The following is a 54,960-nucleotide window of genomic DNA, read 5'->3' as shown; positions in this document are numbered from 1 at the left end:
GCTCACGATAGCCGGAATCCCAGCGACCTTGACCCCGTCGACGAAATGGAAGAAGACCAGCTTCGTCGGGTCAAAGCCTTCGGCGATCTTGCACAGGATCTTCTCAGCCAGAGGTCCCTGAAGGGCAACTTCAGCGGTCTTCGCGGAGATGTTGTCGATCTTGACGTCGCCTTTCAAGTGCTCGTTGAACCAAGCCCAGTCCTTTTCGACGTTCGCCGCGTTGATGACCAGAAGGTACCTCTCGGTGTTGTAGCGGTACACGAGCAGATCGTCCACGACGCCGCCGTTTTCGCGGCACATGATCGTGTACAGGACCTGACCGTCGTGCATGGTCGTCACGTCATTGGTCAGAAGGCTGTTGAGCCAAGCTTCGGAATCCTTTCCGACAACCGTGACTTCGCCCATGTGGGACACATCGAACAGCCCGGCCTTTGAACGAACATTCAGATGCTCGACCTTAATTCCCTCGTACTGCACCGGCAGCTCCCAGCCGCCAAAATCCACCATCGTGCCGCCTGCTGCTACGTGTCGATCATACATCGGTGTCCTTCTCATGCCGTCTCTCCTCCTGTCAATTTTTCTTGCAGAACGCTGTGCTCCGATGAAAAAGACTGCTCGAAAAGCCTATACAATACCATCTTCTTTCCGCGTCTCATTGTATCATCCGGCGCGATTTCGCGCCATATTTCACAAGCCGGCGTCCTGTCGTTTTCTGTTAGTACAAGCTGATTTTACTTCATTTTTCATAAATCAGAAATACGACAGAGTTCTTATTTTTTCTGAACGGTATATTGGCTGACTGCAGGCCTGCACCATGAACCTAGCAGAGCGAGAAAGCAAAGTTCATCAAATTAGCATAAACCCAGATAAATAGCCTATTATTTTTCGATAATACGACGTATTTTATTTGACTTACCATCTGCCCGGCTGACGCGTTACTCCAGGTTTTCTAGGTAGGGAATGATGCGCTCCAGCTCGGCGACGCCTTGGACGTCGCAGTCCAACCATGGAATTTGAAGCACTCCGCGGCCTCCAAACTTCTCCTGAATGGTCTTAAGGCACTCGGTCTGTCGGCCCCGGTGACGGGCGAAGAACTCTCCGGCCTCCTCGGGGATGACCCGGTTCACGCAGAACGCTCCCACGGGTATGCCGAACTTTTCCAGCTGCTGAAGGGCCCTCTCGGTCTCCAGAATGGGCATTCGCTCCGCGTTCAAGACGATGTGGAAGGCCGTCGATTCTTTGTCGGTAAGCCGCTCGCGGGCCCACTCAAACCGCTCGCGGCGGCGGGAGAGGATACGGTATATCGGGTCGTCTCCTACCTTAGAAGCCAAGTCTTCCTCGTATGCCGCGGCCAAGCGCATCAGGCTCATGGCCTGATTCCGTTTCTCCATGAGCCGGCTCATCCAGAAGCCCAGCAGCTCAGGCAGCTCGAGCAGCCTGAGGGTGTGCCCGGTCGGAGCGGTGTCAAAGACAACTGTCTCGAACTTCTTCGACTCTGACGAAGGGTCCGCCAGCTCCATCAGGTCGACAAACGCGTCAAACAGCGCCGACTCCTCGGCCCCGGGCGATGAGGCCGATACCCGCAGCTGCTGCCGCAGGTCCTCGACAATCGCCGGGCTGACCAAACTGGTCATGCTGGCCTCGATGCCTGCCACGTACTTTTGGGCCGCCGCTGCCGCGTCCACCTCAACAGCCCAAAGGTTCGGCTCCAACTGAACGATCTGTTTTCCAATAGCTTTTCCGAACGCGTCCGCCAGAGAGTGAGCCGGGTCAGTCGATACGGCGAGAACTTTGCGCCCGCTCCGAGCCAGTTTCAGCGCCCACGACGATGAAAGGCTCGTCTTGCCTGTGCCTCCTTTGCCGCCGAAGAAACAATAACGACGAATCATGCTCCCCCTCCTCTACCCGTCGAACCCGTACTGGGCGGCCTTTTCAGCCAACAGGTTTTTGCGGTTCTGCATCCGCCGCTCCCACGACGGAAGACTTTCGTACACGTAGGGCAACGCCTCGAGCATGTAATACGCTAGCGGGTTCGGCACGCCGAGCGCGTCTCCGAACAGCAACAGCATCAACTCGTCGTTCTTGTCAAACGCCTCTTTGCGAACCACCGGCATTCCCTTGCCAATCGACGCCCCGTAAAAAACGCCGAAAGCCATTCCTTCACAGCAGGCCATTTCTCCCGCCACGACACAGACCCCACCCCCTTTACTCTAGCATTGTATCATTTCATTCAATTTACATGGGAATTCCTCTGACGATAACTTATTGACGTGCCAAGATAATATAGTTATCATTTTATCATAGTAATCAAAAAGTTATCACGAAAGGTGGAAGATCATCTTGCCGTTTCAGCCCGAACTGGAACGATCGCCCAGCAGGGACGCGCTGCGGGTTCTTCTTCGCCTGCTGGCGCCGCGGCCGGAAGCGTCGTTTCTCATGAAGTGGAGAAAGCCCGACGGGCGGTGGACCGTTCTGGTGGTGGACCGAAGCCTGCCGCCGTCAGAAGGCGCTCTCATGCTGCTGGCTGACCGCCAAGGCTGGCGCACTTCCCGCAAGGGCGGCGGCCCAGTGCCGGCGAATTTTTGGGGAGTGGTTACATGGCTTTTGGACAGGCCTTGATCGGGCTGTGCGACGGCGACAATTTTTTCGTCTCCTGCGAGCGGGTCTTCCGCCCTGAGCTGAACGGCCGGCCGGTCGTCGTCCTGTCATCCAACGACGGCTGCGTCATCTCCCGAAGCAATGAGGCCAAGCGTCTGGGCATTCCCATGTGCGCCCCGTTTTTCAAGATCGCGCCGCTGGTCCGGCGTCACGGGATGACCGCCCTGTCGGGCAATATGGAGATGTACCGGGAAATGTCGGACCGCATGATGGCGGTCATCGCCCAGTTCAGCGACCAAGTCGAGCAGTACTCGGTCGACGAGGCGTTCTTCAACCTGTCCATCGCCTCGCTGACCGACCCGGCGGCTCACTGTCTGGCGCTCAGGAGAACAATTGCCCGGCGGATCGGCCTGCCGGTTTCCATCGGCGCGGCGCCGTCAAAGACTCTCGCCAAGGCCGCGTCCGAGATGACCAAGGGGAAAGAACCCGGCGTGCGCCTGATCCGTCCCGAAGAAACGGCATGCGCCGTCGCCAGTATGCCGGTGGAGCGGGTCTGGGGCATCGGGAAGCGAACCGCCCGCAAGATGCTTTCGTTTGGTATTCGGCTGGTACCTCAGCTGACGGCTCGGCCGAACGGGTGGCTGAAAGGCCATTTTTCAATCCGAGAAGTTCAGATCGCCGACGAGCTTCGGGGCCTGAAACGGTTTCCCCTGTCCTCTCAGGAGGAGACGCCTCAAAGCATTCAGGTCACAAGGACGTCTGCCGGCCCGCTGAGAACCGAAGACGAGCTCTGGGACGGCCTGATCCGTCATATTCTCGGCGGGACGGCCCGTCTGCGGCGGCACCATCTGGCGGCCGGCCGAATGGAGCTGTTCATCCGCACGAGCTATTTTTCCTCCCAGTCCCGATTTGCCTCGTCCCGCGCCTCCTTTTCGCCGCCGACCGACGATGATTTGGCCTGCCTGAGAGCGGGACGGCAGATTCTGTCCCGGGTCTTCCAACCCGGCTGGAACTATCGAGCCTCAGGCGTTCGCTTTTCAGATCTCTCGCCGTCCCAGCCCCGTCAGCTCACGTTCGCCGACCAACTGCCGGGAACGCGCAAACGCCATCGGCTGATGGAAGCCGTCGACGCGCTCAACGCCGATCTGGGAGCTGGGACGGTCCTCCCGGCCGCTCTCCTGTCGAAGAACCGATCCGCCGCGCAGCATAGTATGACGTCAGACTCACCTCTTATTCTGCCAGAACAGCTTCGTCCCGTTCTTTTCAGCAGGACAGACGGCGACGGGTAACGCGCAAAAGGCGAGGCAGCTTCTTTAAAAGAAGCTGCCTCGCCTTTTTTATATCTTAAATTTCTGGGCCAATACATCGCCTAAAAACGCGTCCAACGCTGCCGTCTGGCGTTCAAAGCTCACGGTCTCAAACGGCGGCAGGTGGCAGAACCCGCCGACTCCGCCCCGGCTTGCCTGCCAGTGAAGCAGGCCGAAGAACACGTGATTGCACACGTACGTTCCCGCGCTGTAGGAAACCTGAGCCGGCACTCCTTCTTTCTCCAGAGCGCGCGCCCAGAGGAGCGCCGAAAGAGTTCCGAAGTACGCGGCAGGAGCGCCGGGAACCACCGGGATATCGGACGGCTGAGAACCGTCGTTGTCGGGGATTCTGGCCTCGTCCAAGTTCAGCGCGACCCGTTCGGGCGTCAGCGCGCTTCGGCTTGACGCCAGCCCAAAGGAGATCACCGCCTGAGGGCGAAGCCGTTCCAACTCGGCGTACAGCACGCCAAGGGAGCGGGCAAACGACACCGGCAGCCGAAGGGCGCTCACCTCGCCGCCTCTGGAGCGGGCCAAAGCGCTGGCTACTTCCCAAGATGGGTTGACCGTTCCTCCGTCAAACGGCTCAAAGCCGGTCAGCAGGACTCTCATAGCGTGATAAAGAGGGCGACGAATGCGCCCAGCAGGGCCGGAAGGAAATTCGCCGTCCGAATGTTGCGAAGTTCCAGCTGGTTAATGCCGATGATCGCCACGATGACCCCGCCGATTCCGCTGAGCAGGTTCAGAAACTCCGGCGTGACGATTGGGAGCAGCGGCCGAGCCGCCAGAGCGAAAACGGCCTGATACAGCGTCATCGGAACGGCCGCTAGGACGACACCCCAGCCCATGGCGGCGGCAAATACAACGCAGCCGACAAAGTCCAAGCCGCTTTTCAGGTACAGGATCGACGGATCGCCCAGTCCGGCCTTAATAGACCCATAAATGGCCATGGCGCCGACTGTGACGACTATAGCCGAGGTCACAAACGCCTTTGCCGGCCCGGCGTCCCTTCCCGACGCATACTTGGACAGAAGCCTTTCGCCGGCCCGCTCGATTCGGTCGTGCAGCTTCAAGGCGGCCCCGATGCCGCCGCCCAAGGTCACGCTGGCCAGCAGAGCCGACATGTTGTGAGTCTTCATCGCGTCGGAAAGCCCGACGCACAGGACGACCATCCCGAGACCGTTCATCACAGTCCGATTCACGTCGTCGCTCATCCCGCGGCGAAGCAAGAGACCGCAGAGCGCACCGAGCACAACTGCCATGCCGTTGATTAAAACAGCTCCCATATTCCTCACGCTCCCCGAAACTTTTCTCTCGGTATTCTATCAGCGCCGTGGGGAGAAAAGAAGGCGGTCAATGGTCTTTTCGCTCCGAAAATCTCGGCGCACAAAAAAACCGAAAGGCTTCAAGCCTTTCGGATTCAAATGAAACTCTTTTAAAATCACTCCGAGCAGGCGAGCGCCGCCGAGGAGGACGCGGTCTGCTGTTTTTGAGCCCGACGAAGCCAAACGTCAGCCGTTTGTGGGCTTCGGTCAACTCCCATGCCGAGACGGTAACACAGCGACAGGCAGTTCATCGCGTCCACGTTGCCTAAAGCGGCAGCAGAAAGGAACCATTTGACTCCCGCTTGATAGTCCCGCGAAACGCCCTGACTGTTCATGCACATCACGCCGTAGTCAAAACGGGCCGACGGGTCTCCGCCCTCCGCCGCTTTCAGACACCACCTAGCCGCCTCTTTCACGTTCCGCGGAGTCCCAATCCCGGAGCTGTACATGACCGACAGGTGGTACTGAGCTTCCACAAGCCCACCGGAAGCGGCCAGCCGGCACCAAAAGAACGCCTGGCTGGGATCTCGCTTCACGCCTACTCCTTTTTCCCACGCGGTGGCAAGGCGGAACTGATACGCCGGGTCGCTCTCATGACCGGAGAACCACGACGGCCGAACGCCGGCAAACGCCCATGAACAGACCCCGAGCAGCATGACGCCGCAGGCTATGCATCGAAACCTTGACGACATCTCCGTCGAATCCCCCTTCCCAAAAGTTCCCCGTTTATTGGTGCATTCGATTATAAACGTTTCTTCGCTACGCGGAGTACCCTTTTTTATCTATTTATTTTCAATAAAACTCCCCACCGACGCAAAAGGGCCCTTCGGCTTCCGCCGAAGGGCCCGATAAATCGGTTCTTTCTGCCGCTTACTTGACAAAATAGTTGATGAACCACACGATATTCGGAAGGCCGACTAAGTCGATCAAAACGGCGCCGCACAGAGGGACAATGAGGAACGCCTTGTGGGACATCACGCCGTACCTCTCGCACATGGCGCCCATGTTGGCTACCGCGTTGGGAGTGGCGCCAAGCCCGTGCCCCATCACACCGGCGCACATGACCGCCGCGTCGTAGTCTTTGCCCAGCAGCGGGAACAGGATGAAAATCGTGAGAAGAGCCAGCAAAACCGTCTGAACGGCCAGAATGGCGCACAGCGGCCCGGCCAAGTCGTACAGGTCCCAAATGCGCAGGCTCATCATGGCCATGGTAAGGAACACGCCGATGGACACGTCGCTGATCAGAGAAATCGACTTCGACCGAATAGTTATCCAGCCCAGCTTGTCATTGAGGTTGCGCAGCACGACGGCCACAAACATGGCCGACACGTATCCGGGCAGACTGAAGCCGCTCCACTCCTTGATCTTGCCGCCCAGCAGAGCACCGACCGCCATGCAGACCAGAACCAACCCGAGCATTTTAAGGAACCCGTGGCTGGTAATCTGAGACTCGGCGCTGCCTTCCAGAAGATCGGACGCGTTCTGCTGGTAAATTTCCTCCTGGCTCGCCTCAATCTTCACCTTGTGACGGCGAATCAGCCCGACAGCGACAGGCCCGCCCAAAAGGCCGCCGGCGATCAGACCAAACGTGGCGGACGCGATAGCGACAGCCGACGCGCCGGAAATCCCCATGCCCTCGACCATCGCGCCAAACGACGCGGCCGCGCCGTGACCGCCTTCCAGCGACACCGCGCCGGCCATGATACCCAGCACCGGGTGAATGCCCAACGTCTTCGCCAGACCGGAACCGACGACGTTCTGGATCACCGCCAAGCACCAGCAGAAGACCAAGTAGACGATCAGCGCCTTGCCGCCCCGTTTGAGCAGGCTGAAACTGCCGCCGATGCCGACCGTCGTGAAGAACGCCAGCATCATCGGCGTCTGAAGCGACGTGGTGAACTTAATGTGTCCGCCGCTGTGGTGCACGACCAAAGCGACGATGGCCATCAGCAGGCCGCCCAGGACTGGCGCCGGGATACAGAACGTCTCAAAAAACTTGACTTCTTTTTTCAGCCAGTACCCCAGAAGCAGCAGAAGCAGCGCAATAACCGTTGTCCACAGTGGATCGAAAGTGACCGTCAGTGCTCCTTCAACGCTTTCCCATGACATGCCCAGTTCCTCCCCATATAGAGTATTCTCGAAACACGCCAAGCATTTTACTTTTAAAAGTATACTACATTTTACCTAACTACTGCTGACTCAGTTCACCGGCGCCGGATCAGCCGCTTGGGCGCTCAGACGAACAGCGGCATTCTTGACTCGATTTCGGCGAGAAACGCGTCCTTTTCCTCTCGGGAGAACAGATCGTCCGGCAGGGACTCCACTGCGCCCGCCACCGCCGAAAGGGGCGTCCCAAATTTTTTCCACCGGTTGGCCAGCTGAGCGAGAGTTCCGGCTCTTCCCTGCCGAGCAAGAACCGTTTCAATCGGCTCGACGAGACCGGCCAGCGACAGCTGGCCGCGGCTCAGGCTCAGGACAAACGGACAAATTCCCTGCCGTTTTTCGAGAGCTCGGGCGAGTTTTTTCGCCTCTTCTGGCCCCCGATCGGCCACTGCCGGCACCAGCACCGACGCGGCCGGATCAATCTGGGCCAAGACGTTCAGCACGTCGCCGTCCGCGACCATCACGAAACTGCCCTGCCCCGTCAGGGCAGCGCCCAGCCCTTGTCCCAGCAGGCCTAAAAACGCCTGAACATCTTGGTCGGTCAGCTCCCATTCCAGCCCCTCCCCGTCATTTGTCCCTTTCTTGGAAAAAGGAGGTTCGCTCGGCGAAGACGGACACGCCGTCCAGCTCTCCCGAGCCTGAAGGAACGGCGCCGCGCCGAAGACCGCCAGCGCCGCGAGAGACGCAAGGAAAAAGTTTTTCATCGTGTCAGCCTCCTTTCAGACTTTTGTTTATGTTACCGAACCAGCCGGAGAGCCGCAAGGAGAGGATTGAGCCTGATTTTTCGGAAGCTCCAATCTTTCGACGGCAGGGACGTTTTTTCTGGGCGCCCTGTGGCCGCTCGTTTTCCGAGGGCCGTTTTGACGAACAACCGTTCAACGGCTCATAAACGCCGTCGAAGACCCTTTCTGTAGGCCAAATAAAATAAAGTCCCGCGCGACGATATCGCACGGGACTTTTGTAGTTTGGCTCCTCGAGCAGGACTTGAACCTGCGACCTAGTGATTAACAGTCACCCGCTCTGCCGACTGAGCTATCGAGGAATGTGGAGGCGGCACCCAGATTCGAACTGGGGATAAAGGATTTGCAGTCCTCTGCCTTACCACTTGGCTATGCCGCCATGGAGCGGAAGACGGGATTTGAACCCGCGACCCCGACCTTGGCAAGGTCGTGCTCTACCCCTGAGCTACTTCCGCAGAAGAAACAAAATGGTGGCGAGACCCAGAATCGAACTGGGGACACACGGATTTTCAGTCCGTTGCTCTACCAACTGAGCTATCTCGCCGTTGAATGGATGGCGAATGGCGGGGCTGACGAGACTCGAACTCGCGACCTTCGGCGTGACAGGCCGACGCTCTAACCAACTGAGCTACAACCCCGTATGGTGGGCGATACAGGGATCGAACCTGTGACAACCTGCTTGTAAGGCAGGCGCTCTTCCGCTGAGCTAACCGCCCCTGTGCGCTTCACCAGCACGGAGCATTTTACCCCACGCGCGTCGGCCTTGTCAATACCGCCCTAGCTCCCGCCGCGGTCAGTTCAGTCCGCCCGCGAGCCGATAAAAGCCGCGGCGTTGCCGCCGAGAAAAGCAGCCATTTCAGTTTCGTTCAAGCCGGACGCTTCCAGCCGGGACGAGAACTTCCGCCCCGTCAGAATCGGCCAGTCGGTCCCGTACAGGAGCTTTTCCCCGGCGCCGGCGGCGCGGACGGCGGAGAGGACTTCGCCGCCGTACAGGAAGGGCCAAGCCGCCGTGTCGTATCGGGCGTTTTTCAGAGCCAGCTTCATTTCCGGCATGGTCTCGTAAAGCCACAGCCCGCCGCCAAAGTGCGCAAAGATCACTCTGGCTTCCGGGTGGTTGAGGCAAAACTGAGCCGCTTCTCTTGGCCCCACGTTCCCTTTCCCGGCGTAATCGTGCCCCACCGGCTCAGCAGTGTGCACGTTAATCAGCATTCCGCAGTCGGACGCGGCCCGCACGAGAGTTCCGGTTTGACGAGCGTCGTCTAAGCTGAAGCCCTGTCCTTGGGGAAAAAGCTCTCCCACGCCGGCGCACCCGGCGGCGGCGCACCGTTCGACTTCCGCCCCGGCTCCCCGGGCCAGCGGCGGGACGACCGCAAAGGGGATAATCCGTCCGGGCCACTTCCGAGAGGCCTCAATCAGATAGTCGTTGCAGATTCGGCACAGTCCCAAGTCACGGAACGCGAAGCCAAACGCCCAGCACTGGTCGATCTTCTCGTCGTCCATGCGGGCGATCAGCTCTTCGGCGGTACCCCATTTGTGGACGTTGTTGTGGGTCAGTTTGTCAAAATACGGTTCCCGTGCCGAAATGGCCGTTTGGTCGTCCCGTATTTCCGGCGGGTACAGATGAACATGCACGTCAATGACTGGCATGAGATTTTTCATTCCTTCCTGCTCTCTGTCCGGACGGCCCGAGAAGCCCGACGATCCGCCCGGCTAAAATTCCGACGGTCAGCCCGGTGATGAGGCCCAAAGAGACCATCATCGGGCCGTACCATGCCACCGCCCGCCACCCAACGACGAATCCAGCGACCGCCAACTGGCCGGCGTTATGAACGAGCGCCGAAAAACAGCTGAGCCACAGGATCGAGACGTCCCCGCGGAACAGCCGGTACAACAGAACCGACGCCGCCAAGCTGAGAAGCCCCCCGGCGGCGCTGCACAAAAAGCCGAAGCCCCAACCGTTTATGAGCCCGCCGAGCAAGATGCGAACGACGCCAATCGAAACGGCGGCAGCCGGCCCCCAAAGAAAGAGCCCCGCCATAGGAAAGATGTTGGCGAATCCGGGGCGAACCCCGGCGAGCGGCATGGGGATCAACAGTTCAAGCTGGTTGACCGCCAAAGCCATGGCAGCCATGAGTCCCCACAGGGCGACGCGCCGAGCCGGCGATATTTTCTTAGCGGGAAACGCTGTCAAGTTTGCCGCCTCCGTCCCCTTCAATCGTCACGGAAAAACGGTGCGGCAGACATACTGCCGACTGCCCCGGACGGGTCAGCGGGCCTGCGGCCACGCACAGTTTATCCGGGCAGTCGCTCCAGACCACTTCTGCCGAGCTGGAAGTTATCCGCACGGCGTTTTTCCCCTCCGGCGACGAGTACGTCCGCTCGACTGGCTCGGCAGTTTTCCCCAGACGAAAGACTTCAATGGTCTGGCCGTTTCGAGCAACCCGGGCTTTCAGCGGCCCGCCGGCAGAACGGACTGCGACCCAGCCGACGACCGCCGCCGTCACGGCAACGCCTAAAATTGTGATGATGAGCCGATCACCGGATCTCATAAGGCGCCTCGTCGGTCAGCTCAAAGCGGCCTTTCAGGCCGGGAGTCACCTTGACCCATCCGAGACCGACAAAAATGGCGTCAATCCCCGGCAAGGACTTGAGGAGCTCCTCCCCCTTGACCGAACCGAGGACGAACAGGGCCGTTGCCAAGGCGTCACCGTCCTCTGAGCGTTCGCTGACGACCGTCACAGCCTGCAGGTCCGACTCGGCAGGGCGGCCGGTCGCCGGGTCAAACAGGTGATGATACCGGCGTCCGTTTTGAAAGAAGTACCGCTCATAGGGGCCGGACGTGACGACCGAACCGCCGTCCGGCAGGGAGACTATGCCAAAAATCGCGCCCCGCTCGTCCAACGGGTCCTGAACGCCGATTTGCCACGCGCCGCCTTCTGGCCTTCGGCCGAACGCCACCACGTTGCCGCCGAGGTTTAAAACGCCCGCCGACACGCCGCGGCTCTGAAGCATTTGGCGCAGATCGTCGGCGCAGGTTCCCTTGGCGATGCCGCCCAGATCCAGCACTTGCCCTTGGCTCAGCTCGACAGACCTTCCGTCTATTTTCACGTCCTGCCACCGACACCTCGGCAAGGCCTCCCGAATCTCCCGCGGAAAGGGAACGTGGGCTTTGTCCGTTCCAATACCCCACAGGTCCACGATCGGGCCGATCATCGGGTTAAACGCGCCGTTGGTCCGCTTCGTCCAGCCAAGCGCCCGGGTCATCAAAGACGCGAGCCGTTCGGGCACTTGGACTGGCCCATGACCGGCCGCCCGGTTCAGAGCCGCGACCGGCGAGTCAGGGTTCTGCCGGGAAAAGAATCGGCCGTCGCTCCCTGCCAAGGCGACCGCCGCGTCCATGTCATCTTGACCGGCGCCCCACAGCGTCAGTTCGAACACCGTGTCCATGGCAAAAATCTGCCGTTTCAGCGGCGCGCGGCGCCCGCCCCAAAATGGAATCGTCGCGGCGACTGCCAGAGCAACGGCCAGTCCGAGTACCGGCGCGATAATGGATCGACTGAGCTTCAACGAATAACTCCTCCCGTCGTGGGCGTTTCGTCTGTATTATACGACAGGCGCCCGCTCAAACAGAGCTTTTCGGAGTTTTCAAAATCCTGTCGAGCAAACAAAAAAGCCGGCTCATCGAGCCGGCCTCAAAGAAATGACGGAGTCATTTCGTTCTCTTCTGGTGGAGATAAGGGGAATCGAACCCCTGACCTCTTGAATGCCATTCAAGCGCTCTCCCAGCTGAGCTATATCCCCGTATGACGTTTCCAACGGCCGGCGCGAAAAAATGGTGGAGATAAGGGGAATCGAACCCCTGACCTCTTGAATGCCATTCAAGCGCTCTCCCAGCTGAGCTATATCCCCACGCCGGCAGTCGAGAAGGAACTCCAGTAACAGAGGGCATTATAACCACCTTTCAGAAGGCTGTCAACGTTTGAGAAGCGGCGTTTCACTCTCCTCATCATCTTCTATCCTTGCAGGCCGCGTTGAAGTACAATATGGCTTGGATTTTTATTCTTTGCCCCTATATTCCGCGATCAAGGGCGCGCCAAGCTGAACGTGCCGATACCGCGCTGTTGGACGGCCGACTTCCCGACCGGGACGACCGCAAGCGGAAAAGCCGACGGCGTCCGTACTTCAATGAGGCGGCGCAAGAAGCGGATTCCGTCAAGGTCTTTAACACTTGACGACGTTGTTATAAGGAGGTTTTTGTATGATTTTTTCTCTGTGCCGAGCGGCTCTGACCCTGCTGACGGCCTGCTGCGTTTTTGCCGTGCCGCTTGCCGGGCCGGCAGAAAGCGCCGCCGTCGGACAGACGGTATCCACAGAAGAGCTTTTAGAGACGATTTTCCAAAGCCTCGACCTGCCGACCCTCGCCCGAACGCCGTCCCTCGTTCCCACCGCGTTTGAGGCGGCGTCCGAGTGGGGAATCATCGATATTTCTACCGTCTCACCCGCTCAGCCGGTTACCCAAGGCGACGCGGTTTACTTCGCGTTTTTGTCTATGGGCTGGTCTCACGAAGCCCAGCTTGCGAACTGGCTCTGCGGCGACGGAACGCCGCCGCCGGCTTGGACCGAACAGATCCGGCAGGGGACTCTGATCTTGGCAGAACAAGTCAAGCCCGCCGCGCCGTCCGAACTGTGGGAAAACCCCGACGTCCTTTTGACGCCCCAAGAAGCTCAAAAGCTGGCGAAATGGCTGGGCGACTGTCGGCAGGCCCTGATCTGGGACAAGAAGTTCTCCTCCCCAGCCGGGACGCTTTGGCTCAGACGAACTGGCACAGGCCGGCCGCCTGCAGGTTGGCAGGTCTCTCTGGCGTCGTTTGAAACCTACGACGAAGCGTCAAGCTTCCTGCAGAAGATCCAAGGCCGTCTTCCGAAAAATCTGCGGTTGTCCATCATCGACGGCAACCCCCGGTACGACGTCGTCACCCCGAAGGTCGCCAGCGCGGCGATCGCTCAAGCCCAAGCGAAGCAGCTGCCCGGCTCAGCCGTTGTTCCTGCGGCAACAGATTCGTCGATTCAGACGCTCTTTTTTGCCGGCTGGTCGCCGGCCAAACTGTCCGACACCTATGTGACTACGTCTCAGCAGCTCAGTAACAACCGCTCTCTGCCTTTGAGCGAATACGGAAGAATCACCGGCTCCGAGGCGGCGATCAACGGCGGCTATTTTTACATGGGGCAACCTATCGGCACCATATTCATCAGCGGCGTTCCTCAGAACACCGCCTACCCGCAGCGCTCCATGGTGGCTTGGAAGGCGAACGGCGGCACCTTTTTTGGTTCCGGCGACTTTCGCATTCAGCTGCAAAACGGCGGCCGTCAGGTCGGCGTCCCGCGGACTATCAACAAAGAGACCTTGCCGGGCGAGCTGGGATTTTTTTCAGGCGAACTCGGTCGATCGGTCGCCATGTCGTCGGCGACCCGGCTTTTTTCGCTCTCGAAAGGCAAACTGCGCCTCCTTCAGTCTGACCCGACGACGATGAAGCCGACCGACTGGCTGCTGGAAGACCGATCGATCAACGGACGTCTCTCCGAAGGCGACCCGATTACGCTGAACGTTCAGTGGCGAGACGAGAACGCCCAAGGAACGGTTGGCGCGCTTCAGGGCGGCCCGCTGCTGTTGAAGGACGGAAAAATTCAGCGGATGAACGAAGGGATAGCGGTCGGAGTGATCAACCGCCGCCATCCGAGAACCCTCGTCGGCCGCATTGGCAAGACGGTCTGGTGGCTGGCAGTTGACGGCAGAGCCCCGTGGCACAGCTCCGGCCTGACCTTGGACGAGGCGACGACACTCGGGCAGTACTTAGGCTTCACGGACCTGCTGAACCTCGACGGCGGCGGATCCACCGAGCTGCTCTACCACGGCTATCCGGTGAACAAACCCTCGGACGGACGGGAGCGGAAACTGCCCTACGCGGTCTGCTTCGGCGGGACAATTCCTCCTCAGCCGGTTCAAATGGCTACCGACAATCCTGAGGAAGACGTCATCGAGCAGCTGCTGAACAAGCTGCTGTCCCATTAACCTTTTTCTCCATCGAGTTTTTATTAAACAAAAAGATCGCGCCGCCTTGAAGCCGTTGATGGCCTCAAGGCGGCGCGATTTCTTTGCGGTTCCCGCTGCTAATACCAGCGAACTATCGGCAGTTCGTTATTAATGCCTTTGGAAAACAAAATCTGGTGCAGGTCGATGACGCCGTTATGGAACGAGGCGGCGCACGCCGCAAGGTATAAGTGCCACATACGGAAGAACCGCTCCCCGTACTGCGCTTTAATCTCGTCCGAGTGCTCCATGAAGTTCTTCTCCCAGCAAAGCAGAGTTTTGGAATAGTGAAGCCTCAAGTTCTCCACGTCCAGCGTGTGAAAGTTGAACTCGGCCATCTGGGAAATAATTTCGCGCAGGCTGGGAATCATCCCGCCCGGGAAAATATACTTCTTCATCCACGGATCCCCGGAGTACTCCTTCAGAGCGCTGATGAAGTGCAGAAGGAAGACTCCGCCGTCGTTCATCACGCTGCTCGCGCAGTCCATGAATTTTCGATAGTTGTCCCGCCCGACGTGCTCCAACATGCCCACGCTGACGACCCGGTCGAACGTTCGTCCCCAACTCGGAAGGTCCCGGTAATCCATCAGCCGGACTTCCAGCGTGTCTTCCAAGCCGAGGTCGGCAATCTGCCGGCTGAAGTAGTTGTACTGCCCTTCGCTCAGCGTGACGCCCGTGCCGCGAACCTTGTACTTTTTCGCGGCCTGAATGAGCAAAAAGCCCCAGCCGCAGCCGATATCAAGAAGGGACATGCCCTCTTTCAGGTGCAGCTTTTCAAGAATGTAGTTCACCTTGTTGACCTGCGCGTCGTGAAGCGTATCGCCGGACGTTTTAAAGTACCCGCACGAATAGCTCATAGACTCGTCGAGCCAGAGCTTGTAAAACTCGTTGCCGATATCGTAGTGGCTCTGAACCGCTTGAAGTTGGTTCTTTTTCGACGTGGAGGGGAACAGAAGGCGGCGCAGCGAGTGCTGGTTCGTAGAAAAGTTGTCCATCTGGCTCAAAAGAGCGTCGAGCGCGGAGTATAACGAGCCGTCTTCGACGTCAATCGTGCCGTCCATGTACGCCTCGCCCAGCGCAAGAGAGGTACTTTCCAACAGACTCACAAGGGATATGGGGCCGTTAATCCTGAGCGTGAACTCCGGCTCTCCCGTCCCGACAAGAAATTTCTCTTCGTCCATCTTCACAAAGAAGGGGTGTTTGGCAAACCGCTCCAGAAAAAATTTCAGGATCTTTTCTCTGACCATTTTGTCCTCCTTAGCAAAAACAGCTTCACCGAAAATTCTGCCGAACCGTTTTCCCCCTCGCCGCGCCGAGCGGCCGAACCCACGAATGATTTAAAAATATAAGTGGAGACTTACTTATAATTATTTTACATCTTCAAGGCTCAACCGAAAGATAAAAAAATACTGAGAGTCTTGCTTTTTTTCAAAAAAACTGGACGGCCGTTTCGGCCGTCCAGCGCAGTTCTCTTCTCCCCGCTTAGTTCCGCAGGGTGTCTTTCAACTTTTGGTACGCGTTTCTGATCGGCTCTTGGAACGACTTCATCGCCGCCTGAGCCGTGCTCTCGCTTGACCCGCGGGCGTTCTTGTAAAGGACGTGAGTCTTGTCACAGACGGAGCTGAGATCGCTTCCGTTATAGACTTTCAGAAGCTCCCCGTATTTCCGCGCCGCGTCGTAGTCCTTCCTGAGAAGGAGATTGACGCAGCTCGCGTTGAAATCTATCCAATCCTGCATTTTATCGACCAAGCGCTCCGAGGCGAGTTCTTTCAGGTTTGGGGCGTGAATGTACGCCGGCAAATTGGCTGCTGGGTATTCGGTTGACTTGGAAAAGGCTTCCCTGTAGTCGGAGAACAGCTTGTACAGCCCCTGAACCTGCCGACGCGCCTCAGGAAGCTGGACGGCATACCGGTCGAACTTATCGACATAGGAGAGGAACGACGAGTTGACCGTCAAATCGCGCTGAAGCCACCGCTCAGCCCCGTACAGCTTGTAAATTTCCCATTTATCAAGGTCCCGCTTCATCGGCGGCCAGAGCCTTGGGTTTCGGTCAAAAAGGTTTCTGCGAATGACCGAGTCGGACGGAAGGTCTTTGTAGTTTATCGAGTTGTAGTACCGCTTGACGCTTTCCACGTCTTTGGTGAACAGAACGGCCATGTCGTTCAGCGCTTGATGGGCCGACACCAGTTCTTTGATCACGTCCTTGTTCCGCAGCCACAGCTGGGCCGGCACAAACAGAGCTTGCCCTGCGTTCGGCTTGGGAATCAGTTTCTCGTCGGACAGCCGGTCAAGCATCGAGGCCAGCTGCTGGGCCCTGAAGGTCGTAGTCATGTCGTGCTCCTTCACGACCCGTTCCAACGGTTTGGTCCATTGACCGAACTCGGCAATGAGCTGCTTGTACTCCGCCAAATCCTGAATGTGCTCAATCTGGCTTCGAAGAAGCCGGGCCGACACGAGAAAATCCCCGTACGGAAAACCCTCTTCAAAATTCACCTGGTTCATCACGTTGGTGATCACTTTTTCGTTGTGGTCAATCACGCGAATCGCCTGATCGGCGAACTTGTCGCGCAGCTCGTAAAAATCGCTCGCCCAAGCGCCCGCCCCAAAAACGGCAAGAACCGCCCCAACGAAACCTGCCAAATAAAACCGCCGCATTTGAACTCCTCCTTCTTTAGGGTAATTTCTTTTACGACTTTATATCCCGATTATAGCGGCGTCTGCCGGTCCGACAACTACCCTCAGTGCGGACGCACGGGTGGTTTCTCCCCCCCATAATAAAACGCCCGGAGTTCTTTAGACTCCGGGCGTTTCTTATCCGTTCACCACGTTGACAGGGCGCCCAGCAAGCCAAGCGCTCAAATTTGCCGCCAGCTGATCCATGAGCCGCACACGCGCTTCGGCGCTCGCCCAGGCGATGTGCGGGGTGACAACGCAGTTCGGCTGCTTCACCAACTCGCAGATCTGCAGCGGCGGCTCTTTGCCGAGCACGTCCAGCCCGGCGCCGCCCAGCTGGCCGTTTTTCAGCCCTTCCAGAACGGCCTCTTGATCTACCAACGGGCCGCGGGCGGTGTTGATCAGGATCGCGCCGCGCTTCATCGACGCGACGCGGCTTCGGTTGACCAAGCCGCGGGTCTGATCCGTCAGAGGACAGTGGAGAGTCACCACGTCGGACTTGCTGAACGCCTCGTCCAGCGGCACGAAAGACACTCCGTCCTCGGACGGCTTCGCCGAGCGGGCCGACGCAAGGACCGTCATGCCAAAGCCTCGGGCGATCTGGCCAACCCGACGTCCAATTGAGCCATAGCCGACGATCCCAATCGTTTTGCCGGCCAGTTCGAAGATCCGCGTCTTCTGAAAGGTAAAGTCCGGGCAGTTCATCCACTCGCCGTTTTTGACTGCCCCATCGTGCAGGCCGACTCGGTCGGCCAGTTCAAGAATGAGGGAGAAGACCAGCTGCGCTACGTGTTCGCTGCTGTAGCCCGGAACGTTCGTGACGACGATGCCCCGCTCTTTGGCGAACGCGATGTCCACCGGGTCATACCCTGTGGCGATCATGCCGATGTATTTCAACTCCGGCAGCTGGGCGATATGTTCCTTCCGCACCGGACACTTGTTCGTCAAGACGACTTGGGCGCCGGCGCACCGCTCGGCCACTTGGTCGTACGACGTCCGGTCGTAGACCGTTAAATCTCCGAGGGCTTTCAGTCCGTCCCAGCTCAGGTCCCCCGGGTTCCCCGGGTATCCGTCCAACACAACAATCTTCATGCTTTCTCCTCCCATCGTCTTCTTTCTCCGGTAAAATCTACTTCCCTCTTTGACGCTGTATCTGAGCTTTTCCCCTCTCCACGGCTGCGGCGTGAAGAACCTGAGCGAGGACGATCCGGCGAAGCGGCGCCCGGTCGTCGGTCAGGAAGGTCAGCCAGCCGGTCAAGCCCGGCGCGGCGTTTTCCATGACCCGACGAAGGTCTCCCTGCGCCGCCCACTCCTCGCTTTCGCCGGCCTCTTCTGGCAGCGGCAGCCCCATAACCGTGTAAACCGCGTCCGTCATCTCCTGAGTTCTCACCGGGAAGGACGCGCCGAAAACGTCTTTGCCCAACGGCTTCACCGCCGCGATGGCCGCGAACTGGGCCGCCGGCCAATCGTCGCTGGTTGTCGGGACGTCGCTGAAAAGCGAGAGCGACAGCATCGAGCGGTCGCGGAGCAGTTGATCTTGAACCAACGAGACCGGCACGTCCCGAGGCTGCAGATTATTTTTGACCGCCAGCGCCGCCAGAGCCCCAGCCGCCTGCCCGGTCAGCATCGTGATGGGGTGAAGCCTCGTGGCCCCGTTGACCATTCGGGAAACGGAGATGTTCTTTTCCGCGGCCAAAAAGCCGTCAAGGCGCTCAGGGATCAGGCAGCGAATCGGAACTTGAAACGTCCCGGCATGCCACTTGGTCGGAAAGGCTTCCGGCGTCTCGCCGAGGTCTTTTTCCAGCGAATCGGCTTGGCGGGAACCGTGAATGTCAACCGGGTACTCGCCGACGGCGACCGCGTCGCTGAATCGGTTCGACGTCCTGTCCGCGCCCAGCGGCCGCTCGATGTCCGACGCCCGAAGGGTGTAGAGCCCGACCAACCGGCGGCTTTCCCTAGCGTACGGAATGGGCGGCATATTGGCGACGATTTCTTTAGCCCACGCCGGCACGGAGGAGGCGACGTTCAGCGGGCTGTCGCCCGACTCGGCGTACCCCTGCCGAGTGTCCACCGTCCAGTCCGAACCGCCCAAGCTGTTCTGGTAGTAGTACAAAAGCCCGAGGGTCCGCCGCAGGGCCGCCGCGTTAGCCTTCCGCCGGAACGCTTCGTCGGTCAGGTACCGAGCAGGGAGCCCCCGCTTGTCCGCCTTGCGGCCCGGGTAGTCGTTGCCCCAGTTCAGGCTGGTGGACGTGACGTTCTGCCACGTGTCCGCCTTGTCGCCGACAACCCGAAGGTTCCAGTCCGGGTCAGGAATAGCCCGGTACGCGTCGAATGTCGGCTTGTTGTACGGCGCTCGCCCTTTCCCCCAGAACTTGCCGTCAGGCGAGACGATCGGGCTGAAAAGGCGCACCCGCATCGCGTGATATTCGTCGACCAGCTGAGCTTTCAGCGGCTCAGGGACACCGTCCTTTCTCTTGTGAATCGCCGCCACCCAGGTGATGTCCTGTATGGAACTCGACGGGTTAATGTGAGGCGAAACCGAATTGCCGACCCTGTACCGAGCCGTCGTCATCGGAAGGATGTCCCCCAGCTCGGTCGCGTCAATCGTCACGGGCGCACGAAACTCGACCGCCCCTTTTGGGGTGAGCGCCTTGACGCCTTTAACACGGCCGTTTTCCTCTAGGACCGACTGAACCGTCGTGTGGCGGAACAGGTCGATCGCCCCGGCTTCAGCCATCATGTCCAGCAGGATTTTCTGCTCCACCGACGCGCTGCCGCTGGCCGTGTCGCCGCCCCAGTAGCAGATCCCGCTGTTCACTCCCAAGTTCTTGTAATAGCGGCGGAGCCGGTTCAGGAACTCGCCGTACAGCCCGGTGCGGTTGCGCCGAAGGTCGTCCAGAGACGTCACGCCGGCAGCGGTCATTTGCCCGCCGACCCAGCCGGTCGGCTCCAACAGCGCTACTTTCAGGCCCATGCGGGCCGCCTGAATCGACGCCGCGCACCCGCCGGTTCCAGCCCCGGCGACAATCAGGTCGTATGATTTTGGAGCGGCGCTGAGCGCGGTCGCTCCCAAGATGACGCTGCATAACGCCAGACGAAATTTCATATCGCACCTCCGGTTCAGCTTTGTGCTACCATCAAGATGTTTGTATAAATTATACACTAAATCGCTGTTTTTTCGTTTCTTTTTTGCATAGCCTGGTTACGAATCTTTCCCGTTGAGAAGTCCTCCTTTCGCGGTAGTATATGGTCAAAGCATCCTACATGGAGGGAAAGCCAGTGAAAAAAATTTTCTCCTGCGCTGCCGCCCTTCTCCTCGCCTGCGCCGTCGGCCACGCCGAGGAGAAGATCTCTTGGACCATGCCTGAGGCGGCGCCGGTTGGACAGCCGTTTCTCGTCAAGATCAGCGGCCCGTCGAACTTTGATCGGCTGTCGATCAACTGGGCCGGCAGAACCTTTGGCCTCGGCGGCACGAACGGATTGTACCGCACTTTGCTGGGAACGCCGCTGGACAAAACGTCCGAGGGGAAAAATATGCCGGTCCTTCTGACGCTCGTCAGAGGGAACAAGACTTGGCAGCTGCGGCGGCAGGTTAAGATAACTCCCCTCAGCTACCCGGAAGAGCGGCTGTCCGTCGCGCCGTCGTTCGTCTCGCCGCCTCAGGATGTGCTCCAACGCATCGCTCAGGAGCGAGCCGTCGTCTCAGAGGCCCTGAAGACCCAGACGGTTCAGGGGCCCCTGTCGTGGCCGTTCGTCCGCCCAGTGGCAGGCGTCGTCACCAGCCCGTTTGGCTTTACGCGGGTGTACAACGGCCAGAGGCGAAGCCCCCACGGCGGGCTTGATTTTCGGGCACCGCTTGGCACGCCGGTTCACGCCGCCGTCGACGGGACTGTTATTCTCACCGGCGACCATTACTTTGCCGGCAAGTCCATTTACGTGGACAGCGGCGGCGGCGTCATCTCGGTCTACATGCACCTGTCCCGGATCGACGTTTCCGCCGGAGAGCGGGTCAAGGCAGGTCAGGCCATCGCCCTTTCCGGCTCGTCCGGCCGAGTGACCGGGCCGCACCTTCACTTGGGCGTGGGGTTGAACGGCCGGTGGATGGATCCCGCGCCGCTGGTGGGCGAAAAGCCCTTGGCCGCGGGAGTAACAAAAGAGTACGTTTTGAAGTAAACGACCTTAAGGAGGCGACTGCGATGAAGAAAGTAACCCTGTTTTACCTGAAGAACTGTCCGCACTGCAAGAGGGCGCGAAAAATGATGGAAGACCTGTTCGCCGCGCACCCGGAGTACAAGGACGTTCCCCTGACGATGATTGAGGAGAGCGAAGCCCCGGAGACCGCGGGGAAGTACGACTACTATCTGGTTCCCACGTTTTACGTCGGAGACGAAAAACTCCACGAGGGCGTCCCCTCCCCCGAGGCGGTAGAATCGGTCTTCAAGGCCGCAATAAAGTAGCTTTTCCCAAAGCGCATAAAGCAGTCGGGCCGTCTCAAGTCAGAGACGGCCCGACTGCTTTTCGTTTAACCGATGATTTCGTTTTGAAGGACGCCCAGCCCTTCGATCTCCACCTCTACGACGTCGCCGGGAAGCATCGGCGTCACGCCGGCCGGCGTCCCGGTCAAGATCACGTCGCCCGGCTCGAGCGTCATGGAACTGGAGATGTAGGCCACCAGACGGGCGATGGAAAATATCATCTGCCCCGTTCGGCCGGACTGAACGGTCTTGCCGTTCAGACGGGTCTCTATTCCCAAGTCATCAGGGGAAATTCCCTGGACGAGGTACGGGCCGATCGGGCAGGTCCCATCGGCCGACTTGCCCCGATGGAACTGGCCGTCGGCTTTCTGCCAGTCTCGGCAGGTCACGTCGTTGGCCACTGTGAACCCGGCGACGTACTGAAGCGCCGACGACTCGCCGACTCGGCTGGCCCGGTGCCCCATCACGACGGCCAGCTCTCCCTCCAAGTCAAAACGCCCGCAGCCTTCGGGACGGACGATTCGATCTCGGTGAGCCGACAGGCTGGAAAGGGCCTTGCCGAAAAGAAGCGGGACCTCCGGCACTTGGCCGTCGAACTCCGCCGCGTGGGCCCTGTAATTTTTCCCCACTGCCACGATCTTGGTGGGCCGACAGGGCGGCAGCCACCAACTGATTTCGCTTTCGTCAACCTGGCGGCCCAGCGGCAGCGGAGGGCAGAACCACCCTTCGTCCAGCAGCGTGTACGCGCCGTCAGATTCCAGTCTGGCAAGGCGTGGGGTTCGCTCCCCACGAAGGATAAACCGAGTGTAGCGGCGAACGACGTCCGACATCAAGATTCCTCCTTTTGCTTTGAGCCCGCCGGTCCAGATCGGCCTCAAAGAGGTCCCGTCTGGCACTGTTCCAACGGGCGGTCAGCTTATAAGATAGTCCCAGTCCAGCGAAGGGAGTCCTGCAGAGTGAAGATATCAACCAAACGGCTGACTGTCTGCGCGGTTCTTGCCGCGCTGACGGCGGTCACGACGATGGCCATTTCAATTCCCAGCATCGCGACGAAGGGGTACACCAACCTCGGAGACGCGATGGTCATGCTGAGCGCCTACCTGCTCGGCCCTGCTGCCGGCGCGCTGGTCGGCGGTCTGGGCAGCGCCTTGGCAGACCTTCTGTTGGGATACGTTCAGTATGTACCGATTACGTTCGTTGTCAAGGGAATCGAAGGCCTGCTGGCTGCCATGCTCTTCCAAGTGCTCCGGCGGAAAGCCCCTTTGTCCCTGGTCAGCGGGCTCGTTGCGGGCTCATGGATGGCTTTTGGGTACTTTATCTGTGAGTGCTTCATGTACGGCCCGGCGGCAGCGTTAGGCGACATGCCGGCCAACTTGGTACAGGGAATTGTCGGCGCCGTGATCTCGTCGATTCTCTGGCCGGTCGTCGCCCGCCTTGGCAGACGGGCGATCGACTCGCCCGAAAGTTAGTCCGCTATCGAACGTTCAGAGAAAACAACATAAGAAGGCCGCAAAGCGCCCTGCGCTTTGCGGCCTTCTTGTCATTCCTCTTCTGTTCCATCCAGCTTCCAGAGAGCCCAGCGGCGGAACAAAACCATCGCGAGGGCAAACAGGACGACGCCGACGGCGGCGAACGGGACGGCCAGATTCGAGCGAAGGATTCTGGACGGCGCGCCGTCAAACGGAATGCCGTTTGCAGCGCACAGGCGTCTTATTTCCAGCAGGTGAATCACCGGCACGTTCTGGGCCAGACACCTGCCGATCACGCCAGTTCCCTGAAACTCTGACGGCGTTCTGTGAAGTCCCGGACGAAGCTTGAGGACCGACGGGTCGTCGCCGAGGTTCGCTTCCGAACCTCCGATCGAGACGACGACCCGAGGCTTCTTCTGCCTGACCAGATCCATCTTCCAGTCGATCACCTGAGCCAGACTTTTGAGTTCCACGAACGGGACGCCGTGTCGGGCCGCCGTGTTCCTCATCATCTTCAGCGTCTCCCGAGGCAGCTCGCCGCCGATCTCATCGTCGCCGCCGGGCGTGCAGAAGTCCACGCCGGTCTGAATGATTCCGGCGCGGCGAAGGGACGACGCCATATCGAGCCACCCAGCGCCCGGAACGTTAGCCCCCCAAGTCGACGAGCCCAGCGACAAGACCACCGTCACGCGGAGCTGTCGGGCCTCAGCGGCTGCTAGGACGTTCAAGATCATGCCGGGAAACGACGACGACGAGAACACGCACACCTCGTCGCCCTCTGACAAGCCCAGCTCGTCGAACCATCGGCCGACGACGACCGACCAGCGGGCGTCGCAGGCCGTGCGTTTGGCCGCCAACAGTCCCAGCGTGGTGCTCATCTCGCTCCACTCGACGCCGATCATGCCGGTTCGATACGGGTCAGCCGTCAGGTCAAGGCCAAGACCCTCCCGTTCCCGCCAGTTCCACAGGACCTCGTGCCCCCGGCTCACCCGGTCCATCAGCCGCCCTTCCTCCCGGCTGGACGTTCCGCCGCCGACGAAGAACAAAAGGGCCATCACGGCAGCGAGGCAGAACAGCAAAATCCGATTGCGCCGCTTCAGTCGGCTCTGGGCCAGACAGGCGGCGTCAAACTGCGTCAAGTTCACAGCGCCGCCCCCGCCGCGCCGGCAAGCGTCACGAGAAACGACGTGGCAAGCGACGTGGCAGTCACAGCTGTCAGCGTGTCCCAAACTCCCTGACGCTCTACGTCGGCGGCAATCAGCCCGGGCACGACCCAGCCGACCCACAGCCCTTCGGGCATGAAGCGCCCCAGGGCCAGCCGGAAAACGATGGCCAAAAGCAGCGCAAAGCCCACCCGAGTCCGGCCGTACCAGCCCCAAAGCCTCACTCCCAGCCGCAGGGCAGCAGCGACAAGCAGGGACGCCGCAAGCCCCCAAAGCAGCCGCCGAGGGTCTCCTAAACTCAACGCCACCGTACCGGGGCCGACAAAGCCGCCGCTGCCCAGGCCGGTTCGCCGGTCAAAAAGCAGCGAGACCGCAACGCCAACGCCGATGACAGCCGCCGGCTCAATTCCCATACGCCCACCGTCCCTCTTCTATCGCCAAACGGAACCGCAGTGGAAAACCCCGCACGGCGTTTCCGCACCCGAAGACAAAACCCGCCCGAGCCACCAGCTCTCCGAGCCCGTCGAAGTCATTCACGTCCTGCCACTTGCCTCGCCAAGAACCCAGAGGACGGTCTCCTATGACGGCGACGTCCTTCCAAGGCCCCCTGAGCCACGGCTCGAACATCTTAAGCCGGTCAGGCCGGTCAGACCGGTGGTTATAGAGAACGGTCGTCTCCTGCGCCTCCCAGCCTGTAGAAGCGAAAAGCCCCGCCGTGGACGTCACGTCGTTGGCCGAGAAGGCGAAAGCCAGTTGTCCCGCGCCGACTTGCAGCAGGGCAAAGTCGGCGAGGCCGTCGCCGCAGCCTCTGATAGCCAGCTCGGCGCGGCTTCGTTCCACTCCTAGGGCTTGGCAGGCCGCTAGGGCCAAGCCGGCGTTGACAGCCCGAAACCCTGAAAGACCGGCCAACGGCTCGGCCCCGACGAGCCGGGCGCCCCGGGACGCCATACGAGCCGTGAAGAACTTTGAGCCGGCCAGCGGGCCGGGAACGACCAGAATTGTCCCGGGCGGCACCGCATCAGTCAAAGCGTCCAACACTTGAGGCTCTGACGGCCCCCACTGCCCGTGGTCGGGCCGAAGGTTCGTCAGAACGGTGACCTGAGGCTTCAGCCACAGGCCGCACAGCTTCTGAAGCGGCGGGGACACGGCGCTGTTTTCCATCACAACGGCGTCGGCGCTCGGCGGAAGGCTTTTCAGCCACCACCGCATTTCCTCCACGTGAGCTCCCGACGGGCGCAGGATGATCCGGCAGCCGTCCGGCCCCAGCGCGTGGGGGACGACGCCGGTTATCCGCGCCCAAGCCCGGAGTCCGCAGCCGCACAGTCCAGCCCATATCATCCGAGCCACGGCGCTTTTGCCCCGGCTCCCGGTCACCGACATGCGCAACGAAACCGCCATCAAGTCAACTCCTCTTTCTGCCTCCAGCTTTACTTATTATATCCTCCCGTTCGCCCCAATCCGTTTTTTTTGCGTATTCCCTCGGAGGGACAGGAGGCCGTTCTCTTTTGCCCCGACGTGGTATGATGAAGCTACAGTTATATCGTCCTAAAGGGGGGAAAATTATGAACAGACGAACCCGTCTCACCGTGCTTGTCGCTTGCTTCCTTTGCGTAGGGTCGGCGCTTTGGGCCGCCGTACGGCCAGAAGTCGTCCAGCGGGCGTGGGAAAAGACCTTCCCCCTCGCCGAAGTTTCCCTGCCTCAGGGGAGCATCCACTACGAGAGCAAAACTGAACCGAACGCATGGGTGGCCAGCGAGGGCTCGGGGTATTCGGTTCACGTCACCGAGGGGCTGATGAAGGTTTTGAACTCGGAAGACCAGATCGCGGGCGTGCTGGGACACGAGTTGGGACACATTAAGCTGGGACACTTCGGCAAAACGAGCACCCGGCGCATTGCCGAGGCTGGAATTGGCCTGCTGATTTATGACCAGCTCATCCGCAAGTCCAACAGCACCCTCACCAAAGTTCTCCTCGGCGCCGGAACGATTGCCGGGGGGATGCTTGCCGAGTCAGGGTTCAGCCGTCAGCAGGAAATAGAAGCCGACGCTTTCGGCGTCAAAATGCTGGCTAAGGCTGGCTACAACCCTTACGGGCTCTACGACGCCATGATGGCGATGAAGCGCAGCGGCTTCACCACCCAGCCCAACGGCTTCAACTCTCACCCGCCAACTGAACGCCGGTTGAAACGCCTGAAAATTGAAGCTCAGAAGTACCCTTATAAGGGAACAAAACGAAGTTAAGTTCACTCGGCCAGTCAGAGCAAGCAAATCCTGAAAGGAGCGATACCCAAATGAGCAACGCTTGGACCGAAAGTTTCAGCACTCTCGCGAAGAACCTCCGTCCCTCGGCTGTCAGCGGCCTTTTCAAGGCCATCAAGAACCCGAAGATGATCTCATTTGCCGGCGGCATGCCCGCCCCAGAGGTCTTCCCCATCGACAAGTTCGCCGAAGGCGCCCACCTGCTTAAGGATCGGGGCAGCGAGCTCCTTCAATATGGTACCGCTACAGAAGGCGACTCCTCTCTTCGCAGCAGCCTGATCAAGTTCATGGCGCCCCGGCTTGGCCGGACGGTCGACATGGAGGAGATTCTCCTCACCACCGGTTCCCAGCAGGCCCTTGACCTGTTCGCTTGGGCCATGTTCGACAAGGGCGATGCCATCATCACCGAAGAGCCGACCTACATGGCCGCTCTGAACGTCTTCTCCAACCATGGGGCTCAAGCGGTCGGCGTGCCGTGCGACGCAGAAGGCATGATGGTCGACAAGCTGCCGGCCCTGATCGAAAAGCTCCGCGGCGAGGGGAAAAAGGTCAAAGGCATTTACACCATCGTCAACTTCCAAAACCCCGGCGGCATGACGATGACCGTCGCCAGACGCCAGAAGCTGGCCCAAATCGCCGGTGAGTACGGCGTGCCGATTTTTGAGGACGACCCGTACGGCTACGTCAGATACGAGGGCGAACACCTGCCGTCGATCTTCTCGTTCGACAAGGCGGGCAACACGCTGTACGCCGGGTCGTTCTCCAAGATCCTCTCTCCGGGCGTCCGCATCGGCTGGGTGTGCGGCGACAGGGAAATTATCCGCAAGATGAGCGCGTTCAAGCAGAGCACCGACCTGTGCTCGTCGCCCATCACTCAGGCGCTTGTCGCCGAGTACTGCGAGAAAGGCTACCTTGAACAGCACATACCGGTCATCGCCGACAATTACAGGAAGCGCCGCGACGCCATGGAAGAGAGCCTGCAGCGCCACATGAAGCCGCTGGGCGTCACTTGGGTCAAGCCGGAAGGCGGGTTCTTCTTCTGGCTGAAGATGCCCGGAGTGGACTGCGAGAAGCTGATGACGATCTGCCTTGAAAAGATGGTCGCCTTCGTCGTCGGCACCGCGTTCTGCATCGACCCTGAGGCGGGGCGCAACTACTGCCGGCTCAACTTCACCTACTGCAAGCCGGACAAGATCGAAGAAGGCATTCGCCGTATGGCCGAAGCCATTCAGTCCCTCCGAAAGTAAATTCTCGATTCAGGCGGGCGCCCGATTATCGGACGCCCGCCTGCTCTCAGCTAATTCACTATATTTTCCGTGCGAAATAACGTATAATGTTCAGGATCATCTGCTCAGGCGTGTTATCCTCGCACAGATTTAAAACAACAGAAAGGAAGGGTACGTCATGAAAAACCGTTTTACCCGCTTGTTGGCGGTATTCGCCGTTGCCTTAGGACTGGCCGGCATTTGCGGCTTTGCGGCAGCTGCGCCGGCAAAAACTGATCCGACCTTGGCAATCAACAGTTCTTCCGCGGACAACTCATTTTTAATTTACGGCGAAAACATTGAAGAGCTGTCGAAATCGACAACCGCCGGACCGCTGGGGCAATTTGTCAGCAGACTGCTGGGACAAGTCCCGTCCGACCTGCGTCAGACCCTCGCCCCTGAGACGAGCTTTATTCGGGCATGGTTCGAAAAAGAATCCGTCACGGACGTCGCCTTGGCTATAACCCAGTCCAAGCCGCTTGCCGCCAAGGACTACGCCTTGAAGCTCGGCGCCGATCCGGCTGCCGGGAACGCCTCCGGTTTGGCCGACGGCCTGTCGTACATCGGCGAAATGGACATCGAAACCAACAACCTGAAGCTTCTTCTCGCTCTGGCGAATCGAAGCGACGGCGCCTACATTTTAGGCGCGACGTCTGTCGACAAGCTGAACTCCATGTTCGCTTGGAACGGCGCTTCACCTGAAGCTCACGTCCAGTCCCCGCTGAAGGTCTTCCTCAACCTCACCCCCGAGTACCTTAACAGTCAAGCCGGCTCTGACATATACAAACTCCCGGTCAGGCTTGAGAGCGGCTTAGTGCCCCACACCAAGGCCTTCCTTCTTCGCTCTTGGATCAACGTCGCCGAGCTGTGGGCAGACATGGTGCCCAATCGGGCCGGTGGAACCCCTGCCGCGATGGTCCCCTCGTTCGGTAGCGGGACGGCCGCCGTTCTGTCAATGGAAAACGCTTGGATTCCCAGCGACCTGAAGCTGGAAGAGTTCAAAATTCCCGAAGAAACCAAAAAAGAAATTCAGGATACTTTAGACAGCATGGCCGAGTTCGGCGTGACGTGGCAGAACATCGTCGACGTTTTAAGAGGCGCCATTTCGGTCTCAATCAGCAAAGATACCGTCCAGAGCATGTTCGGCCCTGCTCCGGCCTTCTGCGTCAGCGTCTCCGGCCTCAACGCCGAACTGTTCCAGACTCTCCTTCCGATGGCCAAAGAACTGGCCCAATCTCAGCTGGGGCTCCAAGTTAAGGACTACGCTTCCGGCGAGTGGAAGGGCCTGCAGACAGGCGACGGCTCGCCGCTCTCCGTCTGGCTCGCGTACGGTCCCAGCGGGCTGGTCGTGGCTGACGTTGATCCTGCCACTCTGACATTCTCCGCCAAGACGAACGGCGCTTCCGTGTTTGACGTCCTGAAAGCCAACACGCCGGATGCCGCGGCGCCTGCTGCTGACGCGCTGATCCCTGCGTTGCTCGGCAGCCCTCATACGTTCGTTCTCGCGGCCCGCAGCGACGCGTTGGCCCAGCTGCTTAGCGCCTGCGGCACGAGCCTTCAGGCCTTGGGCGTCTCTGCTGATGAACTGGAGCCCATCAACCAAGCTCTGTCCATGGTCGAACACGTCTCGATGACGACCGACGACGGCATAACCGACGTGGAGGTCACCCCCACCGATGCCGGATTGGAAATGCTGCTTCAGACCTTCTAGTTTTCTTCCTGCACATAATAAAAAGAGGACGCCGGAGATCTTCTCCGGCGTCCTCTTTTTGTGTCCTTAATCGTAGTGAACCCGCTGAGCGTTTGCCGGGTCGGCGGGGTTCTGGAAGAAGTGCCCTGCGCCCTTTTCGATCAACTCTTGATAGGACGGGATGTTGGTGATTTCCACTGTCTGCTCGGGGTGAACCATGTTGTTCACCTGAACGAGCTGCATGGTCGTCGTCACGTGCCGGGCGATCCGCTTGTCAGCCGGCCAGCCGTTCTCGTCGATCGGGGAATAGAGCAGCCCCATCGGGTGCTCCGGTCCCTGATGAACCCGGCCTGCCTGCATGACGAACCGATCCTTACCAGACATCAGAAGCTCCTCGTCGGTAATGCCGCGGATTCGGTCAAGCATCGGCTCGGCCACTTCGGTCAGGTAGCTGACCGCGTCTGTCGCGTCGCCGATTTCCCGGTGACTCAGGCCGTGCAGGGCCTTGGGCGAGAACTCCATGCCGATCGGCACGTCGTAGGTCTGGGAGGTAAGAACCATGGATGTCATCGCCGCCACGTCAAGACCTTTCTGGTGCGACACGATGGTGTTCTCCACCGGGTACTCCAGCTCTGCCTCGTGAAGGTCCATCGTCACGTTAACACCCTCTTTCTTGATCATCTCGAGGGTGGCGAAGCAGGTTCTCTCGGCGATCAGGCCGTTTTCCCGGCCGGGCCACGCCCGGTTCAGGTTCCGAATGTCCATGTACGCTAAGCTCTGCCCCGACGGATAATGGACGTAAACTTCAGGATCCGGCCAGCTGTCAAGCGGACTGGCATACCGGTCTCCCATCCGCCACTTCATCTGGCCCCAGTCGGTCTTCACGTGGAAGAACCGGGGATACGCCTCACCGAGCCGAGAACAGGTGGAACCGCTGTTGTTCTGCCGATCGAGGACGATCAGCCGTCCTTTCGTCACCTTCGCGTTGGCCGTGAAAATCTCCGCCGCGATGACGCCCACAGGCTCTTCGGGGTGGGTGCCGCCCTGAACGAGGATCGTGCCGCCCGGCACGCCGCTGTCGAAAATGTACACGTTGCAGTCGTTGACCGAGCCCGGCTTGATGACGCTGCTGTAGTCGCTCAGCCGCTTGACCGCCGTGCAGCCTTCGCTCACCACGATGGCTTCTTTGAAGTTCCGGTGATCGTGAAACAAGTACCCCGCAACGGCGCAGGCTGCGCCGGCGACGATAAGGGTTGCGGCCTTCAGATTTTTAAGATTCATCAGAGGCGCCTCCTACTTCAGGCGCAGAATGCGCAGCACAAAGGGCATCATGATGATGCCGTAGAGAACCACTTCCTGCGGATCCTTCGTCCGAAAGAAGCACCGGGCCACAGCCCACAGGAAGAAAACGCTGATCAGATAGTAAGCGATCGTGACGCCGCTTTCGATAGTGACAAGATCCATGATTCTAACCTCCAATCAGCGCGCCGATACGGCTGCTGTAAATCATAACGACGGTGCAGAGCGCCAAAATGAAGAGCATCGGCACGATTGCAGGACGGACCACGCCGCTGAAATACCCGCCCTTGTACTCCAGCTCCATCTGAGCCGCCCGGCCGACGACAGCCGTCGGCGGCAGGCAGTCGCCGAGGGGCCACATGACAGACCAAGCCGCCAAGGAGATGACCGGGTCATACCCCATCATGTTGAACAGCATGATCAGCGGCACGCCGATCAGCGGCGCGACGGCGTACTGAAGCACGCCTTCCGAGATCGGCAGGATGATCCACAGGACGCCGAACAGCACAGCCATAGGAAGAATCACGATGCCGAGGGAGACGAGCCCGCGGGCGCCGCTCAAGCACATGATCTGGTTCAGCGCGCCCACGACCACCATGATGCCGACGAGGCCCTGCAGGTTGTGCACAGTCGTCGTCGCCACGGTGAAGGGATTTGGACGCTTGGGAGCCACTAGGTAGAGGGCCACGCCAGAAAGGATGAAGATCAGCGGCAGGCCGAGAATCGGGAACGTGAAGGGCAGCAGCCGGCCGGCCAGAACGAGGGCAATCAGCACGACAAACGGAAAACCGGCCTTAAACCAGTTCCAGCCTTCGGGAACCTCAGGCAGCTCAGTCAGCACCTTATCAAGGTCAACTGGCTTCCCTCGCCCGGCCAGGTAGAACGTGGCAAACAGAGCGCCCACGATTGACAGCACTGCCAGAGGCAGACCGAACCCGACGTAAGGCATGTTGGCCCCGGCCGCAGCCATCATCGCCCACAGGTTGATCGGCGGGCAGGCCGCGCTCATCGCTGCCAAGACGAACACAAGGGACACGCGCCGCTCGGGCGACACGCCCATGGCCATCAGAACCGAGCCGACCAGCGCGCCGACGGTCAGAACGGTCGTCGCGCCTGAACCGGTGATCGCGCCGGGAACCAACATAACGGCCGTCAAAAGAAGCAGACAGACCGTTCTCTTGCTGTGGAACGCCACGACGATCCGACGGACGATGAACGCCACGCCGCCGGACTCCTTATAAAGCGTCATGAAGAACGTCGCCGACAGGAAGATCAGACACACGTCGTAGTACGTGCAGGTGCCCTCGACGACGTGCCGGATCATCTCAACGAACGGCAACGCCGACCGGGGGTCGACGCCCTTCGGAAGCACCACATGCGCGATCAGCCCGAACAAGGTGGCCACGAACATGGAAAGCTCTGTGCTGAGCCGCCCCTTCTTGCAGAGGGCAAACGCCAGCACGAGAACAACCAGCACGAGGCCGGAATGTTGAAACATTGTCATGTTTATTATTCCTTTCGCGTCACATAAAGCGGGAGGAGCTCACGCTAGCCCCCCCCCGCAGTTTTCCTTCTTATTCGAACCGACTTGTTACTTGAGGATCGTCCCGATGGAGAGGGCGTCTTTCACCTTGATGAGCGGCTTGTTGTGCTCCTCCGCGTACTTGGTGAAGAACCCGTCGCTGTCGCTTTCATCAACGACGAGGATAACGTCCGCATCCTTCATGACCGCCTCAATGGACGCAGCATCCGAGTTGTCGGTGCGGCGCGACATCCCCTCGATGTGCGCTCCAACGACCTTCATCCCGGCGGCATGAGCGGCCTCGATCAGCTTGGTGCAGCGGGCGATCTCGGCGTCGACGTTGGTGCCAGCAGCACCCATACCCTTCATGCTGGTGCCGGAAGTGACGATCAGCGTCTTGTAGCCTTTGTCCTTCAGGCCGTCGACCAGAAGGGTGTTCACCGCTTCGACCTGAACGCCGGCCTGCATGCCCGACATCTTTACCATAACAGCGCCGGGGCTCTGACCGCAGGTAGTGACGATATACGGCCCTTCAAGCTTGGGAGCATCGGCGGCAAACCCAAACGACGCCAGAGCGCAAAGGCTCAGAGCAGCGAAAAACGAGATCAAAACTTTTTTCATTGAAAAACCTCCTTCAGTGAAGAAATTTTTGTTGCCTGTGAGAAATTTTCCTCTCTCTTCCCCGAATTGCGCGTTACTTTGCCAGGGTCTTCTGATCCTTGACAGAGGTGCCGCCAAAGTCGACGGACTTCAGATATTCCTGCGGGTAGCCGAGAACGACGAAGTTGCCCTTCTCGCCGATCATGCCGCCGTCGTAGTACTTGCCGATCAGCTCAAAGGCGTAATCCCACCAGCCCTTTTCCACCGTGTTCAGCGACTTGCAGGTGTAATCGGTCAGATACTGAACGGCCTTCTTCGGGCTACTCTTGTAGAGCCGAACGGCTTCCGCCTCAACCTTGCCCTGATCAGCGAAGAACTTGCTCTCATAGGTCGCTCTCTTCGCCTGAATGTCCTTGAACATGGCGTCCCAACGAAGGTTAGCCCAGTTGTTTACAAGGTTGAAAGCCCACCAAGCGCTGTTCCGGTCGAATTTCGCCCGGTCGCCTCTCGTCCAAGGCGCAGGAATCGTCGTGACGCCGCAGTAAATCGGCACGTACACGGTCGTATCAGGAGCGTCCTCGCCGAACCACAGCACGGTGCTGACCGGCTCGGGCAGATCCGCACGGCTCTGGGAGATGAAGCTGTAGGAGCAGCGGAACAGGGCGATGCTGCGCTCCCAGTCTTCGCCTTCCCGGCCCTTCGGCTTCTGGTCCTTGGCAACCTGCCAGCGGGTCGGGTTGCCGAAGGGACCGGCGGCCTTGTCCTTGGTCAGGTCATACGGAGTGCCTTCCAGATGGTCGCCGTAAATCTTCATCAGGTCCTGAACGGTGAGCTTCTTGTCCGGGGTCACGAACATCGGATACTGGCTGTGGTCGTCCCGAAGCTCCCACTTCTTGGAAGGAGCAACCAGAGACAGGGCGCGCCACTCCCGGCGGGACTGATAGAACGGATAGCCGTAAGGTTCGGGGTTGAAAATCTTCTCAAAGTTGAACGGAGTGCCCTTCTTCCACCAGCCCATTTCCTCGGGCAGAGCCGTCAGGTCGGTGGAGGTCATCACGTTCTCTTTGTCGTTAAAGTCGACGACCTGAGTGCGAGCCCGGTTGGCGCCGACGAAGAATCCGTCATCGGGGATGCGGGTAGCAACCCAGTGAGCGCCCGGCTTGCCGCTCTCAGGAGTCCAGAGCAGACCGCCGCCGCAGACTTCGAAAACCCACGCTTCGTTTCCGTCGCCGACGATCAGCGTCTCGCCGCCGTCACAGTACCCGTACTTCTCGGCCATCTTTCCCATGACCTTCACGGCCTCTTTCGCCGTCGCGGCACGGGCCAGGCCCAGCTGCTCCAGGTTGGCGATGTAGAACATGCCCTTGGGCGAAGCGACTTCGTCCCGGCCGCTCCACGTGAACTCGCCCATGACGACGCCCTTCTCGTTCATGAAGGGGTACCCAACGTTAAAGTACGTGTACGTCTCAGGGGCCTGGGGAATGACGCCCATCTTGACCTGCGGCTTGTCGGGGCGGGTCGCCACGCAGGGGTCGCCCCAGATCTCAAGCATCGTGCCGGGTTTGTGTTTGCCGCCCTTGACGATCTGGATCCGCTGGTCGTACCAGCCGTCACAGGTGTGAGAAACCATGACGGACCCGTCGGCGGAAGCGTTCTTGCCCACGCCCATCGGCGTGCACGCGATAGCCGCTGTTGCCAAAGCAGAAAGAGCTGTTGCCAGAATCAGCGATTTTGAAACTGTTCCAAGTTTCATTCGGTCTGTTCTCCTCCTTCATGATTTGCCTCGGCAAAAAATTTGCCGAGAACCTGAATCAGCCAACTGCGCCGTAATGCACAAACATACAACGCGCTTCTATGATACGTTTTTTTATCTAAAATTCAAGAAGCCCCAAGAGCAGACGACGCTGGCCCTCCTGAGCCTCTTAGGGTGACGAAAACGAAACGCGATCCCCGTCGTGACGCGCGCGCGCGCCGCATCGGACTTTCAGATCCCCGCCAAATAATCTGAAAAATCGTTCTCGTAAAACTTATGTTTTCGTTCAAAAAACTTAAATTCCAACCTTCTAGCCCCGAGCCCCGTCACTTCCCCAGCGCCTGCTCGATCATCCGCCCCTGAGCCAGCCAAAGACTTGCCTGGGCTATCCGGGCATTTCTCAGATAACCGGCCAGCGACTGACCGGCCCGGGTGAGCTCTGTTCTGGCCTGGAGCACGTCAAGCTGGGGACTGACTCCTTCTTTGTAGCCGGCTTCGGCGTACTTCAGGCTTTCTTCGGCCAGCCGAAGGTTTTTTCTGCCCGCCTCCACGGTCTCCAACGCGCTGGTGAGACTCAGTCTGGCCTGTTGAAGGTCCGCTCGGATCTCGTCCGAGGCGCTTTCCAACGCCAAGTTCGCCTGATCGCGGCGGGCCTTGGCGCTTTTTACCTGACCGCTGGTCAGGCCGCTGTCAAATACCGGGACTGAAACCGATAAGGAAGCAGTCCACTGGTCCGACCTGTTGACCGACGGCGTTCCCGCCGCGTCGTAGGCGAAGCGGTACGCTCCGGTAACCTGGACCGTCGGCTTGAGTCCGCTGGCCGCCGCTTGAATTTCCTTTTCAGCGGCGGCGGCCTGTGCCTTTTTCGCCAGATAGTCTTCCCGTCGGGACAAAACGGTCTCTTCGTCAGGTGCGTCCTCGTTCAACCGGCCGCCCTCCGGCACTCCGTCATTCAGGGTGCCGCGCAGGACAAGCGGTTGGTCAGGCGGCAGGCGAAGCAGCGTTTTCAGGGAGATCGCCGCCGACTCTAAAGCGTTGTTCGCCGCGATGAGCGCCGCCCTGGCGTCTTCCTTCTGCTGGCTGACTCGCACCCGGTCAAGGTGCGTCGCTAGGCCGAATTCGACCCGTCGGATCAGTTCCTGTTCGGTCTTCTCGTAAAAGTCCAGCGCCTCGCGGGCGGTACGGCAGACTTCCTGCTGATAGAGCGCGTCGCAGAACGCGCGCCACACCGAGAAGGCAACCTGCTCCCGGGTTCTCTGAAACGAGTGCTCGGCGCTGGACAAGGCCAAGGCAGCCTGTTCCCGCTTCGCCTTCAGCCGCCCGCCGGCGTAGAGGGTTTCAGACAGTCCGACCGACAGAGAAGCGTCCCGGTCAGGACCTTGGGGCATATCGTACGCCGTCCCAGTGCCGCGCAAAAAGACCGTCGGCCCAGACCCGGCAGCCGCACTCTTTTTAGCGCCCTGAGCGTCTGTCACGCCCTTGCCGGCCGCCAGAACCGACAAGTTCTCGTCGAGAGCCCTTCGCAGCGCCTCTTCCATTGTCAAGGTCACAGGAGCCGGCGACGCGCACCAAGCCCTTCCCGCCGCGGCAAAAAGCCCGATCAATATTCCCAAAGAAACCAGCCTTCTCATCTCTTCCTCCTTTGAATAAATCCGGACGTCGATGCCGCGGAATTTCATCAATGTATCAGACTCAAGTTCTTTAAAAATTGTATACTCCTCGTTTGAAATTGCAACGGCAGTTCGGCCGGTGAGCGTCCTTGCGCCGCGCACTTTGACCGGCTTCCGACGGGCTTGGCCGCCCATTCCCTGCAGCTCAAGAAACGCCCTTTTCAGCAGCCGCCGAAGTTACCGAGCCGCAAGCCGAACGCGTCTGCTAGAATGAGTTATAAACTGCAACTGAACTGTCGCCAGTCCTTCACAAGGGAGCGAAGTCATGGGCATCCTTCCGAATCCATCCGTTCTTTTCCTCCTCGCCACGGCGGTCGTCTGCGTGCTGTTCCAGAGGCTTCTCAGGGCGCGGCTGAAAAAGGACCAGTACTTCTACATGAGAGACCTTTCCTTGGCCGGTGCGCTGGTGCTCCTCGGACTTTGGAGCGGCCGTCCGACCATCGCCCTTTTGGTCGCCGCCAGCCTGCTGTCTCTCTACATCGGCCTGGCCGACCAAGTGAAGCCTTGGAAGCTTTGGAGCTGGTGCGTTCCCCTCCCCGGTCTCTTTTTCGCCCTCTGGGGCGCGCGGATTTCATTTTTCTCGCTGACCGGAAGCTCCTACTATTACCTGAACAGCTTCAAGTCGGTGGCCCTGACGACCTGCTGGATGTCTCTGTTTCCCCTGCTGTTCAAAAAGCTCGACCAAATTCCCGGGCTGGCGGGACACCTTCTGAGTGTCAGCCTGTGCCTGATGAGCTTCGTCACGGCCCTGTCGTCTCAGGATTTGAGCGACGCTTTTTTAGTTTGTCTCGGCTCGCTGCTGCTCGTGGCAGCGTACTGGAGCCGATTGGGACACCATTACCGGCAGCTTGACAGCGCCCTCTGCTTCATGTGGGGAACCCTTGTGGCTGGCATTTCCATTTTAGGCGTCAGCAAGGGTATCGCCATCACGTCGCTCATCGTGATCCCCTTAGGGTTCTACGCCCTGCCGCTTGTCGAGTTCTCCCTCGGGGTGATGAACAAGGCGTTTACCAGCCGCCGCACTTCTACCGTGCCGTACCTGTACGGGAAGATGTTGGAACGGGGCGTCGACCACCCCTCGGCGGTCCGGCTGGTCACGACGATCTGCTTCCTCTTGGGCGGAACGGTGACGTTCTTTCAGGTGGTCCCGCACGGCGCCGCGATGAGAATTTTCGTCGTCGCCATCACGGCCGCGCTCGGCGCTCTCGTCTGGACGCTTTGGGGCGGCCGGCAGCGCAAGGTGCGCCGAGAGCTGTGGGGCGTCCGGCTGGACGGCATTTCGATGAACTACGCCCTCTCCAAGGCGCTGGCCTGGCTGAAACACCCCCAAGGGGCCTGCTTGGTCGTTACCCTGAACGCTTTGGGAATCAATGAGACCCGCAGCGACCCGGAGTTCCGCCGAATCGCGAACGGCGCGGAGCTCGTCCTGCCGGACGGCAGCGGGCTGGTTATGGTCATGAGAATGCTTCAGATGGCAGTGGTGGAGCGCATTGCCGGCATCGACTTCGCTGCCCGCCTCTGCCGGCTGGCAGCCGTTGAAAAGTTCCCCGTTTTCCTCTACGGCGGACTTCCCGGCCGGGCGCAGGAGGCGGCCCAGAACCTGCAAAAGCTCAACCCGGGACTGATCATCGCCGGGACACAGGACGGCTACCACGACAAGAGCGAGGACAGCCGAATTGCCAAGGAAATCGCCCAGTCAGGGGCGCGGATCCTGTTCGTCGGGCTGGGGCAGCCCAAGCAGGAAAAGTGGATCCACGCCCACCGAGCCGACCTGCAGGGAATTCTGTCTGTCGGGGTCGGCGGCTCGCTCGACGTGTTCGCCGAACGGCTGAAGAGAGCGCCGGCCATTTATCAAAAGCTCGGGCTGGAGTGGCTTTACCGCCTGATTCAAGAGCCCGGACGGTTCAAAAAAGATATCGAACTCGCCTCGTTCGTCTTCTGGGCGTTCGTTGAGAAAATTGGACTTCCGGTTCCCCGGAAGCCTGACGAAGGAGATACGCCATGACCATCATCATGACCGCAGGAGACCTGATGAAGCGGGACCTGTCGGCCGTCTTGGAAACCGACACGGTGGCCGATGCGCTTCGAGTCCTTCACAGCCACAGACTCTCCGGAGTTCCAGTAGTTGACGCGTACTGGCGGCTGGTCGGCTTCTTCTCCGAAGCCGACGCGCTGGAGCTTGCCCTTCCCACGACGGCCCAAATTCTTCAGCAGGAGTCCTTCCTCTTTGACGAAGAGAAGCTGTTAAGCGCCCAATTTGCCCGTATTTACAGCCAGCCTGTCAGCAAGTATATGCAGCGCCCGCCGCTGTCCGTTCACCCATCGGCCCACATTCTGAGCGTGGCGCAGCTGATGCTGGACAAAAAGCTCTACCGGATCGCTGTGACGGATCGGGACGTCCTTGTGGGCGTGCTGGACCAGAGCGACTTCTGCGAGTACCTGCTGGCTCAGGTAGGCCCGTCATGACCGAGCCAACCCGCGACGCCGCTTGGAAGGAGCAGATGGCCGCCCGAGCCGGCCAAGATGCCCTCAAAAAACGCCGCCACGAAGAGGAACAGCAGGCCCGATACGACTTAGCCGACGCCCAGACAAAAAAGATGGTCCGAGCGGCGATGCGGAAGGCCGATTCGATCTTTGCGGAAGCGCAGGCTCGAGCCTCGGAGGCCCGAAACCTGAAAGAGCGCCAGCTGATCGAGCAATGGAACGAGCGCTGCGCCCAAGCCCAGCAGAACGACTACGGCGAGCTGGCGAAAACTCTGGCTCAGATACTTCTCAACGGGGAACAGGGCCATGATTGAGACGATGTACCACCTGTCTCTCTGGTGTCCCCGTTCAAAGGCCGCCGACCTGCTCGATTTCCTGTTGGCCGACGGGTCGGTGCAGATTCAGTCCGACCAGGACGACGCCAGACTGGACGAGCAGAGCGCCGATCTGGTGGCTTCTCATCAAAAGTTGCGGTCTATTTTGGCGGCGCTGGGCGACGACGCGGCGTCGGACGGTTCGACGGTGGAGCTTTTGCTGCACCAGTTTGAAAAAATGCCGGAGCGGACGCGTCAGACGCTCTGCGGCAATTTAGACTCGATCGGCGAAACCATTGAGGCGCTCCACGCTCGACTGGCGTTCCTCAAAGAGGAGCGGGAGAACTTAGTCCAATCACTGGCCGTCGCCGGACGTCCTCATATCCCTGACCGAGCGGATCGGGTCAGGTCCCTCTGGTGGGTCAGCTTCGAATCGTACCCTCTCTGCCGGGCCAGGCTGAACGAAGCCGTCTCCGGCCTGCTCGAACGGGCTGATGATGCGGTCGCCTACAGCCGTCACGACTGTCCCCGTTCGGACCTTCTTTTAGTAGAGATCGCCCTGCCGCGCGAGATGGACGAGATGGGCCGGTCGGTTCTTCGGTCAGCCGGAGCCAGGCAGTGGCTGCCGCCGGGAAAATTTGAAAAGCTGAACTACGGCCCTGCCTCCGAGGCAATGGAAATGGAAATTCGGCGGCTGGAAGCGGCAGCTTCCGAAACCAGCGCCGAACTGACCGCCTTGGGCCGCAAGTGGGGCCCCAAACTGGCCGCCCTTTCGTTCCTCACCGAACGGAATCTCGCCGTCCGGCGGGCCCTTCTTCGGTGCCGCGCCGCTGGCACAGCGGTCAACTTGGAAGGCTGGCTCCCCGAGAGCCGGCTGAAAGCGTTTTGCCAGTCCATTCGGGAAAAATTCGGCGACTCGGTGGCCTTAACGCTCCGACAGCCCACGAAGGAAGAGATGCCGTCGGTTCCCACGGCCCTGAGACAGTCGCCGCCGGTACGGCCCTTCGCCCTGTTCCTTCAGCTCGTTCGGCCGCCCGGCTACGGCTCCACTGACCCGACCGCGGCGATCAGCCTGTTTTTTCCGTTTTTTGCCGGGTGCATCGTCGGCGACATCGGCTACAGCGCCGTCATGCTGCTCCTCTTGTGGGTTCTGTGCCGCTGTCAGAAGTCGCCGATTTTCAAGGACCTGCGTTTTATCCTTTCGGCCGTAGCCGTCTGGGGAATCATCTGGGGCGTCGCGTTCGGCGAGTGCTTCGGCGATATGGGGCATAGGCTCTTCGGGCTCGAACCCCTTTGGGTCGAACGGGGACATGCGGTCATGCCGGTTCTCTTCGCGTCCCTCGTCATGGGGCTGGGACACGTGCTTCTCGGCCTGGGATACGGGGTCTTTCAGTCCCTTCGGGGCGGACACAGGCATCACGCGGCGGAAAAAGCCGGACTGATCGTCGTGATCCTTTCCGTTCTGATCTGTCTGGCCCCAGCCGGCCGCCTTCTTCCCAAAAGCGCCGTCTATTGGGGACTGGGAGGCTGCGGAGCCGGGTTCCTCCTGCTGACTGCCGGTGGAGGAATTGGCGGCATCGTCGAGTCGTTCAGCGCGTTCGGCAACATTCTGAGCTACGTCCGAATCGGGGCCATCGGCCTGTCGTCGGCCATTCTGGCCGTCACAGCGTCCAAGTTTTTGGACACGTTCGGCCTGACGGCGGTCGGAATCTTGGCCGCCTTGGCGATTCACACTCTCAACTTCGTGATGGCCTTCGCCGAGTCAGGGCTTCACGCGGCCCGTCTTCACTACGTCGAGTTCATGGGAAAGTTTTACGACAGCAGCGGCAAGCAGTTCACACCGTTCACCGACAGGAGGTTTCACTCATGGAAAAAGGTCTCATAGCTCTCGCCGCCGCCCTCGCGGTCGGCATCCCTGCTGCAGCGACGGCGTATGCTCAGGCAAAAATCGGCAGCGTTGCCGCTGGCGCCATCGCGGAGAAACCGGAGACCGCCGGAACGATGATCATTCTGGAAGCCATTCCTGAGACGATGGTCATTCTGGGGTTCGTCGTCGCCATCATGCTGGTGCTCCAGTTCGCCTGACCGTGTCGGCCACTCAGGCGTCCCCACAGCCTCTGCCTCAGGGGTTTTTAAAGGCCCTTGACGACGAGCTGGCCGCGGAACTCGCCGAAAGCGAGCGCCAATGGAACGAGAAGATCGCCGCGCTCGTCCTCTCGCGCCGTGACGAAGCGGCTGAAATTTACCATCAGGCCATGATCAGCCATCAGGCCGCCCTGCGTCAGGCCGACGAGGAGTTCGAGCGGACGCTGCGCAGCATCGACGCCCGAGGCGCCGCCAAGGTTGCGTCGATTCGCGCGGCGCGGGTTCAGGAGACGGTACGAAAGGAACTTGACCGAATCCGCGGGCTCAAATCCTATCCGGACGTCCTGTCCGGCCTGATTGCTGAAAGCTCTCTGGTCGTGGACCGAATTAACCACTTCGAGGCTCCCGAGCCGGAAGCCTCGATTTTGGCGCGTCTGACCGGCGCGCCGGTGCGGCCTGCCCCGTTCGACTGCTGGGGCGGTTTTCTTTGCGTCGATGAAGGAGGGACGATCCTTGACTGCACGTTCCGTACCCGATGGGAGCGTCTCCAGGCCAGCGGCCTTCCAGAAAAAGCTCTCCCAGCCGTCTAACTTCAGCTACGTCGCCGGCCGGCTGAGCGCCCGCATGAGGGAGTTCTTCACGCCCAGCGAGCTAGACGGCTTGGACGGCGCCCCCCTCGGCGAGTTTGAGCGACGCATTCTGGCCAGCTCCTACGGCCCGCCGTACCGACGGGACTTCTCGCTGGCTGCCGGGCCTGTTTCGTTCCGGCTGGACTCGATGCTGACGGCCGAGACGAGCCGCCGACTGGCAGACCTCGTTCGTCTCAGCTTAGGAGAAACCGCTCTGGCCGCCTGTCTTCTCGGCGTTTTGTCAGACCTTCCGTTAGGCCTCGCCTTCCTGCGCAACTTGGCATTCCGTCACCCCACGCCGCCGCGCCAGCGCCCGTGCTTCGGCGTTTTGGATCAGGCGTTTTGGCACCGTCTCTGGGCTGACTGCGCGGATATGGGACGAGTTGAGACGATCTGCAACGAACACGCCTCGCCTCACGCGCCGCTGCTGCTTTTGTCCGTCGATCGGGCTCTGTCTCAGGGCCGCCTCGACGGGGAAATGGCATGGGCCGACGGCCTGCTGGCTCTGGCTTTTCACTGGCTGGACGAGTCCGGCCTTTCCGGCCGGACGCTGCGGCCGTTCATCGAGCAGTACACCGACGCTTGGAACTACCGAATCTGGGCCATGCGCCAGCAGGGAAACGCTGACGTTCCTTTTTTATCGGTCCACGGCGAGCTGCGCCCTGACGTTTTAGCGTCAGCCAAGACGGAGCGGGCTCTGTTCGCCGGCACGGTCTGGCGCTCTCTCAGGTCGCCGGAACACCGGCACACCGCTCAGGACATGGAGCGGGACCTTCTAGGCCGAATGACCCGGCTGAACCGATCCGACCCGCTCGGAGCCGGGCTGATGGCTTCCTACGCCGCCCGGCAGTTTCTCGAGTACGAGCGGCTGTCGTCGCGGATCCGCCAGCTGGCTGGAGCCGAACGATGAGCCGAATCCTTCTGGCCGGGGACATGTCCTTTCTGTCCCTCTGGCCCTTTGAGGTCACGTGGAGGATGGCCCTCAGCGCCGAAGGCCTCGCGTCAGCTGAAGTCGCCTGGCCGCCGTTCGACGAAGGCGACCTCGTTTTATACCAACAGGGACTCTTGAGCCGACTGTCTCCGGACCGGCGTCGGGAGCTCGTCAAAAAAAGCCGGGCCCGGTGGGTGGAAATTCCGCCGCCGTCGCCGCCTAAAGGAGGAACGGGAGATGAAAACGCCGCTGGCCCGAGTTGAGTGGATCTGCGAGGACGAGGTTCGGGCGTCGATTGACGTTCCTCTCTGCTCCGGCGAGCTGGCGGTTTCAGACGACGGGGAGTGGGTCGGCCTCGTGACGTCGGTGCGCCAAGGGGCGGTCGTCCTCCGCTCCCTCGACCCGCCCGAACGGCTCGTCGTGGGACAGCTTCTCCGATTTCTCGGTTCCGATCACCTGCCCGACATGGATTCTCTCCGCTGGGGATCGGTGATCGACCCGCTGGGCCGGGTTCTGCACGACGGCCCCAGGGGCAGGAACCCGATTTTAGGAACTCACACCAGAAGTTTTTGGGGACTGGGACGGCTCGAAACCGCCTTTGAAGTGCCCCGCGGCTCGTCACTCGTCATAGCCGGCGACGGCTCGGTCGGTATCGCCAAGCTGATGGCCGAGGCACTCAGGCGGCAGACTGCTGACTGGGCGGCGGTCGTCTGTCAGGGCGGCCTGCGGGAGCTGAACAGGCTCATCGACGGCGCGGTTGATGCCGGAACTGTTGAAAAGACCATTTTCATCTGGTCGCCCCTCTGGAGCCGCCCGGCTCTGAGCCAGCTCATCCCCCAGTGCCTGAAGAAAGTCTGCCAAGCCGCGCCCCAAGGGCACGGCCTGATATTGTTCGACGACCTGCGGCGGTGGATTGAAACGGGCCGGGAGTGGAGCGAAGAAAGCGGGCAGGACCTGCTGGCTTCCGGCTTCTCTCCCCTGTGCCGAATCGGCGTGGCCCGACTGTTGGACATGCCGGCCCGGGGCATAGAGACGTCCGTCTCCTTGCTGGCTGGCTGGACCGTCGACCGAACGTCGCCACGGCTCACCGAACACCCGTACGGCCGGCTCGTCGAGCTTTTGACCGATCAGGGAATCGTGCTGGAAAACCGGCAGGAACGGCTGCGCCCCACGTATGACGGCTGGGGACGCGCCGCCTTGGCCCTTCAAAGCCGAAAGGCTCTCGAAGAGGCTGCCGATGGGTACGATGACGCCGGCCGGGCAGCCGCGCTTCGCTTGGCCGAGCTGCTCGACGGCCTGTACCTCTCTCTCGGCCCCGGCGAGATCGACGACGTCCCGGCGACACCGTGGCGTCCGTGCGACCACGACAAAATTCTTTACCTCTGCGAAACGCCTGACGCCCTGCCGGGCGACTTTCCCGCTCGGGCCCAGCGGTTGGGCTTTGAGTCCCTCGACGGGCCGGAAGCCTCTCGCTTGGCGATTCGAAACTGGCTGAACAGCTGCGGCCGGAAAGGAGATCTGCCGTGAGCCTTTCGCGCGTCGGCTCCCGCCGAATATCCCGGCTGGAAGGCACCGTCCTCTGGGTGGACGGGCTTCGCTCGGCCCACCTGAACGATCTGGTCACTGTCGTCAACGGGCGGGGCGAGCAGTTCATCGGTCGGGTCACGGCCCTTCACGGCCGACAGACCCGCGTCCGCTTGGACGACGCCTTCCCCGGCATGTCACCCGATGACTTAACCGTCTGGCTTGGCGCCGACGAGCCGGACCTTCCGAGCAAGCTGCCCGTTTTAGTCGATCAGGCTGAACGGACGCTCGTCCCGTTTTCCACCGGCGTGCCGGCCCTTGACGCGCTGTTTCCGCTGTACCGAGGCGACCGAATCCTTTTAACCGCGCCCACGCAGGAAGCCGGACTTTGGACTGCCTCCCGGCTGCTGTACGACGCGACATCGGACGGCCAGACGCCCCTGTACGTGGCGATCGGGACGCCCCGCTCCGCTCTGGCGGAAATCCGTGGGTCCTGGGACGACTTGGGCCTCGACGAGAACAACCTGTTCGCCGCGCCGTGCGACGCCACGGCGTTTCGAAGTCTGGCGCCCCTTCGGGCCGGCGCGGTGCGGGCCGTCGAGCTGGCTCAGTCCGGCCAGCCGGTCTGCCTGATCATCCGCGACTTGGACGCTTGGTTCGACCTGTACCAAGAAAAATTGCTTCTTCGCGGCGCCGTCCGCAGCGTCCGCGGGGCGCTGAACTCGTTTCACGGCATGGTCTGCCAAATCCTCGACATGGCCTACCAGTGGCGCAACAGGCTGACCGTCGTCGCCCTGCTGTCCGACTGGGCCGATCGGGGCAGCCCGTCGCCGCTCTGGGGACTTCGCGCCTACTTCGACTTGGCCGTTCACATCACCCGGTCCGAAACCGTCGGATTGGACGGCGAAACGAGCCACTGGCGGGACACCCCTCAGCGGACGGAAGCCGCGTGGCTCCGACGCCAGTTCAAAGCCCTGTCAGCCGAAATCAGCTCGCTTCGCCGCTGGGGCGACGAGGTGCCGCCGGACTTGGCGTCCTTCCAGTCCAAGCTGAACGCCTTTCTCGCCCTGCGTCACGCTCCAGAAGGCCGCACGCCGGTCTCTCTGGCGTGGGAGGTCCTGAGCTGGGTCGACGAAGAGCGACTGAGGAAGATCCCGCGTCCTCTCCTGCGGGACCGGCTCTCGTCAGTCCGGGCCAGAAGGGACGGTGACAAGCCGTGACGCAAGAGACCCAGCCGTCCGTCTGCGCCCTTCGGCTCAGCCGGGCTGCTGCCCGGCGTCGGGCGGCTCAGCGAGAGGCGGATGACGCCCGTCTTCTCCTTGCCGAGCGGCTGTTTTCCACCGCTTCCCAGTTGGAGACTCTCCGGCTTTACGAAGGGAGCGCGGCGGTCGAGGAGCTTCGGGCCGACCTGCCGCCGCTTGACGGACCGTCCGACGGCGGCCAATCGGCCGGCAGCCTGTCGCTTTTGTCGTCCCCTCAGGCACAGAGGGCACTGGGGGCGCTCAAGCTCCAAAAAGAAGCGCTCGGCCGGTACCTCGACGCGGCGGCCGCCTTGGACGCCGCCCGAGACGAGGAAGAGCGGCTTCGCCTTCGGCTGAAGAACGCCCCCATGCCAAAGCCCGCTTCATCGGGCCCCTTCTGGGACGAAGTGCCGCTTCGCCTGCGGCGGCGGACGAGATGAAGCTGCTCGTCGCGGCGGTGGGACGCCCGAAAGAAGCGTTTATCCTCCAAGGCGTCGCGTCGTACCTTGAGCGGCTCCGGCCCTTCATGGCCGCGTCGCTGACGTTGATCCCCGACGGCCGGCTCGGCAAGCTGGACCGGCTCCGGCGAATGGAAGCCGAGGGCGCTGAAATTTTAAAGCTTCTCGGTGACCGGGACCAGCTGATCGTCCTGGACGAACGGGGGCGAACCTTCACCAGCGAGGCGTTTTCCAAAGAGCTGTTCTCCCAATTGGACTCGTCGCCTGGCCGGCTCGTCCTGCTGATCGGCGGTCCGTGGGGCATATCGCCCCAAGTCAAGGAGCGGGCCAGTTCCCTTTGGTCCCTCTCGTCTCTCACGTTTCCACACGAACTGGCCCTTCTCGTTTTGGCAGAACAGCTTTACCGAGCCGCGTCGATTCGGGCCGGAACAGGGTATCATCATCCATAATTGAAGGAGTGACCCGTATGAAGTTTGGCGGCAGCAATATGGGCAACATGAGCTCGATGATCAAGCAGGCGCAGAAAATGCAGCAGGAAATGCAGAAGATTCAGGCCGACTTGGCGAACGAGAAGGTCGAAGGTACCGCCGGCGGCGGCATGGTTACCGCGACGGTCAACGGTCAGGGCGACCTGCTGGGCGTCAAGATCTCCCCGGAAGTCGTCAACCCCAGCGAGGTTGACGTGCTGGAAGACTTAGTCCTAGCGGCGGTGAGCGAGGCAAGCCGAAAGGCGAAAGAGCTTATGCAGAGCCGGATGGGCAGGCTCACCGGCGGCATGAACCTGCCGTTCTGAGGCACAACGTGACACTTCCAGAACCTCTTGAGCGGCTCATATCCCTGTTTAAGGAACTGCCAGGCGTCGGGGCCAAAAGCGCCCGACGCATGGCTTTTTTTGTACTTCAGCAGCCTCAGTCTTACGCCAAAGATATGGCCGACGCCTTAAACGCACTGAAACGCGATGTCGCCACCTGCAGCCGGTGCGGCAACCTGACGGTGACCCAGCCCTGCCCGATCTGCTCCGACCCGATGAGAAACCGCCATCTGCTCTGCGTCGTCGAGTCGCTGGAAGACCTGACGAGCATTGAGCTTTCCGGGCTCTTCAACGGCCTGTACTTCAACCTAGCCACGTCCGTCTCGCCGATGGACGACCGGGAGAACATTCCGCCGGACGTGATCGAGCGCCTCAGGGCCTTAATCGCTCAGGAACCGATCGAGGAAATCATCATCGCCACAAACCCGCGGGTGGAAGGAGACATGACCTTCTACGCCCTACTGGACGCCTTGGCTGACCTGCCGGTGACGAAAAGCCGGCTGGCCTACGGCCTGCCCGTCGGCGGCAGCATCGAGTTCGCCGACCGGGTCACCCTTCACGCCGCCCTTGAAAGCCGACGGCCCGTGACGGGAGACTAGCCGATGCGCCTCACTGCGGCCATTCTGGCCGCTGGGTCTGGATCCCGCCTCGGCGGGGTGCCCAAACAGTTCAGGCTTCTGGCAGGCCGACCGCTCTGGCACTACAGCTACGAGACGGCCAGAGCCGTCTGCGCCAAATTCGACGCTGAAATTCTCCTCGTCCTGCCGCCCGACGCCGAAGAGGCCTTTCAAACTGCCGAAAAACTGGCGCCGGACGCCCGACTCATCGCCGGCGGAACGAGCCGGGGGGAATCAGCCCTCAAGGCCCTTCAGGCGGCACGAGGCGAGCTGATCGCCCTGCACGACGCGGCCCGGCCCTTCGCGTCGCCGGACCTGTGGGAGAAGCTGGTCGAGGCGGCGGGAAACGGCCGAGCCGCCGTCCCGGTACTGCCGGTTCCCGACTCGCTCAAGCGGCGGGCCGGCTCCGGCTGGGAGCCGGTGAGCCGGGAGGGGCTGTTTCTCACCCAAACGCCTCAGGTCTTTCCCCGGGACGAACTGCTGCGCGCCCTCACGGGCCGAGCCGACGCAGCCGGGCTGACCGACGAGGCCCAAGCGTGGCTTGAAGCCGGAAAAGAGCTGGCCGCCGTGGACGGCGAAGAAAAAAACGCCAAAATCACCCGCCCGGGCGACTGGGAGCTGGCCTGCCGGCTTGCCGGGCCGGAAATCCGAACCGGCATCGGCTATGACGTGCACCCCCTGACGCCGGACCGTCCCCTCGTCTTGGCCGGCGTGACTGTACCGTCCCCGCTGGGGCTTGCCGGCCATTCGGACGCGGACATCATCAGCCACGTGGCCGCCGACGCGGTGCTGTCGGCCGCGGGACTTCCCGACATCGGCACCCTTTACCCGTCGTCTGACGAGCAGTACGCGGGCTGCCGAAGCATGGACCTCTTGGCCGACGCGGTGAGCCGCGCGGAGCAGGCCGGCTGGTCGGTTCAATTCGTCTCGCTGGTCGTGACGGCTCAAGTGCCCAAACTGGCTCCTTACGGCCCGGCGATCCGTCAGGCCCTCGAAAAGGTCCTTGGCGACGGAAAAATCTCGGTGACCTTCAAGTCGGGCGAATCGGTCGGCCCGGTCGGCGAAGCCCAGGCGATGGCCGCATGGGCGGCGGCAACCGTCGCTCGGTCGGGGTTGCGTTTGCCCGCCAGACCGCTATAATGCTAACAATTACCCGGGAGGAGGAGCCCCTATGAACATCCAGGAACACTTCGCGCCGTATCAGGGTTTCACTTTCGACGACGTGCTGCTCGAGCCGCAGTACAGCGAGGTTCTGCCGGCCCAAGTGGCCGTTGACTCGTGGATCACGCCGGAAATCAAAATCAATATCCCCATCTGCAGCGCCGCCATGGACACGGTGACGGAAGGCCGGCTGGCCATCGCGATCGCTCGGGAAGGCGGAATCGGCATCGTCCACAGGAACCTGTCCATCGACGACCAGGCCAGAGAGGTGGACAAGGTCAAGCGGTCCGAGGCGGGCGTCATCACGGACCCGTTCTACCTGCACCCGGAAAACCCGGTTCAGGACGCCCTCGACCTGATGAGCCACTACCACATTTCCGGCGTGCCGGTGGTGGACCACAACATGAAACTGGTCGGCATCATCACGAACCGGGATCTGCGGTTCATCGACGACTTCGTCCAGCCGATCAGCGCCGTCATGACGAAAGAGGGGCTCATCACCGCTCCCGAAGGAACCACGCTGGCCGACGCGGAGGAAATCCTGCGGCACGTCAAGGTTGAAAAGCTGCCGCTGGTGGACAAGAACGGCAAGCTCAAAGGGCTCATCACCATCAAGGACCTGCAGAAAGTCAAGGACTTCCCCAACGCGGCCAAGGACTCTTCAGGCCGGCTGCGCTGCGGCGCCTGCGTCGGCGTGGGAGCCGACGTCATGGAGCGGGTTGACGCGCTGGTGAGCGCCCACGTCGACCTAATTGTGGTCGACACGGCGCACGGCCACTCCAAAAAAGTTCTGGACACGGTCAGCGCCATCAAGCGCCGTCACCCGGACCTTCAGGTCATCGGCGGCAACATCGCCACGGCTGGCGCGGCTCAGGCCCTGATCGAGCACGGCGCCGACGCGGTAAAAGTCGGGGTCGGCCCCGGCTCCATCTGCACCACCCGAATCGTGGCGGGTATCGGCGTGCCCCAGCTCGCGGCGGTCTTGAACGTGGCCTCCGCCCTAGGGAACTCGGGCCGCAAGATCATCGCCGACGGCGGCATTCGCTACTCCGGCGACATGGTTAAGGCTCTGGCCGCCGGCGCTCACTGCGTGATGATCGGCTCGCTGCTGGCCGGAACGGAAGAAAGCCCCGGCGAAGTCATCATCTACCGCGGCCGGTCGTATAAGACCTATCGGGGCATGGGCTCGCTTGGCGCCATGAAGGGCGGCTCGTGCAAGGACCGGTACTTCCAGGAGAACTCCAAGGACAACAAGCTCGTCCCCGAGGGCATTGAAGGGCTGGCGGCCTACAAGGGCTCGGCTGGCGACGTCATCTATCAGCTGGTCGGCGGCCTTCGGGCTGGCATGGGGTATTTAGGAAGCCCCGACCTTGAGACTCTCAGGAAAAAAGCCCGGTTCGTCCAGATTACCGCCGCTTCGGTGAAGGAGAACCACCCTCACGACGTGGTCGTCACCAAGGAAGCTCCCAACTACTGGGTCGAATAAAAACAAGGCCTCCCGTTCGCAGAGAACGGGAGGCCTTTTTAACGCCTTAATTTTCTTTTCGGCTTCAACCGCCGTCAGCTCTTCTGCTCCGACGCCCGCCGCTCCACGTAGGACGTGCAGCCCAGCGCCAGGCGAATCGTCAACAGGCCGGAAATAACCAGCATGGCCCCGAGAAGCACGCGAGGCACGTTTCCCGTCCGGGCTCCGAGCCAGTTGGACAGGATAATAACTGCCAAGACGGCCGAGATGATCCCTCCGACCAACAGGCCCCACGCGCCGGGAACGGCCTTCACCCGCCACCAGCTGACGAGCCTCATGACCCCGTCGGCGATGAAATAGAGCGCGATCAGGACGCTCAGCGTCGCCGCGCCCGCCTCGGGCAGAAAGACCATGATGGCCCCCAAAACGGTCAGAACTGCGGCGAAAATTCGGCCAACGCTCCGCGCCGTGCCGACGCTCCGAAACGACAGGGCAAACTCGGCTCCCGCCGCCAACAGGACGGCAACGCCGGCCACCCGCTGAAACGCCACGGAAAAGACGAGCGACACGATCCAAACGGCACAGCCGAGAAACACCATCAGGCTGCCGACGAAGAACGCCTGTCTCTGCAGGGCCTTCACCGACTCAGTTGTTACGTCGAGTTTTTCCAACAGCAACGGTCTCACCTCCGCGGGGTCAGCGTATCACCGGTTCAGCTCCGGCACAAGAGGAAAGCCCGCAAAAGTCCCGCCGCCCTGTTGGCCGCCAGCCGCCTCTCAGCTGGCCGACTCCAGCATCTCCACAAACGCGCCCAGACGGGTGGAAAGCTGCTCCTTGTCGCTGGCCGAGTAGTCGGTCTCGACGGCCAGATAGCCCCGACCGGACGACTGGACGACCTGACGGACAGACCACGTCTCCACCGCGTAGGTATGGCACGACGTGAGCGTCACGTCCACGACCCCCGCGACCCGGTACCGGTCCATCAGGTACTTGAGGGCGTCCATTCGATTGCAGTTCGGGCTCATGATGGAACAGCCGATGGAAAGGTACTTGCGGGTGATCGCGTCCATCGGATCGCCGGTCTCGTCGACCAGATAGCCCAGTTCCTTCTCGCCGCCGCAGTTCTCGTAGCAGACGACCACGCCGCCGGCCGCCTCAATGGCGTCGACGACCTTCATGGCCCCGCCAATCGGACAGCCGGTGACGAGAACCCTCGGGCCGGTCAAGCCCCGCCGGTCGCCGTTTTCCCAAGCGGTCTGAATCTCCTTGACGCAGTTCTCCAGCCAGTTCACCGCATCTTCCTTGTGGAAGTGGGTCTGCATGTAGTCGCCGAACTCCTGAACTTCCCGGCCGGTCAGAGCCGGGTCGTCGCACGTTGACAGGTTCCACATCTCGCGGAGCGCCCGGCGCTCCCGGTTGCGCAGCGCGATCGACGCCCGAAGGGCGTCGTCGGTTATCGGCTTGCCGGTCAGCTCGCCGATGAACTTCCGAAACGCCTCGTACTCCCTCCGAAGGAGTTCAAAGTCCTGCGGCCGGTCGGCCTGATGCGGCAGGTCGATCATGTACACCTTTTTTATGCCCTGCATCAGCTCGTACATCTTCCGCTTGCCGTCGCAGGTCGTCTCTCCGACCACCACGTCGCAGAAATGGAAGTACGGGCAGCTTCCCCGAAGCGCGTGTCCGTAACTGGCCTTAATCAGCGGGCACAGGTTTCTCGGCAGGTGCTCTTCCGCCGCCGGGATCGCCGCGTCGTTCTTCGAGCACAGGCTGACCGAAACCGCGCCAGACGCGTTGACGATCTCCCACGGCATATAGGTGCAGTAGCACCCCACCACGATGCCGCCCGATTCTTTGAACTCCTTCACCTGAATCACGCCGCCTTTGGCGTGCTCTCTCATTTCCGCCACAACTTGACTGATCGACCTCATGCCTTCCCCTCCCAACCAATCAGCGCCGCCCCTATGGCGCCTGCGAACTGAGACCGAGAGTCCACCGCCACGTCGCACTGAAGAACCTGTGACAGCATGACTCGAAGCGCTTCCGACCGGGCCAGCCCGCCGGAGAAGAAAATCGGCGGCTGCCAACCCAGACGGCCCAGCATTCCCGCTACCCGGGTCGATATGGACCTGAAAATTCCCCTCGCCAAGGACTCCCGGTTAGCCCCTTGGGCCAGGTGGTTCACCAGCTCGGTTTCGGCGAACACGGCGCACATGCTCGAAATGGGCAGTTCCTCCCCCTGAAGTGGAATGTTGAGGAACTCGTCCATCTGGAACCCCAGCGCGGCGGCGGCCATCTGAATAAACCGGCCCGTTCCGGCCGCGCAGCGGTCGTTCATCGCGAAGTCGCTCACCACTCCCGACGCGTCCATCGCGATGACCTTGCTGTCCTGCCCGCCGATGTCGATTACCGTCCGAACGTCAGGGGAGAGAAAGCGCGCCCCCCGAGCGTGACAGGTGATCTCGGTCACCTTGCGGGTCGCGTCAAGGAACGTTTTACGCCCGTACCCGGTAGCCACAATGCCCGTCAGCTGCCCGGTCTCGACGCCGCACGACGTCAGAAGCCGCTGGGTCAGCTGGCGGCCAGACTCGCCGGGGCTCCACCCCGTCGGAATCAGGTCGGTTCCCAGAATCTGACCGTCAAACAGTGCCGCCTTGGCGCCCACCGAACCAATATCAACCCCTAAAACTAACGGCACGGCTTCTCCCCCTCTTTTCATTCTTATTCAGAATGAAAATGATAATTTCTTTAAAATTTTATTCCCCGCCGCCGCGTCAGTCAAGCTAGCTGGCCTACTGATAAAAAGCAGGGCCGAGAGCGCAATCGCTTGCGCTCTCGGCCCTGCCGTATCGTTAAACTATACGCTATTTGACCTCTGAAACGTCCCCGCCGAGCTGAGCGCGGACAAAGGCCAGCGCCGCATCGACAGCGTTTTCTATAGAGCTTCCAGCGGCCAGTTCGGCCGCGACGGCGGCGCTCAGGATATCGCCCAAGCCGACCGGGCGCGGCGAGTCAAGCCTTGGACCGTGCCAAACTTTCGCCTGACCGGCGTGCCACAGCACGTCGGTCACGGTTTGGCCGTCAAGCCGGCCGCCAGTCACCAGCACCGACACGGGGCCCATATCGGCGATGCACCGGGCCGCCTCCTGCAGGGCGTCCTCCGTTTCGATCGGAAGGCCGCTCACGAGGCTTGCCTCCGGCGAGTTGAACACCGCCACGGTCGCCAGCGGCAGCAGGCCGCCTTTAACCACTTCAAGGGTCGACTTATCCGAGTCCGGGACGCCTGACTGGAGCATTCGGAACGGGTCAAGCACCAATTTCGCGTTCGGGATCTCCCTTAGCGCGGCGGCCAAAGGCTCGACGATGTTTTCCCGGTCCACCGTCCCGACCATCACCGAGCCGACCGCCCCGGCTGTAATTTCCTGTATTTGAGCGGCCACGCACTCCGCCGGCAGCTCATGACGAATAGCCCCGTCGCGGCCCGAAGCCAGCACGGTCGTCGCGGCGCCCAGGCCGCGGACGCCAAGCGCCTCAAAAGTCCGCAGGGCGGTGATCAGTCCGTCGCCCGAAGAAGCGAGCGCTCCCACGAAGAGCGCGGTTCCCCGATAGTCTTTCATGACAGTCCTCCTTTTCACGGCATCATCGCGCCGCACTGACATTATACCCGGCTCGGCGCCCCGGCGCTCTGTTATAATGAGTAGGACCTTCGGGGCAGAGCCCCGATCGCCGTGAAACAGCCAAGAGGGGGAACAGGATGATTTACGATGCGGTGATTGTCGGCGCCGGACCTGCCGGCGTTTTTGCCGCGCTCAGCCTCACCGAACAGGGCAAGCGCGTTCTCATCATTGATAAAGGACGGCTCATCAAGCAGCGCAAGTGCCCAATACTCGAAGGCAAGGTTTCCAGCTGCGTGAACTGTCCCAGCTGCGCCATCGTCTCCGGGTGGGGCGGCGCCGGAAGCGCTTCCGACGGCAAGCTCACCATCACCACCGGGTACGGCGGCAACTTGGAAGAGTACATCGGCCGGGCAAGCGTGGCCGAGCTGATCGAACGGGTCGACAGCACGTTCGTCCACTTCGGCGCCGACCCAAAATTCTACGAGCCGTCGGGACAGGCCGTGCGGGACACCATTCACCGGGCCGCCGCCGTGGGGATCAAAGTCCTCCCGGCCAAGATCCGCCACATCGGCACGGACGCCAGCCGGGAAGTACTGGACGCCATGTATCACCACCTCAAAGCGCTGTGCGACATTCGTATGGACACGTTCGTCTCCGACGTGATCATCGAGGACGGACAGGCCAAGGGCGTCGTGACGGCCAAGGGCGAGCGGATCGAGAGCAAAACGGTCATCGCCGCGCCGGGCCGGGACGGAGCCAGCTGGCTGGAAACGGTGATCCGGCGGCTTGAACTGCCCATCGCCTCCATGCCGGTCGACGTGGGCGTCCGAGTGGAAGTCCCAGACAGCGTCTGCCAGGACCTGACTCGAGACTTCTACGAGGTCAAATGCCTGTACAACACCCCCACGTTCGACGACCGGGTGCGCACCTTCTGCATGAACCCATCGGGGTTCGTGGTCAGCGAGTTCAACAAGGCCCACAAGCTGGTGACCGTCAACGGCCACAGCCTCAAGAACACCAAGTCGAACAACACCAACTTCTCCATTCTGGTGACGAAGAACTTCACCCAGCCGTTCGGCGACCCGATCGGCTACGCGACCCATATCGCCCGGCTGGCCAACATGCTGGCCGGCGGCGGGATCCTCGTTCAGCGTCTCGGCGACCTGCGGGACGGCCGGCGCTCCACGCCGGACCGAATCGCCCGGGGCATGGTGGAACAGACCGGCCCGGCCGAGCCGGGCGACCTGAGCCTCGTCCTGCCGCACCGGCACATGACGTCAATCGTCGAGTTCCTCGACGCACTCAACGCCATCATGCCGGGCGTCAACCAGAACGACACGCTTCTCTACGGCGTGGAGATCAAGCTGTACTCGCTCCGCGTCCAGCTGAACACTACCCTTGAGGTGCCGTCCGTCCGCGGGCTTTACATGGTCGGCGACGGGGCTGGCGTCAGCCGGGGAATCATTCAGGCGGCCGCCAGCGGCTTAGTGGCCGCCCACTCGGTCTGCGAACGGCTGTAGCGCCTTCCAGCTTACTGATACTGAACGCAAAAGCTCCGGCCCAGTTGGTCT

At 60.9% G+C, this 54,960-nt stretch carries 56 protein-coding genes and 8 tRNA genes (1 of these 64 only partly in view); 26 read left to right on the top strand and 38 right to left on the bottom strand.

What is annotated here, in order from left to right; translation table 11 throughout:
- The 3 genes from gcvT to HMPREF1249_RS04445 all read right to left on the bottom strand — a co-directional run.
- Positions 1-555 carry the 5' portion of a glycine cleavage system aminomethyltransferase GcvT gene (gene gcvT / locus HMPREF1249_RS04455; protein ID WP_008522596.1) on the bottom strand. The gene continues 549 nt to the left of window position 1, outside the view, so 555 of the gene's 1,104 nt are visible here — the first part of the coding sequence; its start codon is at positions 553-555; its stop codon lies beyond the left edge, outside the window.
- A 380-nt stretch (positions 556-935) separates the two neighbouring features.
- The gene (locus HMPREF1249_RS04450) at positions 936-1,889 is read right to left on the bottom strand and encodes an ArsA family ATPase (protein WP_008520368.1); all 954 of its coding nucleotides are present in this window, start codon (positions 1,887-1,889) and stop codon (positions 936-938) included.
- A gap of 12 nt (positions 1,890-1,901) precedes the next feature.
- Complete coding sequence (locus HMPREF1249_RS04445; RefSeq protein ID WP_021775897.1) at positions 1,902-2,186, bottom strand: hypothetical protein; 285 nt, start codon at positions 2,184-2,186, stop codon at positions 1,902-1,904.
- A 154-nt stretch (positions 2,187-2,340) separates the two neighbouring features.
- Here HMPREF1249_RS04445 and HMPREF1249_RS04440 point away from each other — a divergent pair, with 154 nt between their 5' ends.
- Both HMPREF1249_RS04440 and HMPREF1249_RS04435 read left to right on the top strand, forming a co-directional pair.
- Positions 2,341-2,619, top strand: coding sequence for a hypothetical protein (locus HMPREF1249_RS04440; RefSeq protein WP_008520364.1), 279 nt, complete (start codon positions 2,341-2,343; stop codon positions 2,617-2,619).
- Positions 2,598-3,887, top strand: a complete 1,290-nt coding sequence (locus HMPREF1249_RS04435) for a Y-family DNA polymerase (protein WP_008520363.1) — start codon at positions 2,598-2,600, stop codon at positions 3,885-3,887. Before HMPREF1249_RS04440 ends, HMPREF1249_RS04435 begins: the two co-directional genes overlap by 22 nt.
- A gap of 48 nt (positions 3,888-3,935) precedes the next feature.
- Here HMPREF1249_RS04435 and HMPREF1249_RS04430 read toward each other — a convergent pair whose 3' ends face one another.
- The 17 genes from HMPREF1249_RS04430 to HMPREF1249_RS04350 form a co-directional block, all read right to left on the bottom strand.
- Positions 3,936-4,514, bottom strand: a complete 579-nt coding sequence (locus HMPREF1249_RS04430; RefSeq protein WP_021775905.1) for a pyroglutamyl-peptidase I family protein — start codon at positions 4,512-4,514, stop codon at positions 3,936-3,938.
- Positions 4,511-5,188, bottom strand: coding sequence for a DUF554 domain-containing protein (locus tag HMPREF1249_RS04425; RefSeq protein WP_008522592.1), 678 nt, complete (start codon positions 5,186-5,188; stop codon positions 4,511-4,513). The genes HMPREF1249_RS04430 and HMPREF1249_RS04425 overlap by 4 nt, the downstream gene beginning before the upstream one ends.
- 155 nt (positions 5,189-5,343) lie before the next feature.
- Positions 5,344-5,919: a tetratricopeptide repeat protein gene (locus HMPREF1249_RS04420; protein WP_039873246.1), complete on the bottom strand. Its 576-nt coding sequence runs from the start codon at positions 5,917-5,919 to the stop codon at positions 5,344-5,346.
- A gap of 178 nt (positions 5,920-6,097) precedes the next feature.
- Positions 6,098-7,336, bottom strand: a complete 1,239-nt coding sequence (gene gltS / locus HMPREF1249_RS04415; protein ID WP_021775901.1) for a sodium/glutamate symporter — start codon at positions 7,334-7,336, stop codon at positions 6,098-6,100.
- A 125-nt stretch (positions 7,337-7,461) separates the two neighbouring features.
- Positions 7,462-8,094: a hypothetical protein gene (locus tag HMPREF1249_RS04410; RefSeq protein WP_021775911.1), complete on the bottom strand. Its 633-nt coding sequence runs from the start codon at positions 8,092-8,094 to the stop codon at positions 7,462-7,464.
- Between the two features lie 262 nt (positions 8,095-8,356).
- A tRNA-Asn gene (locus HMPREF1249_RS04405) sits at positions 8,357-8,432 on the bottom strand.
- 3 nt (positions 8,433-8,435) lie between these two features.
- Positions 8,436-8,509, bottom strand: a tRNA-Cys gene (locus tag HMPREF1249_RS04400).
- A gap of 1 nt (position 8,510) precedes the next feature.
- Positions 8,511-8,585, bottom strand: a tRNA-Gly gene (locus HMPREF1249_RS04395).
- 13 nt (positions 8,586-8,598) lie between these two features.
- Positions 8,599-8,674: transfer RNA gene (locus HMPREF1249_RS04390), tRNA-Phe, on the bottom strand.
- Between the two features lie 17 nt (positions 8,675-8,691).
- Positions 8,692-8,768 (bottom strand) — tRNA-Asp (locus tag HMPREF1249_RS04385).
- Positions 8,769-8,771: 3 nt separating this feature from the next.
- Positions 8,772-8,846: transfer RNA gene (locus HMPREF1249_RS04380), tRNA-Val, on the bottom strand.
- A gap of 82 nt (positions 8,847-8,928) precedes the next feature.
- The gene (locus HMPREF1249_RS04375) at positions 8,929-9,789 is read right to left on the bottom strand and encodes an amidohydrolase family protein (protein WP_008522588.1); all 861 of its coding nucleotides are present in this window, start codon (positions 9,787-9,789) and stop codon (positions 8,929-8,931) included.
- Positions 9,764-10,321 (bottom strand): Gx transporter family protein, encoded by a 558-nt coding sequence (locus HMPREF1249_RS04370; RefSeq protein WP_008522586.1) that lies wholly within the window; start codon positions 10,319-10,321, stop codon positions 9,764-9,766. The genes HMPREF1249_RS04375 and HMPREF1249_RS04370 overlap by 26 nt, the downstream gene beginning before the upstream one ends.
- Positions 10,302-10,679 (bottom strand): NusG domain II-containing protein, encoded by a 378-nt coding sequence (locus HMPREF1249_RS04365; protein ID WP_008520345.1) that lies wholly within the window; start codon positions 10,677-10,679, stop codon positions 10,302-10,304. The genes HMPREF1249_RS04370 and HMPREF1249_RS04365 overlap by 20 nt, the downstream gene beginning before the upstream one ends.
- Positions 10,666-11,697 carry an FAD:protein FMN transferase gene (locus tag HMPREF1249_RS04360; RefSeq protein ID WP_008520344.1) on the bottom strand — a complete coding sequence of 344 codons (1,032 nt, stop codon included), beginning with the start codon at positions 11,695-11,697 and terminating at the stop codon, positions 10,666-10,668. The genes HMPREF1249_RS04365 and HMPREF1249_RS04360 overlap by 14 nt, the downstream gene beginning before the upstream one ends.
- 158 nt (positions 11,698-11,855) lie before the next feature.
- A tRNA-Ala gene (locus HMPREF1249_RS04355) sits at positions 11,856-11,931 on the bottom strand.
- Positions 11,932-11,963: 32 nt separating this feature from the next.
- Positions 11,964-12,039 (bottom strand) — tRNA-Ala (locus tag HMPREF1249_RS04350).
- Between the two features lie 349 nt (positions 12,040-12,388).
- On the opposite strand from HMPREF1249_RS04350, the gene HMPREF1249_RS04345 reads away from it, so the two are divergent.
- Positions 12,389-14,200: a phosphodiester glycosidase family protein gene (locus tag HMPREF1249_RS04345; RefSeq protein ID WP_008520341.1), complete on the top strand. Its 1,812-nt coding sequence runs from the start codon at positions 12,389-12,391 to the stop codon at positions 14,198-14,200.
- Positions 14,201-14,298: 98 nt separating this feature from the next.
- On the opposite strand, the gene HMPREF1249_RS04340 is transcribed toward HMPREF1249_RS04345, so the two are convergent.
- From HMPREF1249_RS04340 to HMPREF1249_RS04325, 4 genes are all read right to left on the bottom strand, one after another.
- Positions 14,299-15,465 (bottom strand): SAM-dependent methyltransferase, encoded by a 1,167-nt coding sequence (locus HMPREF1249_RS04340; protein ID WP_008520340.1) that lies wholly within the window; start codon positions 15,463-15,465, stop codon positions 14,299-14,301.
- A gap of 235 nt (positions 15,466-15,700) precedes the next feature.
- Entirely contained in the window at positions 15,701-16,873 is a 1,173-nt protein-coding gene (locus HMPREF1249_RS04335) for a hypothetical protein (protein ID WP_008520337.1), read from the bottom strand.
- Between the two features lie 156 nt (positions 16,874-17,029).
- Positions 17,030-17,983, bottom strand: a complete 954-nt coding sequence (locus HMPREF1249_RS04330) for a D-2-hydroxyacid dehydrogenase (RefSeq protein ID WP_008522582.1) — start codon at positions 17,981-17,983, stop codon at positions 17,030-17,032.
- A 37-nt stretch (positions 17,984-18,020) separates the two neighbouring features.
- A complete protein-coding gene (locus HMPREF1249_RS04325) occupies positions 18,021-19,997 on the bottom strand; it encodes an FAD-dependent oxidoreductase (protein ID WP_008520334.1) in 1,977 nt (658 codons plus the stop codon).
- A 173-nt stretch (positions 19,998-20,170) separates the two neighbouring features.
- Here HMPREF1249_RS04325 and HMPREF1249_RS04320 point away from each other — a divergent pair, with 173 nt between their 5' ends.
- Entirely contained in the window at positions 20,171-21,064 is an 894-nt protein-coding gene (locus tag HMPREF1249_RS04320) for a M23 family metallopeptidase (protein WP_021775886.1), read from the top strand.
- Positions 21,065-21,087: 23 nt separating this feature from the next.
- Complete coding sequence (locus HMPREF1249_RS04315; protein WP_008520330.1) at positions 21,088-21,348, top strand: glutaredoxin family protein; 261 nt, start codon at positions 21,088-21,090, stop codon at positions 21,346-21,348.
- A gap of 65 nt (positions 21,349-21,413) precedes the next feature.
- Here the strand turns inward: HMPREF1249_RS04315 and HMPREF1249_RS04310 are convergent, their stop codons facing one another.
- On the bottom strand, positions 21,414-22,196 hold the full coding sequence (locus tag HMPREF1249_RS04310) for a fumarylacetoacetate hydrolase family protein (protein ID WP_008520328.1): 783 nt from the start codon (positions 22,194-22,196) through the stop codon (positions 21,414-21,416).
- Between the two features lie 126 nt (positions 22,197-22,322).
- On the opposite strand from HMPREF1249_RS04310, the gene HMPREF1249_RS04305 reads away from it, so the two are divergent.
- On the top strand, positions 22,323-22,835 hold the full coding sequence (locus HMPREF1249_RS04305) for an ECF transporter S component (RefSeq protein WP_008522578.1): 513 nt from the start codon (positions 22,323-22,325) through the stop codon (positions 22,833-22,835).
- A gap of 71 nt (positions 22,836-22,906) precedes the next feature.
- Here the strand turns inward: HMPREF1249_RS04305 and pgsW are convergent, their stop codons facing one another.
- The 3 genes from pgsW to HMPREF1249_RS04290 are packed head-to-tail and all read right to left on the bottom strand — an operon-like array spanning position 22,907 to position 25,396.
- Positions 22,907-23,980: a poly-gamma-glutamate system protein gene (gene pgsW / locus HMPREF1249_RS04300; RefSeq protein ID WP_008520324.1), complete on the bottom strand. Its 1,074-nt coding sequence runs from the start codon at positions 23,978-23,980 to the stop codon at positions 22,907-22,909.
- Positions 23,977-24,411: a poly-gamma-glutamate biosynthesis protein PgsC/CapC gene (locus HMPREF1249_RS04295; protein ID WP_021775880.1), complete on the bottom strand. Its 435-nt coding sequence runs from the start codon at positions 24,409-24,411 to the stop codon at positions 23,977-23,979. The genes pgsW and HMPREF1249_RS04295 overlap by 4 nt, the downstream gene beginning before the upstream one ends.
- Positions 24,401-25,396 (bottom strand): Mur ligase family protein, encoded by a 996-nt coding sequence (locus HMPREF1249_RS04290; protein ID WP_021775904.1) that lies wholly within the window; start codon positions 25,394-25,396, stop codon positions 24,401-24,403. The genes HMPREF1249_RS04295 and HMPREF1249_RS04290 overlap by 11 nt, the downstream gene beginning before the upstream one ends.
- Positions 25,397-25,560: 164 nt before the next feature.
- Between HMPREF1249_RS04290 and HMPREF1249_RS04285 the strand changes: the two genes are divergently transcribed.
- The 3 genes from HMPREF1249_RS04285 to HMPREF1249_RS04275 all read left to right on the top strand — a co-directional run bounded on the left by HMPREF1249_RS04285 (position 25,561) and on the right by HMPREF1249_RS04275 (position 29,232).
- Positions 25,561-26,238, top strand: coding sequence for a M48 family metallopeptidase (locus HMPREF1249_RS04285; RefSeq protein WP_008522575.1), 678 nt, complete (start codon positions 25,561-25,563; stop codon positions 26,236-26,238).
- Between the two features lie 50 nt (positions 26,239-26,288).
- Positions 26,289-27,503 (top strand): aminotransferase-like domain-containing protein, encoded by a 1,215-nt coding sequence (locus tag HMPREF1249_RS04280; RefSeq protein WP_008520316.1) that lies wholly within the window; start codon positions 26,289-26,291, stop codon positions 27,501-27,503.
- Positions 27,504-27,660: 157 nt separating this feature from the next.
- On the top strand, positions 27,661-29,232 hold the full coding sequence (locus HMPREF1249_RS04275) for a hypothetical protein (RefSeq protein WP_008522571.1): 1,572 nt from the start codon (positions 27,661-27,663) through the stop codon (positions 29,230-29,232).
- Between the two features lie 66 nt (positions 29,233-29,298).
- On the opposite strand, the gene HMPREF1249_RS04270 is transcribed toward HMPREF1249_RS04275, so the two are convergent.
- The 6 genes from HMPREF1249_RS04270 to HMPREF1249_RS04245 all read right to left on the bottom strand — a co-directional run bounded on the left by HMPREF1249_RS04270 (position 29,299) and on the right by HMPREF1249_RS04245 (position 36,016).
- Entirely contained in the window at positions 29,299-30,492 is a 1,194-nt protein-coding gene (locus HMPREF1249_RS04270) for a succinylglutamate desuccinylase (protein ID WP_008522569.1), read from the bottom strand.
- Positions 30,493-30,504: 12 nt separating this feature from the next.
- Positions 30,505-30,675 carry a hypothetical protein gene (locus HMPREF1249_RS08030; protein WP_008520312.1) on the bottom strand — a complete coding sequence of 57 codons (171 nt, stop codon included), beginning with the start codon at positions 30,673-30,675 and terminating at the stop codon, positions 30,505-30,507.
- A 4-nt stretch (positions 30,676-30,679) separates the two neighbouring features.
- Positions 30,680-32,014 (bottom strand): C4-dicarboxylate ABC transporter, encoded by a 1,335-nt coding sequence (locus HMPREF1249_RS04260; RefSeq protein ID WP_008520309.1) that lies wholly within the window; start codon positions 32,012-32,014, stop codon positions 30,680-30,682.
- Positions 32,015-32,101: 87 nt separating this feature from the next.
- A complete protein-coding gene (locus HMPREF1249_RS04255; RefSeq protein WP_008520307.1) occupies positions 32,102-32,653 on the bottom strand; it encodes a DUF6305 family protein in 552 nt (183 codons plus the stop codon).
- Positions 32,654-32,726: 73 nt separating this feature from the next.
- Entirely contained in the window at positions 32,727-34,385 is a 1,659-nt protein-coding gene (locus HMPREF1249_RS04250; RefSeq protein ID WP_008522563.1) for a dipeptidase, read from the bottom strand.
- Positions 34,386-34,711: 326 nt separating this feature from the next.
- Positions 34,712-36,016: a TolC family protein gene (locus HMPREF1249_RS04245; RefSeq protein WP_231366878.1), complete on the bottom strand. Its 1,305-nt coding sequence runs from the start codon at positions 36,014-36,016 to the stop codon at positions 34,712-34,714.
- Positions 36,017-36,320: 304 nt separating this feature from the next.
- Between HMPREF1249_RS04245 and HMPREF1249_RS04240 the strand changes: the two genes are divergently transcribed.
- From HMPREF1249_RS04240 to guaB, 16 genes are read left to right on the top strand one after another with little or no spacing between them, the layout of a single operon-like run.
- Positions 36,321-38,060 carry a WecB/TagA/CpsF family glycosyltransferase gene (locus tag HMPREF1249_RS04240; protein ID WP_008520299.1) on the top strand — a complete coding sequence of 580 codons (1,740 nt, stop codon included), beginning with the start codon at positions 36,321-36,323 and terminating at the stop codon, positions 38,058-38,060.
- Positions 38,057-38,521, top strand: coding sequence for a CBS domain-containing protein (locus HMPREF1249_RS04235; RefSeq protein ID WP_008520297.1), 465 nt, complete (start codon positions 38,057-38,059; stop codon positions 38,519-38,521). Before HMPREF1249_RS04240 ends, HMPREF1249_RS04235 begins: the two co-directional genes overlap by 4 nt.
- Positions 38,518-38,853: a hypothetical protein gene (locus HMPREF1249_RS04230; RefSeq protein WP_008520296.1), complete on the top strand. Its 336-nt coding sequence runs from the start codon at positions 38,518-38,520 to the stop codon at positions 38,851-38,853. Before HMPREF1249_RS04235 ends, HMPREF1249_RS04230 begins: the two co-directional genes overlap by 4 nt.
- Positions 38,846-40,738 (top strand): V-type ATP synthase subunit I, encoded by a 1,893-nt coding sequence (locus HMPREF1249_RS04225; protein ID WP_008520293.1) that lies wholly within the window; start codon positions 38,846-38,848, stop codon positions 40,736-40,738. Before HMPREF1249_RS04230 ends, HMPREF1249_RS04225 begins: the two co-directional genes overlap by 8 nt.
- Positions 40,720-40,938 carry an ATPase gene (locus HMPREF1249_RS04220; protein ID WP_008520290.1) on the top strand — a complete coding sequence of 73 codons (219 nt, stop codon included), beginning with the start codon at positions 40,720-40,722 and terminating at the stop codon, positions 40,936-40,938. Before HMPREF1249_RS04225 ends, HMPREF1249_RS04220 begins: the two co-directional genes overlap by 19 nt.
- A 2-nt stretch (positions 40,939-40,940) precedes the next feature.
- A complete protein-coding gene (locus HMPREF1249_RS04215; protein ID WP_008520288.1) occupies positions 40,941-41,528 on the top strand; it encodes a hypothetical protein in 588 nt (195 codons plus the stop codon).
- The gene (locus tag HMPREF1249_RS04210) at positions 41,452-42,477 is read left to right on the top strand and encodes a hypothetical protein (protein ID WP_231366877.1); all 1,026 of its coding nucleotides are present in this window, start codon (positions 41,452-41,454) and stop codon (positions 42,475-42,477) included. Before HMPREF1249_RS04215 ends, HMPREF1249_RS04210 begins: the two co-directional genes overlap by 77 nt.
- Positions 42,474-42,761 (top strand): hypothetical protein, encoded by a 288-nt coding sequence (locus tag HMPREF1249_RS04205; protein WP_008522560.1) that lies wholly within the window; start codon positions 42,474-42,476, stop codon positions 42,759-42,761. The genes HMPREF1249_RS04210 and HMPREF1249_RS04205 overlap by 4 nt, the downstream gene beginning before the upstream one ends.
- Complete coding sequence (locus HMPREF1249_RS04200; protein ID WP_008522559.1) at positions 42,736-44,025, top strand: type III secretion protein; 1,290 nt, start codon at positions 42,736-42,738, stop codon at positions 44,023-44,025. The genes HMPREF1249_RS04205 and HMPREF1249_RS04200 overlap by 26 nt, the downstream gene beginning before the upstream one ends.
- Entirely contained in the window at positions 44,022-45,242 is a 1,221-nt protein-coding gene (locus HMPREF1249_RS04195) for an ATP synthase F1 subunit alpha (RefSeq protein WP_008520284.1), read from the top strand. The genes HMPREF1249_RS04200 and HMPREF1249_RS04195 overlap by 4 nt, the downstream gene beginning before the upstream one ends.
- The gene (locus HMPREF1249_RS04190; protein WP_008520283.1) at positions 45,239-45,703 is read left to right on the top strand and encodes a hypothetical protein; all 465 of its coding nucleotides are present in this window, start codon (positions 45,239-45,241) and stop codon (positions 45,701-45,703) included. Before HMPREF1249_RS04195 ends, HMPREF1249_RS04190 begins: the two co-directional genes overlap by 4 nt.
- Positions 45,700-46,170, top strand: a complete 471-nt coding sequence (locus HMPREF1249_RS04185) for a 23S rRNA (pseudouridine(1915)-N(3))-methyltransferase RlmH (protein ID WP_021775883.1) — start codon at positions 45,700-45,702, stop codon at positions 46,168-46,170. The genes HMPREF1249_RS04190 and HMPREF1249_RS04185 overlap by 4 nt, the downstream gene beginning before the upstream one ends.
- Positions 46,171-46,187: 17 nt before the next feature.
- Entirely contained in the window at positions 46,188-46,514 is a 327-nt protein-coding gene (locus HMPREF1249_RS04180) for a YbaB/EbfC family nucleoid-associated protein (RefSeq protein WP_008520281.1), read from the top strand.
- Positions 46,515-46,522: 8 nt separating this feature from the next.
- Complete coding sequence (gene recR / locus HMPREF1249_RS04175) at positions 46,523-47,131, top strand: recombination mediator RecR (RefSeq protein ID WP_008522554.1); 609 nt, start codon at positions 46,523-46,525, stop codon at positions 47,129-47,131.
- 3 nt (positions 47,132-47,134) lie between these two features.
- Positions 47,135-48,289: a 2-C-methyl-D-erythritol 2,4-cyclodiphosphate synthase gene (ispF, locus tag HMPREF1249_RS04170; RefSeq protein ID WP_008520279.1), complete on the top strand. Its 1,155-nt coding sequence runs from the start codon at positions 47,135-47,137 to the stop codon at positions 48,287-48,289.
- Between the two features lie 31 nt (positions 48,290-48,320).
- Complete coding sequence (guaB, locus tag HMPREF1249_RS04165) at positions 48,321-49,796, top strand: IMP dehydrogenase (protein WP_021775884.1); 1,476 nt, start codon at positions 48,321-48,323, stop codon at positions 49,794-49,796.
- 74 nt (positions 49,797-49,870) lie between these two features.
- Here the strand turns inward: guaB and HMPREF1249_RS04160 are convergent, their stop codons facing one another.
- From HMPREF1249_RS04160 to thiD, 4 genes are all read right to left on the bottom strand, one after another.
- Positions 49,871-50,461: an HdeD family acid-resistance protein gene (locus tag HMPREF1249_RS04160; protein ID WP_231366876.1), complete on the bottom strand. Its 591-nt coding sequence runs from the start codon at positions 50,459-50,461 to the stop codon at positions 49,871-49,873.
- Between the two features lie 90 nt (positions 50,462-50,551).
- The gene (locus tag HMPREF1249_RS04155) at positions 50,552-51,703 is read right to left on the bottom strand and encodes a double-cubane-cluster-containing anaerobic reductase (RefSeq protein ID WP_021775893.1); all 1,152 of its coding nucleotides are present in this window, start codon (positions 51,701-51,703) and stop codon (positions 50,552-50,554) included.
- Positions 51,700-52,470, bottom strand: coding sequence for an acyl-CoA dehydratase activase (locus tag HMPREF1249_RS04150; RefSeq protein WP_008522551.1), 771 nt, complete (start codon positions 52,468-52,470; stop codon positions 51,700-51,702). The genes HMPREF1249_RS04155 and HMPREF1249_RS04150 overlap by 4 nt, the downstream gene beginning before the upstream one ends.
- Positions 52,471-52,636: 166 nt before the next feature.
- Positions 52,637-53,389: a bifunctional hydroxymethylpyrimidine kinase/phosphomethylpyrimidine kinase gene (gene thiD, locus HMPREF1249_RS04145; protein ID WP_008522549.1), complete on the bottom strand. Its 753-nt coding sequence runs from the start codon at positions 53,387-53,389 to the stop codon at positions 52,637-52,639.
- 137 nt (positions 53,390-53,526) lie between these two features.
- Here thiD and HMPREF1249_RS04140 point away from each other — a divergent pair, with 137 nt between their 5' ends.
- On the top strand, positions 53,527-54,909 hold the full coding sequence (locus tag HMPREF1249_RS04140) for an NAD(P)/FAD-dependent oxidoreductase (RefSeq protein ID WP_008520270.1): 1,383 nt from the start codon (positions 53,527-53,529) through the stop codon (positions 54,907-54,909).
- Positions 54,910-54,960 lie beyond the last annotated feature (51 nt).

This window comes from Jonquetella sp. BV3C21 (genome assembly GCF_000468895.1).
GTDB lineage: Bacteria > Synergistota > Synergistia > Synergistales > Dethiosulfovibrionaceae > Jonquetella > Jonquetella anthropi.
This window is presented reverse-complemented; position numbering and strand designations above follow the sequence as displayed.

Coding starts and splice junctions, on each gene's coding strand:
- HMPREF1249_RS04315 (WP_008520330.1), top strand. CDS start 21,088: ATGAAGAAAGTAACCCTGTTTTACCTGAAGAACTGTCCGCACTGCAAG.
- HMPREF1249_RS04260 (WP_008520309.1), bottom strand. CDS start 32,014: ATGACAATGTTTCAACATTCCGGCCTCGTGCTGGTTGTTCTCGTGCTG.
- HMPREF1249_RS04225 (WP_008520293.1), top strand. CDS start 38,846: ATGATTGAGACGATGTACCACCTGTCTCTCTGGTGTCCCCGTTCAAAG.
- guaB (WP_021775884.1), top strand. CDS start 48,321: ATGAACATCCAGGAACACTTCGCGCCGTATCAGGGTTTCACTTTCGAC.
- thiD (WP_008522549.1), bottom strand. CDS start 53,389: ATGAAAGACTATCGGGGAACCGCGCTCTTCGTGGGAGCGCTCGCTTCT.
- HMPREF1249_RS08030 (WP_008520312.1), bottom strand. CDS start 30,675: ATGGATCTTGTCACTATCGAAAGCGGCGTCACGATCGCTTACTATCTG.
- HMPREF1249_RS04235 (WP_008520297.1), top strand. CDS start 38,057: ATGACCATCATCATGACCGCAGGAGACCTGATGAAGCGGGACCTGTCG.
- HMPREF1249_RS04240 (WP_008520299.1), top strand. CDS start 36,321: ATGGGCATCCTTCCGAATCCATCCGTTCTTTTCCTCCTCGCCACGGCG.
- HMPREF1249_RS04435 (WP_008520363.1), top strand. CDS start 2,598: ATGGCTTTTGGACAGGCCTTGATCGGGCTGTGCGACGGCGACAATTTT.
- HMPREF1249_RS04325 (WP_008520334.1), bottom strand. CDS start 19,997: ATGAAATTTCGTCTGGCGTTATGCAGCGTCATCTTGGGAGCGACCGCG.
- HMPREF1249_RS04285 (WP_008522575.1), top strand. CDS start 25,561: ATGAACAGACGAACCCGTCTCACCGTGCTTGTCGCTTGCTTCCTTTGC.
- HMPREF1249_RS04205 (WP_008522560.1), top strand. CDS start 42,474: ATGAGCCGAATCCTTCTGGCCGGGGACATGTCCTTTCTGTCCCTCTGG.
- HMPREF1249_RS04255 (WP_008520307.1), bottom strand. CDS start 32,653: ATGAAAAAAGTTTTGATCTCGTTTTTCGCTGCTCTGAGCCTTTGCGCT.
- HMPREF1249_RS04375 (WP_008522588.1), bottom strand. CDS start 9,789: ATGAAAAATCTCATGCCAGTCATTGACGTGCATGTTCATCTGTACCCG.
- HMPREF1249_RS04220 (WP_008520290.1), top strand. CDS start 40,720: ATGGAAAAAGGTCTCATAGCTCTCGCCGCCGCCCTCGCGGTCGGCATC.
- HMPREF1249_RS04140 (WP_008520270.1), top strand. CDS start 53,527: ATGATTTACGATGCGGTGATTGTCGGCGCCGGACCTGCCGGCGTTTTT.
- HMPREF1249_RS04230 (WP_008520296.1), top strand. CDS start 38,518: ATGACCGAGCCAACCCGCGACGCCGCTTGGAAGGAGCAGATGGCCGCC.
- HMPREF1249_RS04290 (WP_021775904.1), bottom strand. CDS start 25,396: ATGGCGGTTTCGTTGCGCATGTCGGTGACCGGGAGCCGGGGCAAAAGC.
- HMPREF1249_RS04450 (WP_008520368.1), bottom strand. CDS start 1,889: ATGATTCGTCGTTATTGTTTCTTCGGCGGCAAAGGAGGCACAGGCAAG.
- ispF (WP_008520279.1), top strand. CDS start 47,135: ATGCGCCTCACTGCGGCCATTCTGGCCGCTGGGTCTGGATCCCGCCTC.
- HMPREF1249_RS04425 (WP_008522592.1), bottom strand. CDS start 5,188: ATGGGAGCTGTTTTAATCAACGGCATGGCAGTTGTGCTCGGTGCGCTC.
- HMPREF1249_RS04335 (WP_008520337.1), bottom strand. CDS start 16,873: ATGCGGCGGTTTTATTTGGCAGGTTTCGTTGGGGCGGTTCTTGCCGTT.
- HMPREF1249_RS04365 (WP_008520345.1), bottom strand. CDS start 10,679: ATGAGATCCGGTGATCGGCTCATCATCACAATTTTAGGCGTTGCCGTG.
- HMPREF1249_RS04280 (WP_008520316.1), top strand. CDS start 26,289: ATGAGCAACGCTTGGACCGAAAGTTTCAGCACTCTCGCGAAGAACCTC.
- HMPREF1249_RS04275 (WP_008522571.1), top strand. CDS start 27,661: ATGAAAAACCGTTTTACCCGCTTGTTGGCGGTATTCGCCGTTGCCTTA.
- HMPREF1249_RS04420 (WP_039873246.1), bottom strand. CDS start 5,919: ATGTCGTCAAGGTTTCGATGCATAGCCTGCGGCGTCATGCTGCTCGGG.
- HMPREF1249_RS04310 (WP_008520328.1), bottom strand. CDS start 22,196: ATGTCGGACGTCGTTCGCCGCTACACTCGGTTTATCCTTCGTGGGGAG.
- HMPREF1249_RS04345 (WP_008520341.1), top strand. CDS start 12,389: ATGATTTTTTCTCTGTGCCGAGCGGCTCTGACCCTGCTGACGGCCTGC.
- HMPREF1249_RS04410 (WP_021775911.1), bottom strand. CDS start 8,094: ATGAAAAACTTTTTCCTTGCGTCTCTCGCGGCGCTGGCGGTCTTCGGC.
- HMPREF1249_RS04295 (WP_021775880.1), bottom strand. CDS start 24,411: ATGGGAATTGAGCCGGCGGCTGTCATCGGCGTTGGCGTTGCGGTCTCG.
- gltS (WP_021775901.1), bottom strand. CDS start 7,336: ATGTCATGGGAAAGCGTTGAAGGAGCACTGACGGTCACTTTCGATCCA.
- HMPREF1249_RS04330 (WP_008522582.1), bottom strand. CDS start 17,983: ATGAAGATTGTTGTGTTGGACGGATACCCGGGGAACCCGGGGGACCTG.
- HMPREF1249_RS04185 (WP_021775883.1), top strand. CDS start 45,700: ATGAAGCTGCTCGTCGCGGCGGTGGGACGCCCGAAAGAAGCGTTTATC.
- HMPREF1249_RS04340 (WP_008520340.1), bottom strand. CDS start 15,465: ATGGTCAGAGAAAAGATCCTGAAATTTTTTCTGGAGCGGTTTGCCAAA.
- HMPREF1249_RS04200 (WP_008522559.1), top strand. CDS start 42,736: ATGAAAACGCCGCTGGCCCGAGTTGAGTGGATCTGCGAGGACGAGGTT.
- HMPREF1249_RS04245 (WP_231366878.1), bottom strand. CDS start 36,016: ATGAGAAGGCTGGTTTCTTTGGGAATATTGATCGGGCTTTTTGCCGCG.
- HMPREF1249_RS04430 (WP_021775905.1), bottom strand. CDS start 4,514: ATGAGAGTCCTGCTGACCGGCTTTGAGCCGTTTGACGGAGGAACGGTC.
- HMPREF1249_RS04270 (WP_008522569.1), bottom strand. CDS start 30,492: ATGAATCTTAAAAATCTGAAGGCCGCAACCCTTATCGTCGCCGGCGCA.
- HMPREF1249_RS04155 (WP_021775893.1), bottom strand. CDS start 51,703: ATGAGGTCGATCAGTCAAGTTGTGGCGGAAATGAGAGAGCACGCCAAA.
- HMPREF1249_RS04180 (WP_008520281.1), top strand. CDS start 46,188: ATGAAGTTTGGCGGCAGCAATATGGGCAACATGAGCTCGATGATCAAG.
- HMPREF1249_RS04250 (WP_008522563.1), bottom strand. CDS start 34,385: ATGAAACTTGGAACAGTTTCAAAATCGCTGATTCTGGCAACAGCTCTT.